Source organism: Halioxenophilus sp. WMMB6 (assembly GCF_033283405.1).
Lineage (GTDB): Bacteria > Pseudomonadota > Gammaproteobacteria > Pseudomonadales > Cellvibrionaceae > Halioxenophilus.
The window spans coordinates 1-57,671 of record NZ_JAWMQR010000013.1 but is presented as its reverse complement, the minus strand read 5'-3'; the positions used below and the strand labels follow the sequence as shown (position 1 = coordinate 57,671).

The 57,671-nt window shown below is 57.5% G+C and carries 48 protein-coding genes and 1 tRNA gene (1 of these 49 running past the window's edge); 26 read left to right on the top strand and 23 right to left on the bottom strand.

Annotated elements, in window-relative coordinates; all coding sequences use genetic code 11:
- The 3 genes from SBL51_RS21965 to SBL51_RS21955 form a co-directional block, all read left to right on the top strand.
- A protein-coding gene (locus SBL51_RS21965; RefSeq protein WP_317933332.1) for a TolC family outer membrane protein crosses the window boundary here: on the top strand, positions 1-1,322 show its 3' portion. The gene continues 19 nt to the left of window position 1, outside the view; 1,322 of the gene's 1,341 nt are visible here — the last part of the coding sequence; the start codon falls outside the window, past its left edge; it ends in the stop codon at positions 1,320-1,322.
- A gap of 367 nt (positions 1,323-1,689) precedes the next feature.
- On the top strand, positions 1,690-3,153 hold the full coding sequence (locus SBL51_RS21960; protein ID WP_317933331.1) for a rhomboid family intramembrane serine protease: 1,464 nt from the start codon (positions 1,690-1,692) through the stop codon (positions 3,151-3,153).
- A gap of 4 nt (positions 3,154-3,157) precedes the next feature.
- On the top strand, positions 3,158-4,576 hold the full coding sequence (locus tag SBL51_RS21955) for a B-box zinc finger protein (protein ID WP_317933330.1): 1,419 nt from the start codon (positions 3,158-3,160) through the stop codon (positions 4,574-4,576).
- 25 nt (positions 4,577-4,601) lie between these two features.
- On the opposite strand, the gene SBL51_RS21950 is transcribed toward SBL51_RS21955, so the two are convergent.
- Positions 4,602-5,207: a LysE/ArgO family amino acid transporter gene (locus SBL51_RS21950; protein WP_317933329.1), complete on the bottom strand. Its 606-nt coding sequence runs from the start codon at positions 5,205-5,207 to the stop codon at positions 4,602-4,604.
- 115 nt (positions 5,208-5,322) lie between these two features.
- Between SBL51_RS21950 and SBL51_RS21945 the strand changes: the two genes are divergently transcribed.
- Genes SBL51_RS21945 through SBL51_RS21935 form a run of 3 tightly spaced genes read left to right on the top strand, consistent with a single transcriptional unit; the run spans position 5,323 to position 7,378 of the window.
- Positions 5,323-6,201: a LysR family transcriptional regulator ArgP gene (locus SBL51_RS21945; protein ID WP_317933328.1), complete on the top strand. Its 879-nt coding sequence runs from the start codon at positions 5,323-5,325 to the stop codon at positions 6,199-6,201.
- A complete protein-coding gene (locus SBL51_RS21940) occupies positions 6,198-6,650 on the top strand; it encodes a GNAT family N-acetyltransferase (RefSeq protein ID WP_317933327.1) in 453 nt (150 codons plus the stop codon). The genes SBL51_RS21945 and SBL51_RS21940 overlap by 4 nt, the downstream gene beginning before the upstream one ends.
- Positions 6,647-7,378, top strand: coding sequence for a sulfotransferase (locus tag SBL51_RS21935; protein ID WP_317933326.1), 732 nt, complete (start codon positions 6,647-6,649; stop codon positions 7,376-7,378). The genes SBL51_RS21940 and SBL51_RS21935 overlap by 4 nt, the downstream gene beginning before the upstream one ends.
- On the opposite strand, the gene waaA is transcribed toward SBL51_RS21935, so the two are convergent.
- Genes waaA through SBL51_RS21920 form a run of 3 tightly spaced genes read right to left on the bottom strand, consistent with a single transcriptional unit; the run spans position 7,297 to position 11,470 of the window.
- A complete protein-coding gene (waaA, locus tag SBL51_RS21930) occupies positions 7,297-8,568 on the bottom strand; it encodes a lipid IV(A) 3-deoxy-D-manno-octulosonic acid transferase (protein ID WP_317933325.1) in 1,272 nt (423 codons plus the stop codon). The two genes, SBL51_RS21935 and waaA, sit on opposite strands and share 82 nt — an antisense overlap.
- Positions 8,568-10,418, bottom strand: coding sequence for a lipid A export permease/ATP-binding protein MsbA (gene msbA / locus SBL51_RS21925; RefSeq protein WP_317933324.1), 1,851 nt, complete (start codon positions 10,416-10,418; stop codon positions 8,568-8,570). The genes waaA and msbA overlap by 1 nt, the downstream gene beginning before the upstream one ends.
- A gap of 35 nt (positions 10,419-10,453) precedes the next feature.
- Positions 10,454-11,470 carry a glycosyltransferase family 9 protein gene (locus tag SBL51_RS21920; protein WP_317933323.1) on the bottom strand — a complete coding sequence of 339 codons (1,017 nt, stop codon included), beginning with the start codon at positions 11,468-11,470 and terminating at the stop codon, positions 10,454-10,456.
- Positions 11,471-11,834: 364 nt separating this feature from the next.
- On the opposite strand from SBL51_RS21920, the gene SBL51_RS21915 reads away from it, so the two are divergent.
- Positions 11,835-12,839 carry a branched-chain amino acid aminotransferase gene (locus SBL51_RS21915; protein ID WP_317933322.1) on the top strand — a complete coding sequence of 335 codons (1,005 nt, stop codon included), beginning with the start codon at positions 11,835-11,837 and terminating at the stop codon, positions 12,837-12,839.
- A gap of 33 nt (positions 12,840-12,872) precedes the next feature.
- Here SBL51_RS21915 and glnE read toward each other — a convergent pair whose 3' ends face one another.
- Positions 12,873-15,869: a bifunctional [glutamate--ammonia ligase]-adenylyl-L-tyrosine phosphorylase/[glutamate--ammonia-ligase] adenylyltransferase gene (glnE, locus tag SBL51_RS21910; protein ID WP_317933321.1), complete on the bottom strand. Its 2,997-nt coding sequence runs from the start codon at positions 15,867-15,869 to the stop codon at positions 12,873-12,875.
- A gap of 38 nt (positions 15,870-15,907) precedes the next feature.
- The gene (locus SBL51_RS21905; RefSeq protein ID WP_317933320.1) at positions 15,908-17,662 is read right to left on the bottom strand and encodes a GspE/PulE family protein; all 1,755 of its coding nucleotides are present in this window, start codon (positions 17,660-17,662) and stop codon (positions 15,908-15,910) included.
- 541 nt (positions 17,663-18,203) lie between these two features.
- Here SBL51_RS21905 and SBL51_RS21900 point away from each other — a divergent pair.
- Positions 18,204-18,563 carry a response regulator gene (locus tag SBL51_RS21900; protein WP_317933319.1) on the top strand — a complete coding sequence of 120 codons (360 nt, stop codon included), beginning with the start codon at positions 18,204-18,206 and terminating at the stop codon, positions 18,561-18,563.
- Between the two features lie 60 nt (positions 18,564-18,623).
- The gene (locus SBL51_RS21895) at positions 18,624-21,203 is read left to right on the top strand and encodes an EAL domain-containing protein (RefSeq protein ID WP_317933318.1); all 2,580 of its coding nucleotides are present in this window, start codon (positions 18,624-18,626) and stop codon (positions 21,201-21,203) included.
- On the opposite strand, the gene SBL51_RS21890 is transcribed toward SBL51_RS21895, so the two are convergent.
- The gene (locus SBL51_RS21890; protein ID WP_317933317.1) at positions 21,195-21,827 is read right to left on the bottom strand and encodes a hypothetical protein; all 633 of its coding nucleotides are present in this window, start codon (positions 21,825-21,827) and stop codon (positions 21,195-21,197) included. The genes SBL51_RS21895 and SBL51_RS21890 overlap by 9 nt on opposite strands.
- 329 nt (positions 21,828-22,156) lie before the next feature.
- Between SBL51_RS21890 and argE the strand changes: the two genes are divergently transcribed.
- From argE to ilvD, 3 genes are all read left to right on the top strand, one after another.
- On the top strand, positions 22,157-23,314 hold the full coding sequence (gene argE, locus SBL51_RS21885) for an acetylornithine deacetylase (RefSeq protein ID WP_317933316.1): 1,158 nt from the start codon (positions 22,157-22,159) through the stop codon (positions 23,312-23,314).
- A 219-nt stretch (positions 23,315-23,533) separates the two neighbouring features.
- Positions 23,534-24,853 (top strand): amino-acid N-acetyltransferase, encoded by a 1,320-nt coding sequence (gene argA / locus SBL51_RS21880; RefSeq protein WP_317933314.1) that lies wholly within the window; start codon positions 23,534-23,536, stop codon positions 24,851-24,853.
- A 140-nt stretch (positions 24,854-24,993) separates the two neighbouring features.
- Complete coding sequence (gene ilvD, locus SBL51_RS21875; protein WP_317933313.1) at positions 24,994-26,829, top strand: dihydroxy-acid dehydratase; 1,836 nt, start codon at positions 24,994-24,996, stop codon at positions 26,827-26,829.
- A gap of 73 nt (positions 26,830-26,902) precedes the next feature.
- On the opposite strand, the gene SBL51_RS21870 is transcribed toward ilvD, so the two are convergent.
- The 8 genes from SBL51_RS21870 to lgt form a co-directional block, all read right to left on the bottom strand.
- Positions 26,903-28,249, bottom strand: a complete 1,347-nt coding sequence (locus SBL51_RS21870; protein WP_317933312.1) for a hypothetical protein — start codon at positions 28,247-28,249, stop codon at positions 26,903-26,905.
- A gap of 17 nt (positions 28,250-28,266) precedes the next feature.
- Positions 28,267-28,872: an energy transducer TonB gene (locus SBL51_RS21865; RefSeq protein ID WP_411860510.1), complete on the bottom strand. Its 606-nt coding sequence runs from the start codon at positions 28,870-28,872 to the stop codon at positions 28,267-28,269.
- A gap of 4 nt (positions 28,873-28,876) precedes the next feature.
- Positions 28,877-29,284: a biopolymer transporter ExbD gene (locus tag SBL51_RS21860; protein WP_317933311.1), complete on the bottom strand. Its 408-nt coding sequence runs from the start codon at positions 29,282-29,284 to the stop codon at positions 28,877-28,879.
- A 40-nt stretch (positions 29,285-29,324) separates the two neighbouring features.
- Positions 29,325-29,852 carry a MotA/TolQ/ExbB proton channel family protein gene (locus SBL51_RS21855; RefSeq protein WP_317933310.1) on the bottom strand — a complete coding sequence of 176 codons (528 nt, stop codon included), beginning with the start codon at positions 29,850-29,852 and terminating at the stop codon, positions 29,325-29,327.
- Positions 29,853-29,863: 11 nt separating this feature from the next.
- The gene (locus tag SBL51_RS21850; RefSeq protein ID WP_317933309.1) at positions 29,864-31,231 is read right to left on the bottom strand and encodes a MotA/TolQ/ExbB proton channel family protein; all 1,368 of its coding nucleotides are present in this window, start codon (positions 31,229-31,231) and stop codon (positions 29,864-29,866) included.
- Positions 31,228-32,013, bottom strand: coding sequence for a DUF3450 domain-containing protein (locus SBL51_RS21845; protein WP_317933308.1), 786 nt, complete (start codon positions 32,011-32,013; stop codon positions 31,228-31,230). Before SBL51_RS21845 ends, SBL51_RS21850 begins: the two co-directional genes overlap by 4 nt.
- Before the next feature lie 554 nt (positions 32,014-32,567).
- Positions 32,568-33,401 (bottom strand): thymidylate synthase, encoded by an 834-nt coding sequence (locus tag SBL51_RS21840; RefSeq protein WP_317933307.1) that lies wholly within the window; start codon positions 33,399-33,401, stop codon positions 32,568-32,570.
- A gap of 46 nt (positions 33,402-33,447) precedes the next feature.
- On the bottom strand, positions 33,448-34,314 hold the full coding sequence (lgt, locus tag SBL51_RS21835) for a prolipoprotein diacylglyceryl transferase (protein WP_317933306.1): 867 nt from the start codon (positions 34,312-34,314) through the stop codon (positions 33,448-33,450).
- Positions 34,315-34,438: 124 nt separating this feature from the next.
- Here lgt and SBL51_RS21830 point away from each other — a divergent pair, with 124 nt between their 5' ends.
- A complete protein-coding gene (locus tag SBL51_RS21830; RefSeq protein WP_317933305.1) occupies positions 34,439-35,212 on the top strand; it encodes an NRDE family protein in 774 nt (257 codons plus the stop codon).
- On the opposite strand, the gene SBL51_RS21825 is transcribed toward SBL51_RS21830, so the two are convergent.
- The 3 genes from SBL51_RS21825 to SBL51_RS21815 form a co-directional block, all read right to left on the bottom strand.
- Positions 35,195-35,728 carry a shikimate kinase gene (locus tag SBL51_RS21825; protein ID WP_317933304.1) on the bottom strand — a complete coding sequence of 178 codons (534 nt, stop codon included), beginning with the start codon at positions 35,726-35,728 and terminating at the stop codon, positions 35,195-35,197. The genes SBL51_RS21830 and SBL51_RS21825 overlap by 18 nt on opposite strands.
- An 84-nt stretch (positions 35,729-35,812) precedes the next feature.
- Positions 35,813-38,086, bottom strand: coding sequence for a phosphoenolpyruvate--protein phosphotransferase (gene ptsP, locus SBL51_RS21820; protein ID WP_317933302.1), 2,274 nt, complete (start codon positions 38,084-38,086; stop codon positions 35,813-35,815).
- A 9-nt stretch (positions 38,087-38,095) separates the two neighbouring features.
- Positions 38,096-38,593, bottom strand: coding sequence for an RNA pyrophosphohydrolase (locus tag SBL51_RS21815; protein ID WP_317933301.1), 498 nt, complete (start codon positions 38,591-38,593; stop codon positions 38,096-38,098).
- A gap of 150 nt (positions 38,594-38,743) precedes the next feature.
- Between SBL51_RS21815 and SBL51_RS21810 the strand changes: the two genes are divergently transcribed.
- Positions 38,744-39,397 (top strand): HAD family hydrolase, encoded by a 654-nt coding sequence (locus SBL51_RS21810; protein ID WP_317933300.1) that lies wholly within the window; start codon positions 38,744-38,746, stop codon positions 39,395-39,397.
- A 6-nt stretch (positions 39,398-39,403) separates the two neighbouring features.
- Here SBL51_RS21810 and SBL51_RS21805 read toward each other — a convergent pair whose 3' ends face one another.
- From SBL51_RS21805 to SBL51_RS21790, 4 genes are all read right to left on the bottom strand, one after another.
- On the bottom strand, positions 39,404-40,588 hold the full coding sequence (locus SBL51_RS21805) for a class I SAM-dependent rRNA methyltransferase (RefSeq protein WP_317933299.1): 1,185 nt from the start codon (positions 40,586-40,588) through the stop codon (positions 39,404-39,406).
- A gap of 194 nt (positions 40,589-40,782) precedes the next feature.
- Entirely contained in the window at positions 40,783-41,175 is a 393-nt protein-coding gene (gcvH, locus tag SBL51_RS21800) for a glycine cleavage system protein GcvH (protein ID WP_317933298.1), read from the bottom strand.
- A gap of 279 nt (positions 41,176-41,454) precedes the next feature.
- The gene (locus SBL51_RS21795; protein ID WP_317933297.1) at positions 41,455-43,101 is read right to left on the bottom strand and encodes an iron ABC transporter permease; all 1,647 of its coding nucleotides are present in this window, start codon (positions 43,099-43,101) and stop codon (positions 41,455-41,457) included.
- Positions 43,102-44,136 (bottom strand): extracellular solute-binding protein, encoded by a 1,035-nt coding sequence (locus SBL51_RS21790; protein ID WP_317933295.1) that lies wholly within the window; start codon positions 44,134-44,136, stop codon positions 43,102-43,104.
- A gap of 319 nt (positions 44,137-44,455) precedes the next feature.
- Between SBL51_RS21790 and SBL51_RS21785 the strand changes: the two genes are divergently transcribed.
- Positions 44,456-47,077, top strand: coding sequence for an AsmA family protein (locus SBL51_RS21785; protein ID WP_317933294.1), 2,622 nt, complete (start codon positions 44,456-44,458; stop codon positions 47,075-47,077).
- Positions 47,078-47,080: 3 nt separating this feature from the next.
- Positions 47,081-48,154, top strand: a complete 1,074-nt coding sequence (gene mutY, locus SBL51_RS21780) for an A/G-specific adenine glycosylase (RefSeq protein WP_317933293.1) — start codon at positions 47,081-47,083, stop codon at positions 48,152-48,154.
- A 3-nt stretch (positions 48,155-48,157) separates the two neighbouring features.
- On the opposite strand, the gene SBL51_RS21775 is transcribed toward mutY, so the two are convergent.
- Positions 48,158-48,598, bottom strand: coding sequence for a hypothetical protein (locus tag SBL51_RS21775; protein WP_317933292.1), 441 nt, complete (start codon positions 48,596-48,598; stop codon positions 48,158-48,160).
- A 129-nt stretch (positions 48,599-48,727) separates the two neighbouring features.
- Here SBL51_RS21775 and SBL51_RS21770 point away from each other — a divergent pair, with 129 nt between their 5' ends.
- From SBL51_RS21770 to SBL51_RS21725, 10 genes are all read left to right on the top strand, one after another.
- Positions 48,728-49,009 (top strand): oxidative damage protection protein, encoded by a 282-nt coding sequence (locus SBL51_RS21770; RefSeq protein ID WP_317933291.1) that lies wholly within the window; start codon positions 48,728-48,730, stop codon positions 49,007-49,009.
- 111 nt (positions 49,010-49,120) lie between these two features.
- Positions 49,121-49,196: transfer RNA gene (locus tag SBL51_RS21765), tRNA-Phe, on the top strand.
- Positions 49,197-49,879: 683 nt separating this feature from the next.
- Entirely contained in the window at positions 49,880-50,458 is a 579-nt protein-coding gene (locus SBL51_RS21760) for a hypothetical protein (protein WP_317933290.1), read from the top strand.
- Between the two features lie 2 nt (positions 50,459-50,460).
- Positions 50,461-50,916, top strand: a complete 456-nt coding sequence (locus tag SBL51_RS21755; protein WP_317933287.1) for a (2Fe-2S)-binding protein — start codon at positions 50,461-50,463, stop codon at positions 50,914-50,916.
- Positions 50,913-53,144, top strand: a complete 2,232-nt coding sequence (locus tag SBL51_RS21750; RefSeq protein ID WP_317933286.1) for a xanthine dehydrogenase family protein molybdopterin-binding subunit — start codon at positions 50,913-50,915, stop codon at positions 53,142-53,144. The genes SBL51_RS21755 and SBL51_RS21750 overlap by 4 nt, the downstream gene beginning before the upstream one ends.
- Before the next feature lie 1,925 nt (positions 53,145-55,069).
- A complete protein-coding gene (locus SBL51_RS21745; protein WP_317933285.1) occupies positions 55,070-55,465 on the top strand; it encodes a hypothetical protein in 396 nt (131 codons plus the stop codon).
- Between the two features lie 91 nt (positions 55,466-55,556).
- Positions 55,557-55,829: a hypothetical protein gene (locus SBL51_RS21740; RefSeq protein WP_317933284.1), complete on the top strand. Its 273-nt coding sequence runs from the start codon at positions 55,557-55,559 to the stop codon at positions 55,827-55,829.
- Positions 55,830-55,931: 102 nt separating this feature from the next.
- Positions 55,932-56,279: an acetyl-CoA carboxylase biotin carboxyl carrier protein subunit gene (locus tag SBL51_RS21735; RefSeq protein ID WP_317933283.1), complete on the top strand. Its 348-nt coding sequence runs from the start codon at positions 55,932-55,934 to the stop codon at positions 56,277-56,279.
- A gap of 102 nt (positions 56,280-56,381) precedes the next feature.
- On the top strand, positions 56,382-56,756 hold the full coding sequence (locus SBL51_RS21730; protein ID WP_317933281.1) for an FKBP-type peptidyl-prolyl cis-trans isomerase: 375 nt from the start codon (positions 56,382-56,384) through the stop codon (positions 56,754-56,756).
- Between the two features lie 157 nt (positions 56,757-56,913).
- Positions 56,914-57,549, top strand: a complete 636-nt coding sequence (locus tag SBL51_RS21725; RefSeq protein ID WP_317933280.1) for a hypothetical protein — start codon at positions 56,914-56,916, stop codon at positions 57,547-57,549.
- The last annotated feature ends 122 nt before the right edge of the window (positions 57,550-57,671 follow it).

Here is a 57,671-nt window from a genome sequence, read left to right as displayed (position 1 = left end):
AATACCTCTTTGGCCTTGCACTGCTGGCTGCGCCCTGGTTGGCACAGGCGGTCGACCTGCAAGAGGTTTACCAACAGGCTCTGGAAAATGAACACCGCTTAAAGGCCGATACCGCCGCCTATGAAGCTGGATTGCAAGCCAAGCCCCTGGCCCGCTCCGGCCTGTTACCGCAGATCTCGGCCAAAGCGACCTACTCCGATTTCGACTACGACACCGTAGTCAGCGGCCAGGATGTCACCATCCCTATCCGCGACATGGAGTACACCGTCTCGCTGGCGCAACCGCTGTTTGATCTGAACGCCTGGTTTACCTACCGCCGGGGGATACAGCTGAGCCAACAGGCCACCGCCCAGTTCGCCGCCGATCAGCAGTCTTTTATTCTGCGCGTGGCCAACGCCTACTTTAATGTGCTGCGTGCCGCCGATGTGCTCGACAACTCCATCGCCCGCGAGAAGGCGTTGAAACATCAGTTGGAACAAACCCAACAACGCTTTGAGGTGGGTCTTACCGCTATCACCGACGTCCACAATGCCCAGGCCAGTTACGACAGTGCCCGCGCCGACACTCTGGCCGACCGCAACCGCCTAGGGGTGGCCTACGATGCCCTGGAAGTGATTACCGGCAGCACCCACGACCAGGTCTCCTCGCTGGCCGACGACTTCCCGGTCACTGAGCCGGTACCCACTGATCGCAATCAATGGGTCGATTTCGCCCTGACCAACAACAACCAGCTGAAAGCGACCGAGCTGGCCGCCGAAGCGGCCCGCCAAAACGCCCGTGCTGCCCGCGCCAACCACGCGCCCACCGTCAGCGCCGCTCTGCAAAGCTCTACCACCGATGATCTGGAGGGCGATGTCGACGAGGAGCGCTCCGGCTTTGCGATCACGCTGAGCGTGCCGCTCTACAGCGGCGGTGGCATCAGCGCCCAGCGCCGGCAGGCGGCCTCGCAGTACCAGCTGGCCCAGGAGTCCTATCTGCAGACCAAGCGTGAGATTGTGCAGTCGGCCCGCTCCCAGCATCTGAGTGTGATCACCGACGTCGCCACGGTGGCTGCCCGGCAACAGGCGATTATCTCCAGCGAGAGCTCCCTGGAGGCAACCCAGGCCGGTTATGAAGTGGGCACCCGCGACTTCGTCGATGTCTTAAACGCGCAACAGGGTGTGTTCCAGGCGCGCAGTGACTACTACAACGCGCTCTACAACTACATCATCGATACTCTGGTGTTGAAGCAGACCGCAGGCACCCTCGCGCCGCTGGATATCCAAGACCTCAACCAGTGGCTCGACGCCGGCAAACCCAAGGCCCGCTCCAGCTACGAGTAACCCCTGTACCACGCCCGGACACCGCCCGGGCGTGACTCCCTGCTAAATCATCTCCCCTCTATATTGCCCCCGCCCCTAGAAAGCACTTGCCAAGCCCATTGGAACCACTAAGCTAATAACTCGCCGGCGGAATTAGACCCTGCCTATAGCACCAGAAATTCTAGGGCCTGTTAACACTAATTTAGCACCACTGCTGGAGGTCAGTTTTTTGTCCAGCTAGGCGCCAGCCGCTGATTTGGGCCCACCAAACTACGCGGCTCGCGCCTAGTTCGAGCTCATTTCAAGCTCAACAGAGGTGCTAAATTAGTGTTAACAGGCCCTAGCCACCCATTCAGACGCGACCAGAAAACCACTATAAAGAGCGCCAATGGTCATACTACCCACCGAAAAAAAGATCGATTGGCACCGCCCACCGCTGGTTGTTCTGGCGCTGTTGGTAATCAACCTGGTCGTATTTCTCTTTAGCCACAGCCACGACCAGCGCGCCTTCAAAGCCGCCCTCGACTACTACCAAGCCAGCGAGCTGCCCGATTGGGAGTGGCCCGCCTTTCAGAACTTCGCCATGAAAGCGGGCGACACCACTGAAGCCGAGCTGCAGGAACGGTGGCAGAACTGGCCGGACGAAGTTCTGGCCGAGATGGCGTTCGACCCGGAGTTCGACCGCTACATCGACTCCACCATCCAGTTTTACGCCACCAACAACCGCCAGGAACTGACCTGGAGCGAGCAGCGCAGCGCCCTGCGCAAACAGGTCAACAGCCTCAGCTACCGGGCGTTTGGCCTCGATACCAGCCACCTGAGTCTGGTCGACCTGATCAGCCATCAGTTTCTGCACGGCGGCTGGATGCATCTGATCGGCAACATGGTGTTTCTGTTTATCTGCGGCTTTGCCGTGGAGGCGAGCCTGGGCTCCCGCCGCTTCCTGCTCTTTTACCTGCTCGGCGGTATCGGTGGCGGCCTCTTTTTCTACCTCACCAATCTCTTCTCGGATGAGACCAGTTACCTGGTGGGTGCCAGCGGTGCTATCTCGGCGGTGATGGCGATGTACGTCACCCTCTTCCGTCTGAAAAAAATTGAGTTCTTCTATTGGGCGTTTGTGGTGGTGGGCTACTTCCGTGCCCCCGCCCTCTGGCTGCTGCCACTTTACATCGTCATCGAACTGATCCAGTGGCTGGCCAACGACGGCGCCAATATCGCCTACACGGCCCATGTGGGGGGCTTTAGCACCGGTTTTCTGCTGGTCTGGTATCTCATGCGCTGGCAGCAGGAGAGCATCAATACCGACTACTTGGAAGAGGACCAGTCGGTCGACCAGGAGGCCCAGGCCTTGGATAAGGTCTACCGCGCCATTGCCGACTACCAGTTTGAGCGGGCACTGGCTCTGCTCGACGCTATGCTGGCACAGTCGAGCCACGACGCCACCCGCCTATGGAAGATCAAATTGAATCTGGTCAACGCCCTCGGTGGCGAGTCAAAAGCGGAATTTCTAGAGGAGTGCATTCGCCAGAACCGGAAATTCGAACGTTTGGATGAGAGCATCGAACAGTGGTGGCGAACACTCACCGAAGCCCAGCGAATGCAAATCGAAAAGCCAATCCTCGCCCAGATTGGTATGCGCTTTCTCGATATCGACCACTACAAGCAGAGCGAGGCGATTCTCAATTACCTGTTCGACCAGGGATTTCGTGAGGCCATTATCGCCAAACTGGCCCGACGTCTGGCGCACTATTACGAACGCCAGGGGGTGATCAACAAAAAGGCCGAGTATACTCAGCTGGCCGATTCGCTGATTCAGGCCTCAATGGATTCTGGCATAAAGTATCAGGGATGAAACCATGAGCCACTGCAAATATCACCCGCTGGTGCCAGCGCTCTTCTATTGCAAGCACTGCCAAACGCACACCTGTGATAAATGCTGTGATGAGAAGCCAGCCACCAACGACGATGATGGCCGCCGCTGCTTTATCTGCAACAAATCGATGACTTTTCTGGGCGCCGCCCACACCGTCGAACCCTTCTGGCGGCGGCTCGATAAGATCTACCGCTACCCGCTCTCGACGCAGTCACTGCTGGTGATTGCCGGGGCCTCGCTGCTGGCGGTGTTTGGCACCTACAACCTCTGGTTTGTTCTGCTCCCCATCCTGTTGATGACCAGCTACAGCTTCCACTGCCTGGAGCAGACCGCCAACGGCCATCTGCAGGCGCCCAACTTTCAGGAGAGCTTTCATGGCGGCTTCAAACTGCTGCTGCAGCTGTTTGTCATTCTCTTTTTAGCGGGCGGTGCCATCAGTGCCGCCGGCCGCCTGCTGGGCGCGGAAATGGCCTTTTTGCTGGGCCTGGTGATGTTGTTCGTGGTGCCCGCCATCATTATTCTGCTGGCCATCAATGGCAACCTGGCCGAGGCGGTCAGTCCCACCAATGTACTGCGGCTTATCTCCTCCAGCGGTGCCGCCTACATCATCATGCTGCTCTTTATTTTCATCATGATGGCCTCGGTGGAGGTGCTCAGCGCCCTGATTGGCGAAGGCCACCGCCACATCCAGTTCTTTGCCCAGAACCTGATCTCCAACTACTACACCGTGGTGGTATTTCACCTGATGGGCTACCTGGTCTTCCAAAAGCAGGATGCCTTGGGCTTCTACACCGCCGACAGCGACTACACCCGCGAGCCCCGCTCCGATACCGAAATCGACCTGGCCCGGATTGAGGTACTGGTCAAGGAGGGCTACTACCAGCACGCCCTCGACCTCTACCGCGAGCTCCTGCCCAAACACGCCGCCAACCTGGCTATGTGGGAGAAGTGTCTGCGCCTGATGTGCCGGGTGGGCGAAGCCAAGCAGTTGGCCCGCTACGCCGATCAGTTCCTGCCGCGGCTGATGGCCCGGGATGACGAATTTGCGGTGGCCAACATCTACCGGGAGATCATTAAAAGCTGCCCCAACTACCAGCCAGAGACACCGGAGCTGGCCATCCGCTTAGGCCAGATCATGATGAACCTGGGCGACTACCGCGCAGTGGTGGCGGTGTTGAACAATTTTCACAAGCAGCACACCGACAAACAGCTGATCCGCGACGCCTATATGCTGTTGGCCAACGCTCTCGACCGCATCCCCTCCCTGGAACACAAGGCCGCCAGCTACCGCACCTTCCTGACCAAGCTAGACGCCAAACTCAAAGAGGAGCAGCTGCGCGAGGCCGAGCACAACCCGCTGGCCCGCTTCAACCGCCGCCCGAGCCTGGGCGACGACCTCTAGGCCAAACCATCTGACCAAACCGCACTCACAACACCAGCGACAACGCAATCGCCCACATGGTGCTGCCCACCAAGCCATGCAACACCTGCCAGGCACGGGGCTTTTGAAAGACCGGCTGCAGCAGCCGGCCGGCGACGCAGAGCGACACAAACCAAGTGGCCGAGGCGGCCGAGGCACCGAGTACAAACCAGAAGCGCTCGACAGCGGGCAGCTGCGCCCCCACCGAGCCCACCAAAATCACGGTATCGAGATAGACGTGGGGGTTGAGCAGCGATACCGCCAGCGTAGCCAGAATAATCGCCCGCCGGGCGCTGGCCACGGCGTCACCCGTCTGCAGGTGGTGGTTCTTGCGTATCTGGCGAAAGGCGGTAAAGCCATACCAGGCCAGGAAAAGCGCGCCGCCCCATTTAAACCACAACAACAGCTGCGGCGCCTGCTGCAACAGCAGACTCAAACCAAACACCCCGGCCACAATCAGCGCCACGTCAATCACAATGCAGATGGCCGCCATCAACCATTGATGCTGATTCTTCAGGCTCTGCGCCAACAACATGGCATTCTGGGCGCCAATCGCCATGATGAGCCCCAGGGTCAACGAATAGCCCTGGAACACCGGTAACAAACTACTCACAACTGCTCCTCAAAATCCTCTGCCAACCACCAGCGGGCTGGACAAGCGGGCGCCAGTTTAGGAGACTGCCGGATTCAATCAATCTAATTATTTTTAGCAGTCATTAATTTTTCTTATGAAGCTGGTTAATCGTCATTTGCAGGCCCTGGCCAAGGTGTTGGAGACCGCCAGCTTCGAGCAGGCGGCCAGCCAGCTGCATATCTCCCAGTCCGCGGTGAGCCAGCGCATCAAACAGCTGGAGCAGCAGTTGGGGCAGACCCTGCTGGTGCGCTCCACGCCACCCCAGCCCACCGCCATGGGCCAGCGGCTGATGCACTTCTACCGCCAGGCGCAGCTGCTGGAGGCAGAGGTGTTCCAGAGCGAAGCCGAGCCCTGGCAGACGCTTACCATCGGCATTAACGCCGACAGCCTGGCCACCTGGTTTTTTGGTGCCGTGGAGGCATTTGTCAAACGCGAAGGGCTGCTGCTCGATCTGCGCGTCGACGACCAGGACGAGACCCTGCGCTTTTTGCGCGCCGGCGAGGTCTCCGGCGCGGTCAGTGCCGAGGCCAAAACCATCGCCGGTTGCGACGCCTTTGCCCTGGGTACCATGACCTACCACTGCGTTGGCACTCCCGGCTTCGCTCAGCACTACTTTGCCGAGGGTGCCAACAAAGCGGGCTTCCTGGCGGCACCGGCGTTGCACTACAGCCCCAAAGACCAGTTGCAGGCCAACTTTCTGGCACGCAACTGGCAGATACGCACCAGCGACTACGCCTACCACCAGATCCCCTCCACGCAGAGTTACCTCGACTTCATTCTGCGCGGGCTGGCCTGGGGGCTGGTGCCCGAGCTGCAGTGCCAGGCACACTTGGCCAGCGGCCGATTGGTTAAACTCACCCCGGACACGCCCGTGCAGGTGCCCCTCTACTGGCACACCTGGACGGTAAAATCTGAACTCCTGCGCCGCCTCACCCGGCAGTTGCAGGCCTATTGCAGTAAGGAATTACGATGATCGACCCCCTAATCCGCTCCGCCAATGAGGGCGACCTCTCGACCCTGGTCGCCTTTAATCAGGCCATGGCTCTGGAGACCGAAAACAAAACGCTCGACCCAACGACACTGCGCCAAGGTGTGGCGGCGGTGCTCGCCGACCCGCACCTGGCCGGTTATCTGTTAGCCGAGGTCGATGGCCAGGTGGCGGGCAGCCTGATGATTACCGAGGAGTGGAGCGACTGGCGGGCCAAGCGCTTCTGGTGGATTCAAAGTGTCTACGTGGCACCGGCCTTTCGCCGGCAGGGGATCTACAGCCGCCTCTACCAGGCGGTGCTGGCCCGCGCCGGCGAGCGCGGCGATATCTGCGGTATTCGGCTCTATGTGGAGCAGGAGAACAGTCGCGCCCAGGCCACCTACCACAAGCTGGGGATGAAACAGAGCCACTACTACATGTTTGAGAGCGAGTGAGCCCCCCGCCGCCAGGCAAAATTCTGGTGTTGGGCCTGCCCCGCACCGGCACCACCAGCCTCTGCTGGCAGTTTCTGCAGCTGGGTTACCGCGTCGCCCACACCGCCTTTACCCGGGATGCCTGCAGCCGCGCTCAGGTGCTGGCCGACAGCCCGGTGTTTGCCGACTACGCCGAGTTGACCCCGCTTTTGCAACCCAGCCACTGGCTCTACCTGGAGCGGCCACTGGCCGAGTGGCTCCCCTCCATGCAGACGCTGCTCGACAAGATGCGTCGGGTACCCGCCGGGCGCCTGCAACCACTCACAGAGCGGAGTTTTACCCGGGTGTTTGGCAATTGGCGGCAGGGGTTAACAGAGGTCGAGCTGGCGGAGAGCTACCGGCAACACCGACAGCGGGTGACGCGGTTGGCCGAGCAGTGGTCACTGCCCCTGGTGAAATTGACGCTGGTGACCGCTACCGAGGCGCCCAGCAGCCAGCCGGCTGACCTCGATTTGGCCACTGCGCTCTCACAAGTGAACGCTGAACTGCGACCCTTGCGGCTGGATTGCCAGCTCAACAGCGGCCGGGTTAATGCCTGGGCGGAGTTGCACCACCGCAATAAGGTTGCTCCCCACTTTGCCGGCGCCCACGGCCGGCGTTACTTCGACTATCGCGTCGAGGCAGGCAGCATAGGCGCCACTGCCGCCAATATGCGCGCCAGTGCACCGCGGTTGGATTGTGCAAACTGACGCGCCTGCTCACCCAGCATCTGCGCCCGGGCGCTGTCACTCATCAGCTCGGTCAGAGTGGCGGCCAGCTCGGCGGCATTGGTTACCGTCAGCAGGCCGCCCGCTTCGGCCATGGCCTCAGCCAGGCTGGCAAAGTTGAAGCGATGGGGGCCGGAGAGCACCGGCTTACCCCAGGCGGCCGGCTCCACCAGATTGTGGCCGCCGTGCTCCACCAGGCTGCCACCCACCAGGGCGATATCGGCGGCACCGTAGAAGAGCATCAGCTCACCCAGGGTATCGAGCAGCAGAATATCGGTAGCGGCCGTCACCGCATCACCCTCGCTTCTCACCGCCACCTGCCAGTCGGCACAAAGACTTTCAATCTCCACCCGCCGCTCCGGGTGGCGCGGAGCCAGAATCAACAGGGTGTCGGGCTGCTGCGCTTTCAACAGCGCCAAAGCGGCCAGCACCATCACCTCCTCACCGGGGTGGGTGGAGGCGGCAATCCAAACCTGCGCCTGCGGCCAGCTTTGGCGCAGAGCCTGGGCCTGCTGCTTGAGCGCTGCCGGCACCGGCAGATCAAACTTAATGCTGCCACATACCGCCACCCGCTCGGGCGCCATGCCCAGGCCACGCAGACGCTCGGCATCAGCGGGGTACTGCATCAACGCCAGGGTGAGATTACTGAGCATAGTGCGGGTGAGGCCCGCCACCCGGCGATAGCCCCGGGCAGAGCGCGCCGACAGGCGGCCATTAACCAATACTGAATCGATCCCGCGCTTGCGGCACAGGCGCAGCAGGTTGGGCCAGAGTTCGGTCTCCATCACCAGCAACAGGCGCGGCTTAAAGTGGTCGAGAAAGCGGTGGATGGCTGGCGGCAGATCGTAGGGCAAGTAGACGTGTTGCACCCGCTCACCCAGGCGCTCGCGCACCTGGGCGGAGCCGGTAGGCGTGGTGGTGGTGATCAATAGTTGCAGGTCGCCACGCGCCAGCAGCGCTTCAATCAACGGCTGCGCCGCCAGAAACTCCCCCACCGAGACCGTGTGCAGCCAGACGAGATTGGCCGCCTCCGCTGCCGGGCCTGGGTAGTAGCCCAGGCGTTCGGCCAGCCGCTGGCCATACTCCGGCTGCAGGCGGGCACGCCGTTTTAACCGCAACCAAACCCACGGCAGGGCCAGGTAGCAGGCGCCGGTGTAGAGTTTCTCCAGCATTACTCCGCTTCTGGCCCAGCCGCCGGCTCGCTCTCGGCGAGCAGCTCCTGGCTGGAGTGCAGCCGGGCGTAGGCGCCGCCGCGCTCGAGCAGCTCGGCGTGGGTGCCGGATTCAACCACCTCGCCAGCCTCCATCACGACAATGGTATCGGCATTTTCGATAGTGGAGAGGCGATGGGCGATAACGATGGTGGTGCGGTTTTTCATCAGCTCGTTGAGGGCCGCCTGAATCTGCCGCTCCGATTCGGTATCCAGCGCTGAGGTGGCCTCGTCCAGAATCAGCACCGGCGCGTTTTTCAGCAGCGCCCGGGCGATAGAAATGCGCTGGCGCTGACCACCCGAGAGGCGCAGACCATCCTCGCCAATCAGGGTATCGAAGCCCTCTGGCAGCTGCTCGATAAAGTCCAGGGCGTGGGCGGCCACCGCCGCCGCGCGAATCTGCTCGCGGCTGCTGCCAGAGAGGTGGCCGTAGGCGATATTCTCGGCCACGGTGCAGTTAAACAGCGTCACATGCTGGCTGACCAGGGCAATCTGGCGGCGCAGGTTACCCAACCTGTAGTCCGACAGGGGCACGCCGTCGAGAGTGATGCGGCCAAATTCAGGCTCATAAAAACGGCTGATCAGGGCCGAGAGGGTCGACTTACCACTGCCGGAACGACCCACCAGCGCCACGGTTTTGCCGGCCGCAATAGTGAGGTTGATATCGCGCAGCACCGGCGCTTCGGCCGGGTTGTAGCGGAACCACAAGCCTTCGATAGCCAAGTCGCCGCGGGCGCGTTCAATCTGGAACTGGCCGTCATCCACCTCCGACGGGCTGTCGATCACATCGAAAATACTCTGTGCAGCGGTCAGGCCGCGTTGAATCTGCCCGTTCACCTGGGTCAGGGCACGGATGGGCCGGGCCAACAGGCCGGCCATGACGATGTAGGCCACATGCTCCTCGGGCGAGCCCTCGATCATCAGCACCAGCAGCATCACCAGGGCAATGGCCAGCGACAGAATAAATTGCAGTACCGGCGTCTGCAGGGAGTGGATCAGGTTGAAACGCACCCCCTGGTTGGTATTGCGCTCGCTGGCGCGGTCGAAGCGTTCCTGCTCGTACGGCTCACCGCCGTAGCCGCGCACCAGGCGGTAGCCACCCACGGATTCACTGGTGATATGGGCCAGGTCGCCCATGCTCGACTGGATGCGCTTGCTGTGCTTGCGAAACTGGTGGCTGGCGGCGGCAACTATCCCGGCCATAAAGGGCGCCACCAACAGGAAGATCGCCGTCAGTTTCCAGTTCTGATAGAAGAGGTAAACCAGTAGCGCAATAACGGTAAAGCCTTCGCGAAAGACAATTTTAACCGCCGTCGAGGTGGAGTTGCTCACCTGGTTGATATTAAAGGTGATCAGTGACACCAGTTCGGCGGAGTTGCGCGCGTCGTAGTAACGGCTGGGCAGAAAGAGCATCTTCTCAAAGACCTCTTTGCGCAGATCGTTGATAACACCGAGGGTCACCCTGGACATGGAGTAGTTGGCCATAAAGAAGCTGGCCCCCCGGGCGGCGGCCAGCACCACCACCAGCACCGGCACAAAATAGAGGCTGCTCGCCTCCGGCAGGCGCAGGGCTTTTATGAATTGCTCAATGACATAACCAAACGAAGCCTGGGTAAGGCTGTAGATCAGAAAGCCCAGAATCGATATGGCAAACAGGGTGCGGTAGGGTTTGACATAACCGAGCAGGCGCTTGTAGATCTGCAGGCCAGAATCACTGTAATCGCCCGTGTTCTCGTCCTGCGCTTGCTCAACTTGGGTCTGTTCGGCCGTCATTGGCTCGTTGGTTGTTTTCTCGATCTTCTCTTTTTCCATAACTTTTTAATGGCCCAGGGAGAGCCCAGACTCTTTTAGATGGGGCTTGCGGCAAACCGGTCACCCGGTTCAGAACGGTGGTTGGGAGTGTTGGGTAGGCCGGTAGGTGATAGCAGCTGTTGCAGGGCCACCAGCCAGTCACTGACATCCTCGGGCTCAGTGGCAAAGGGCACCACCCGCTGACAACCGCCAAAGGCAGTGCGATTATTATCGGCGTCTGTGTGTGCCAACCGCAATAGCGGCACACCAAAGGCGGCCGCCAGGTTGGACAAGCCATTATCCACCGCGATCACCGCCATCGAGTCGGCCATCACGGAAGCGATACCCGACAACTTCAGGTTGGGCAGCAGCACGGCGCCGGTGGCGGCGGCAATCGCCTTGAGGTAGTCGCCCGAGTTGCGATCCCGCCAGGCCAGGCGCACCTCGTAGCCCTGCGCCTGCAACTGCTGAATAAGCGCCGTGGCTTGTGCCCCCGGCATACGAATTTGCGGTTGCTTGGCGCCCAGCAGCAGGCATACGCGTTGGCGCTCACTGGCGATGGCAACAAAGCGGCGAATATCCAGGCCGTAGTCGGGTGGGGTGCGCCGTACAGCGTAACCGAGGCTGTGGCTGAACAGATTGCGAATCCGGTTCACCCGATGCAGGTCGGACTCTTCCGGGTGCCGGTAATGGTAGAGGTAGGAGCAGGTGCGTTTTTTGCGGTCGACCCGACTGAAACCGGCCGAGGCGCTGTTGAAGCTGCGCGCATAACCGGCGGAAATCCAGCTGCCGTGCAGGTCGATTACCCAGTCGTAATTGAACTTGCGCAGCTGTCGGCGCAGTTTTTTGGCATCGTCCGAAGCGAGCATCGACAACAGACCGTGCCGCCAACGGTGCATGGGAATGGTGAACACCCGGCCGACCGCCTTGTGCCAGTGGGGAACCTCTTCCCAGCGCTCGTCCACCACCACATCAATCACCAAATGCGGCAGCGCCTCCACCGCATCGGAGAAGGCGGGCAGACTCTGCACCACATCGGCCAAGTTACCTGCGTTAAGAACCAGTATTCTCACGCGTTTCCTCATGCACAGTATTGGTGACCCAAGCCACTAAGACAGGCCACCGAATCTGAATCGTTGCGCTAATGATCAATTAAATTACCGCCCGGGACGTTACCACAGTCACCATACGCCTTAACCCTGGCAATGCAGTGGTTACTGAGCCGTGTTGCAAAAGCAGAAGGTTAAAATGGGTAATAGGTCAAAACAGGCTAAAAATTAGGCCGGCAATCATACCGAAGTCTCTGCCAAACAACAGCTATAATTTTCTCTCTAAGCCCAGACCATGCCGTACCCCTGGGCTGCTATTCCAATTTGGTGACGGGCTAATTACAATTCGCGCTCGCATTTATTTACCCTTTTTTTGAGGTCTCGCCCTATGACTGCCTTTGGTAGCGTTTTCATGCCGGAAATGGCTCTATCCGAATTTAATGGAGAGCAATGGAGCGAACCAAAGATGGTCGCCAGCGACTGCATCAGCCTGCACCCAGGCGCCCACGTTCTGCACTACGCCAGCACCTGTTTTGAAGGTTTAAAGGCCTTCCGTCATGCCGACGGCAGCGTCAAAATTTTTCGTATGGACGCCAACATCGCCCGCTTTGCGCAGAGCAGCCGCCTGCTGGCACTACCAGCCATTGATCCCGAGCAGACCCGGCAGATGATCACCATGGCGGTCAGCCGCTTTGCCGACCAGGCACCCGAGGTACCCGGCTCACTCTACATTCGGCCCACCCACATCGGCACCGAGCCCGCCATCGGCAAGGCTGCGGGCCCATCCACCACCTCAATGCAGTATGTACTGATCTCCCCCGTGGGCGACTACTTTGCCGGCGGTGCCGATGTCGCTTTGCGGTTGCTGCTGGAAGAGGACGGCATGCGCTGTGCGCCGCACATGGGCCGCATCAAAAGCGGCGGCAATTACGCCAGCGCCCTGCTGCCAACACTCAATGCCAAGCGCGACTTCAAAGCCGACCAGATCCTCTTCTGCCCGGACGGCGATGTGCAGGAGACCGGTGCTGCCAACTTCCTGCTGATTGATGGCGACACCATTATCACCAAGGCTCTCGATACCAGCTTCCTGCACGGCATTACCCGCGACTCCCTGCTCACCCTCGCCCGCGACCTGGGCATGACCGTGGAAGAGCGCAGCCTGAGCGTGGCCGAGCTGCTCGAGCGCAGCCAGAAGCCCGGCTGTGAAGCGGCACTGTCGGGCACCGCTGCGGTAATGACCTCGGTTGGCACCTTGCTGCACAAGGGTAAGGAGTATCAGGTGGGCAATGGTAAAGCGGGCCCCACCACCAATCGCCTGCGCAAAGCATTGAACGATATTCAGTGGGGTCGCGCCGCAGACACGCACGGCTGGCTGGTCAGCGTCGACGCCTGAGCCTTTAACACCCAGGCTATTAAATAAAGAGGCCTAAACGTCCATCGCCAGGTAACGCGCCCAGATGCGTTGCACCTGCTCGCGGGCGGCCAGGAACTGATCCCCACCGACCACACCCGGCTGGTTCTGCAGCGCCAGCCGGTGGCCAGCCGAACGGTAGTTGATGTAGGCCTCCATCAACAACTGCACCTCATCCGTCGCCAACAGCCCCTCGCTGCCCATACTCTCCAGAATGCGCATGTTATCGGTGTAGTGCACCAGCTGCGGATAGTCGGCGGCCCACGCCAGCACGGTGTACTGCACTAAAAATTCGATATCGACCATTCCCCCGGCATCCTGCTTGATGTGGAAGTTGTCCTCTTTTGGCTTGGAGCCCAACTGAGCCCGCATCTTGGCCCGCATCTCGACCACCTGCTGACACAACGCCTTGGGGTCCCGGCGCTGGCAGAGAATCGCCGTTCGCAACGCCTGAAACTGCTCGGCCAGCCCGTCACTGCCAGCCACCGGCCGCGCACGCAACAGCGCCTGATGCTCCCAGGTCCAGGCCTGTTCGCGCTGGTAGCGCTCAAACGCCGCCAGGCTGGTGACCAGCAGGCCGGAGTTGCCCGACGGGCGCAGGCGCATATCCACCTCGTACAAACGGCCGGAAGGGGTGCGGGTATTGAGAATATGGATAATCTTCTGCCCCAGACGGGTATAGAAGGTTTGTGTATCGATGGATTTGGCACCATCGGTACAACCGTTTTGGTCACAGTCGTGGATGAACACCAAATCGAGGTCGGAGCCATGGGCCATCTCGATGCCACCCATCTTCCCGTAGGCGACCACCACAAAGCCCTTATCGAGCCGGGTGCCGCGCTCATCCCCCGGCCAGCCATATTTACCAATCATGTCGGCCCAGGCGATCTCGAGCACCTGCTTAAGCAGCTGCTCCGCCACCCAGGTGAGGTAGTCGCTGACCTTCATCAGAGTTAATGAGCCACTCACCTCACAGGCGGCCACCCGCAGCGCGTGGGCGCGACGAAAATAGCGCAACGCCTCCATCTGCTGTTCAAGGTCATCGGCGGGGATTGCCAGCAACTCCTGCTCCAGCTCACTGCGCAGCACCGAAGGTTCGGGCACACTGTGCAGGCTGGCGGCATCCAGCAGCTCCTCGAGCAATGCCGGGTGGCTGGTGATCTCCTGGGCGATCCAGGAGCTGGCAGCAAATAGCCGCAACAGGTGCGGCAGGACACCGGGGTTCTCCAACAACAGCACCAGGTAGGCGCTGCGTCGGGCGATGGTCTCCATCAGGGGCAGAGTGCGCGCCAGCAGCTCGGCGTCATCCAACTCTGAGGGCAGGTCCGGCCAGGAGAGCGCCCGCCAGTCCAATTCGACGATGGCCTGCAACAGCTGTGCGATCAGTCGATCGAGGCGGTCGCAGCTTTGCGGCGGCAACCCCGTCAGCACCCGGGCAGCGGCCAGCCGCTGCAGTTTTTCGATGGCGGCCGAGGCCGGATTGAGGCCGACTGCCTCGGCGATCTCGAGCAGCTCTTCGTCCGGCTGTCCCTGGCAGACCGCCTGCCACAGGCTTAACGGCAGTGCCGGCGCCGGCACTTCGGCATGGGCGCTCTCGCCCACCACCGACTGGAACTCGCGGTTAACCGTGCTGCGCACCCGCTCCAGCTCCGTGTGGAAATCGGGCCAGGAGGCAAAGCCCAAGACATAGGCCATGCGCGCCTGCTGTTCGCGGTCGTTAGGCAGCGCCTGGGTCTGGCGATCGTCCCAGGCCTGAATGGCGTGCTCCACCCGGCGCAGGAACAGATAGGCCGAGTCGAGCTCGGCCACTACCGCGGCCGGCAGGTGACCGAGCTCCTGCAACCGGGGCAACACCTTCAGCAGGCGCCGCTCCTGCAGTTGCTGCTCGCGGCCACCGCGCACCAGTTGGAACACCTGGGCGATGAACTCCACCTCCCGAATGCCGCCATAGCCGAGCTTCACATCCTCGGTTTTACGGCGCAGCTTCACCTCGCGGTTGATCAGCGCTTTCATTTCGCGCAGGGCATTGATCACCGAAAAATCGACGTAGCGGCGGTAACTGAACGGCCGCAACACCGCCATCAGCTGCTTCTGGCAACTTTTGCGGTAGGCCTGATCGATCCCGGGCAGTGCGGAGGCGGCCACCACCCGCGCCTTGATCATGGCGTAGCGCTCCCACTCCCGGCCCTGATTCTGGTAGTAATCTTCAAGGAAACTAAAGGTGGTCGCCAACGGCCCGCTCTGGCCCCAGGGGCGCAGGCGCATATCCACCCGGAAGACAAAGCCGTCGGCGGTTTGCGCATCCAGCGATTTAATCAAGCGCTGGCCCAAACGGGTAAAAAACTCTTGATTGGAGAGGGTTTTGCGCAGGGTCTGCCCCGCTTGCGCCCGAGTCTCGCCACTTTCAGGGAAAACAAAGATGAGGTCGATATCGGAGGAGAGATTGAGCTCCCAGGCACCCAACTTGCCCATGCCCAGCACCAGTAAAGGCTGTAACTGACCACTGTTGGCACCGATCGGAGAGCCCACTTCGTCAGCCAGCAGCTGGTAGTGGCAGTCGAGCGCAGTCTGCAGGCAGGCGGCGGCCAGGGCGGAGAGGTGTTCGGTGATATCGGTAACCGAGGTGAGCTGATTTAGCTCGGCCCAGATGATCGCCACCATGGCCCGGGCCCGCTCCCGGCGCAGCAAAGCATCAAGGGCGGTGACCAACGCTTTGGTCGGCAGGTCGGCGACCAGCGTAGCAAGGCCCGCCTGCAGCCGCTCGTAGTAGTCATCGGTGGCCGGCAGTGGCCCACCTGGGGCGGCAAGCTCCAGCAACCACTCGGGCCGAGCCAATAGCTGTTCACGGGCATAGAGGCTGCCCGCCAGGCAGCGGCCCAACTGTTCGCGGCTGCTGGCGGAGAGGGCCTCGTCGGTGATGGGCAGGGGATCGCCGTGACGCTCGGCCAGTGCCTGCCAGAAGGTAACCACCAACTCGGCGGCGTCACTGTCGGTAAACTCTATTTGGCTCATAGTGTATTGGTCATCAACACAGAACTCACGGCAGCCCCTTAATGCTCCAGCGGTGGCGCCACGCGCAGTACCTCTTCCAGAGTAGTCAGCCCGGCGGCAATTTTTTGGGCTCCCGACAGGCGCAGGGTGCGCATACCGTCGCGCATGGCCGCGTTGCGCAGCTGGCTGATATCGGTTTCGGGCTTGATCATGGTCGCGGCGGCACTGGTCATCGGTAGAATCTCATAGAGCCCCTGGCGACCCAGGTAGCCGGTATTGCGGCACTCCAGGCACCCCTCCGCCTGATAAACCACCTTCGGCATGGGCGCCTTCCAAGGTCGCACCAGCGCATCCCAGTCGACCTGGCTAATGGTGCCCGGCACCTTGCAGTGCGGGCAGAGGGTGCGCACCAGGCGCTGAGCCATTACCCCAAGCACAGTATTTTTAATCAAAAAGCTGGGCACGCCCAGATCCAGCAGCCGGCTGATGGCCGAGGGCGCATCGTTGGTGTGCAGGGTGGAGAGCACCAGGTGGCCGGTGAGCGCCGCCTGCACCGCCATTTGCGCGGTCTCCAGGTCGCGAATCTCGCCCACCATAATGATGTCCGGATCCTGCCGCATGAGGGTGCGGATACCGGCGGCAAAGTCGAACTCAATCTGTGGGTTGACTTGAGTCTGATTGAAGCTGTCTTCGACCATCTCGATCGGGTCCTCCACTGTACTGACATTTACCTCGGAGGTGGCCAATTGTTTGAGGGTGGAGTAGAGGGTGGTGGTTTTACCGGAGCCGGTGGGGCCGGTTACCAAGATGATACCGTGTGGGTTGTGCATCATCTTTTGCCACAGCGCCAGGTCGTCGCCCACCAGCCCCAGGTCGTTAAAGCTGCGCAGTAGCACTTCTGGATCGAAGATCCGCATCACCAGCTTTTCACCAAAGGCGGTGGGCAGGGTCGACAGACGCAGCTCCACCTCACTGCCATCGCCACGCTTGGTTTTAATGCGGCCATCCTGGGGTTTGCGCTTCTCCGCCACGTTCATGCGCGACAGCACTTTCAAACGGCTGACCACGGCGGTGTTGATGGCGCCGGGCAGCTCATACACCTGGTGCAAAATGCCGTCGATACGGAAGCGGATCTTGCCGATCTCCCGGCGCGGCTCGATATGGATATCACTGGCGCGCTGGTCGAAGGCGTACTGCAACAACCAGTCGACAATATTGACGATATGCTGATCGTTGGCCTCGGGATCCTTCATGCTGCCCAGTTCGAGCAGCTGTTCAAAATTGGTGACGGTGGAGTTTCCGCCCAGACCGCGCGCCCCGGAGATGGAGTTACTCAGGCTGTAGAACTCCACCATGTAGCGTGCGATATCGGCCGGGCTGGCCACTACCTTGCGCACCTGTTTGCGGCTGACATGCTCCAGCTGGGGAATCCATTCACTGGTGAAGGGCTGGCCGGTGGCCACCACCACTTCGTCCTGGCGCACCTCGACACAGAGGATGCCGTGCCGCTTGGCAAAGGCGTAGGACATCACCGAGGTGGCCTTGGCGACATCGATTTTGAGTGGGTCTATATGATAGAGGGGCAGCTTGGCCTTTTCGGCCAGCCACTCGCTGAGCTGTTCATCGCTCAGCTTTTTACCCGGATGAGCGAGGTCCTCCAACTCCTGGCTGGCAATAAACGCCAGCGGATGCATCAGCGCCTGCTCGCGGGAGCGCGGCGTGCCGGCCAGCACATTGGCATCCCCCTGATCCAGGCGGCCATCGGCCACCAGATCATCCAAACATGTGCGCAACTCTATGCGTCGATCTGCCAAATGAGTCTCCTACGGCCTACATCCTGCGGCCACTGAACTAGCAATGAAATGTATGAATTGTAATGCTGGTGACGCTTTAAGCAAATTGCCGCCCCCGTGAACAGCAGTCACCCACAGTTTTCTGGGGTAAGGATGTGGATAACTCCCGCAAAGGTGGAGCCATCAACCCCTGCACCAAGTGATCATTTTTTAACCAACAGCAAGAGAGACCCCTACCAGGGAAATAACGAATCAGACGACATACGGCCGCCCGGCCCTACAACAACCTGTCAAATTTTCTCTCGCCGGCGACAAAATTTATCAAATACTCAATTAGCGCCTACGTGTGAATTTAGGCGCTAACATTGAGAATTAATTTTTGCTTTTATTTCTGAAATATAGCGTTAATTTAAATTTTTAGTTGCATTAATAATTAACGCTATTTGCTAGACAAAATTTAACGCCAGCGGCGCAAAAAGCCCTTTGGCGAGCACCACAAACCTGTCTATGCTTAACAGGCAATCACAAAAAAATTATCAACTGGGTCTTAGCGGAAAGGCATATGAAAAGATGTCTGCTCGTCGACGACAGCATGGTCAGCCGACTCATGCTGGCCGAAATTGTCCAATCCCTGGAGCCGGGCGCTGAGATTATTCAAGCCACCAATGGCGCCGATGCTCTGCAACGCACGAATCAGTGTGATCATATTGATGTCGCAATTATCGACTATAACATGCCCGGTATGGATGGCCTTGAACTGGCCGAGCAGCTGGCAAGCCTGGGCAAGATCGGCAAAATGGCGCTGCTTACGGCCAACATTCAAAACACGCTGAAAAGCCGGGCTACCGATCAGGGATTAGTCTTTCTTAATAAGCCCATTAATCAAGAGGCCATCTCGCAATTTTGCAAAGATAGCCTCTGATGGCCGAGCCTGCTGCAAATCACATCCACAGCCTGATTAATCAGCGAAGTTTTTAGCACTATGCCTAGCTTACCGACATATAAACAGGTGGTGGATTCGCTAGAGCTTGGCGTGATGCTGCTCGACAAATCGCTGTGCGTAAAATATTTAAACGATTGGCTTTATCTGCGCTCGGGCAAACAACCCGAGCAGGCACTGAACCAACCCTTGGCCGAACTCTTTGGCGAATTGCAAAATTCGCGTCTGTTGGAGTGCTGCCACGATGCCGTGCACGCCAACCTGCCAGCGCGGCTCTCCAACTCCTTCAACCCCAGCCCACTGCCGCTCTACGACCCTAAATATTTAGGCAACGATCTCTATCGCCTGCAGCAGGTGATTACCATTCGACCGCTGGAACTCGACCAGGATATTTTTTGTGAACTGGTGGTGTACGACATTACAACCGCCGTCATTAAAGAGAACTGGCTAAAACGGGTTGCGGCTAATTTCCGGCGCCAAAGCCAACAAAAAGAGGTCGCCCTCGAGCAGCTCACCCGCATCATTGAAAATACCGGCGATGCCATTTTGGTATTTGCCAAAAATGAGCATATCGAACTGGCCAACGCCTCGGCCACCACGCTGCTTGGTCACAGCCACGAACAACTGGAGCGGCTCACCCTCAGAGAGTTGTTACCCAAAGAGCGCGATGAGCACAGCTCCACCCTCTACGACCGGCTGATGCTGGCTTTGGATTCCGCCAGCGAACGGCAGGCCAACCTGCACGTACCCTCGGTCAATACCCGGCTAATGAACGCCGAGGGCCGCTCCATTCCGGTCGATATTAAATTTTCCATCAGCCACGCCGACGATGACATCAAAATAATTCTGGTCATTCGCGACTGCAGCCACTTAGTCGAAACCGAACGCAATTTTCTGGAGAGTGAAAACCGCTTCCAGACACTGGCCAAAATTGCCCCGGTGGGCATTTTTCGCACCAGCGACAAAGGCGTTGTGTTGTACGCCAATGAGACCTGGATGCGTATGACCGGCTGCCATGTTAGCGAACTGCACCATTTATCCTGGCTCGATTTTCTAGACAAGAACGACAAAGACAAAATAACCACCGGCTGGCATAACGTCCGCTCGCGCAAAGGTGGTTTTAAGGAGGAGTTTAAATTGCGGCGGGCATTGCCCAGTGGCCAGAGTATTTGGGTGCTGGGCCATCTGATGGCCGAACACGACAGCAACGACAACATCAGCGGCTTCGTTGGCACCTTTACCGACATTACCCAACAGCGCACCAACCAGGAAGAGATAGAGCGGCTGGCCTATCACGATGTGTTGACCGGGCTCTCCAACCGCCGCCACTTCCACGACAACTTAACCCGGCAAATTAAAGCCAATAGCCGCAGCCAGGAGCCCTTTGCCCTGCTGGCGCTCGATTTAAACGGCTTTAAAGCGGTCAATGACACCTACGGCCACGATGCCGGCGACCGCGTGTTGATCGCGGTTGCCAACCGTTTGCAGCACTGTTTACGGGAATCCAACTTAATTGCCCGCATTGGTGGCGATGAGTTTTTTGTGCTGATTCCCAAATTCGACCAACTGAAAGATCTGATGGTGGTCTCACGCCGTATTGTCGAAGCGATGGGCGCGCCCATTGATCTGGATGGCGGCCAGGTGACCGTCACCACCAGTATTGGTATTGCCCTCTACCCCAGTGATGCCGATTCCGCCGAAGAGCTTATCAAATGCGCCGACATGGCGCTCTACTCTGCCAAATCCAACCACCGCGATGCGTCGGTATTTTTTAATCAGCAGATGAACCGCACCGCTGAGGCGAGCCGGGCACTGGAGCTCGATCTGCAGGAGGCGATCAGCAATGATCAGTTCCACCTCTATTTTCAGCCGTTAACGCTGCAGGAGGGCCAGTCACAGCTCTACGCCGAGTCTCTGGTGCGCTGGCAACACCCGCAACAGGGGCTGCTCTACCCCAACCACTTCATCAGCATACTCGACAAGAGCCGCTTCGCCGGTCAGTTCACACAACTGGTATTCACCAAAATCTGTCAATTTATTCGCGGCTGTATTAGCACCAGCGCACACACCGGCAGTGCCAAAATTTCGGTGAATTTATCGGCCAACCAGCTGCTGGCCAACAATTTTGAAGTCGATATCACCCGCCTCCTGCACAAGCACGGGATCGAGTGCGAACAGTTGCAACTGGAGGTTTCGGAAAAAACACTGAACGGCTGCTTTGTGTCGATTCTACCGGTGCTTATTCGTCTGCAACGCAAAGGCTTTGCCATTATTTTGGATGACTTCAGCAGCGCTTATTTGCCACTGCAAAGGCTGACGCAGCTGCCGTTGGCGGCGATCAAGCTGGACCGCTCAGTGGTGCTGGATATCGATAAAAACCGGCAGAATCAGATACTGGTGGCCACCATAGCCGAAGTGTGTAAAAGCATGGATTGGCAATTTATTGGCAAGGGTGTCGAAACACCGCAACAGAAACTGGCATTGACCAACCTCGGTTGCTATCGACACCAGGGCTTCCTCTACTCCAAACCCCTCACCATGACGGAATTCGCGCGTTTTGTCAGCAGTGGCAGCAGCGTTGATATCAACGCATCGAAAAGTAACAGCAGCCGTTTAATTTAAATTCTTGGCCTTCAGATAAACCTGCAAATACGCAGCAATCAACGCCTGGAATTTTTCACAGGAATCGGAATCGAGCACCATAGTCAAGTGACCATTAATATCCAGGTCTGAAATTTCGATATGGGTCTTCAGCATCATGGTGTATTTGCCACGGATACCGGCGTTGCGCACTATCTGCTGAATATCGCCTTTATGATAACTGGGCAGCTCCGCATTTAATTTGCAATCCAACAGATTGACCATGCTACCAATACAGGCGTTCAGAATGATGTTGCCAATCTCCAGCAGCGCATCCCGCTCCAACACCTCCAGATCTATGCCTTCGGTATTGTGGCTGCCAATAAACGCCACCATTAATTTCTGAGCCATATCGATGGGAAAAAAGATCATGGTCACGCCATTCATGTCGCCACGAAAACGTTGGCTAACCGCGCTGCAGATATCCATATCACCGAGATAGTCGCTATCGAAATAGTTAAAGGCGATCTCCGGTATTGAGAGATAGACTTCACTGCCGGTCATTAAGGCCAAACTATTACAGGCACGGCCAACACTGATATTCATAATTTCCAGTGCGGCGTCGGTTTCCAATTCGTTAAAATGCGCGGGATTGGTGTCGGTCATTTAAAGATCCTCTGATCTGATCAGAATACAACACAGAAGAGCGTTGATTAGGCAGAGAGAATTCGTACCGTTTTTTATTTAATGCTTTTATTTAACGGGCGTGCGTCAAAATCGCCTGTGGCAGAAGCTTAACACCGCAACCTCCCGCTTCACAGCCCAACCTCTTCCGGGATTGGCAGAATCGAGACTGCTCGACATCAATTGCGTCCCAGGACAACTCACTTTTAATTTTTTATATCACTTTACGGATTTATAGGTTTAATAAAGTGGTTTTCCAACACTGTTGCGTTAGGATTGCATTATGATTTTGATGCCAATGGGCGGCCTTTATGAGTAAACACGATTTAACCGCACAATTAAAAGGCCAATTATCCAGCCTGGTTGCCATACCCTCAATCTCCAGTGCACTGCCCCATCTGGATTGCAGCAACCGGGCCGTGGTCGAGCAGTTGGCCGAATGGCTCACGCAGTTAGGTTTCACCTGTGAACTGCTACCGGTAGCCGAGCAGCCCGGCAAGGTCAATCTGTTGGCCACCCTCGGCCGGGGCCCCGGCGGCCTGGTGCTAGCCGGCCATACTGATACCGTCCCCTACGATGATAGCTTGTGGCAACAGGATCCCTTCCGACTGCAGGAGAGCGAGGATCGCTGGTACGGTCTGGGAGCAACCGACATGAAGGGATTTTTCCCGGTTGCCATTGCCGCCGCCAGCGCCTTCACCAACCAGCCGTTGCGGGCGCCGCTTATGTTGCTGGCTACCGCCGATGAAGAGTCATCGATGTGCGGCGCCCGCGAGTTGGTAAAACTGGGGCGACCTACCGGCCGCTATGCCGTTATTGGCGAACCTACCGGGCTAAAGCCGATTCGCGCTCATAAGGGCATTATGATGGAGGCGATCCGGGTTACCGGCCACAGCGGTCACTCCTCCAATCCAGCTCTTGGTCGCAATGCCATGGAAGATATGCACCTGGTTTTCAATGAGCTACTGGCATTTCGCAGTGAACTGCAGAAAAACCATCGCAACCCTATGTTCGCTGTGGCAACCCCAACACTCAACCCCGGTTACATCCACGGTGGTGACAACCCCAACCGCATTTGTGGCCATTGCGAGCTCCATTTCGATATTCGCCCCCTGCCGGGTATGAATCTCGACGAGTTGCGCCACACGCTGGAACATCGCCTGCTGCGCTTAAAAGAGGAGACCGGCATGCAGGTGGTGCTCGAGAGCCTCTTCCCGGGGGTACCCGCCTACGAAGAGTCTCTGCAATCAAGCTTGGTACAAAAGGCCGAACAACTCACCGGCTATGCTTCAGAAGCGGTTGCCTTTGCCACCGAAGCCCCCTATCTACAGAGCCTTGGCCACGAAACCATAGTGCTGGGCCCGGGCAATATCGACCAGGCCCACCAACCCAACGAATTTATCGAGATAGGGCAGGCGCTCACCGCGGTGGAAACGCTTAAATCCGTTATTGCCCACTACTGTCTGTAAGGGTGTTGGTGCGGGCAGACAAGCAATCAAGCTCGCGCCCGGTCAGTGACAATTGCCGCCGTGGTTACTCATCAGTGCGCACCGGGTAGTAACCATCCCCCACTGAGCCAACCCCAGCACAGCAAAACGCGATTACTTTTGTGGTTTTCCGCCGGCGCGGTAGAATTCCTAACTTTGCAATAACCCTCAATTTGCCCAGACACTGTATAAGAGAAGACCTTGAGCCAATTTGATCACATCACCTGGTTTCGCGCCTCATCGCCCTATATCAACTCTTACCGGGGCAAAACCTTTGTTATCTACCTGCCAGGTGAGGCGGTACTGCACCCCAATTTTTACACCATCATTCAGGATCTCACCCTGCTGCACAGCCTGGGTATTCGGCTGGTCATCGTGCACGGCGCCAGGCCGCAAATTAATGAACGGCTGCAGCGCGAAGGCATCGAGAGCCCGTTTGTGAACGAGCAGCGCATCACCGATGAGGCGGCCCTGCCCCTGGTATTGCAGGCAGTGGGCGAAACCCGCTTCTATGTTGAAGCCGCGCTCTCTACCGGTATGCCCAATTCACCCATGTACAATGCCGAAATCCGGGTGGCCAGCGGTAACTATGTGGTCGGCATGCCCAAGGGGGTGATCGATGGCGTCGATTTTCATTTCACCGGTAAGGTGCGCAAGATCGAAGCCGAGAGCATAGAGGCCGCCCTCAACGCCCGCGCAGTAGTGATCACCTCGCCCATTGGTTTTTCCGCCACCGGTGAGTTGTTCAACGTCAGCTCTCTGGATGTCGCCACCCGCGTCGCCACCGCGCTTAACGCCGACAAATTGATCGTTTTCGTGGAGCCCGACGGCCTCTATATGGAAGATGGCGAGCTGTTACGCCAGGTCAGCGTCTCCGAATGCCGCTACTACTTGAACGACGCCAGTATTGCCGCCTCCGACGCCAGCTCCGCCTTAAAAGCCTGCTACCAGGCCTGCAACCAGGGTGTACCCCGGGCTCAAATCGTCAGTTACATCGAAGACGGCGCTCTAATCGAGGAGCTCTTTACCCGCGACGGCAGCGGCACCCTGGTGCATAGCGACAGTTATGAGGTGGTAAGGCGGGCGACCATCGACGACGTCGGCGGCATTCTGGCCCTGATCGCGCCACTGGAGGAGCAAGGTATTCTGGTGCGCCGCTCCCGGGAGCTGCTCGAGGCGGAGATCAATCGCTTCTATGTGCTTGAGATCGACGGCATGATCATCGGCTGTTGCGGCCTCTACGGTTATGGCGAGAGCGACATGGCCGAAGTTGCAGCCGTGGCCACCCATCCCGGCTTCCAGGGTAAGGGGCTGGGCGCCAAACTGATGGGCTACGTCGAGCAACAGGCGCGCAGCCAGGGTTACACCTCACTGTTTGTGCTTACCACACAAACCGCCCACTGGTTTATCGAGCACGGCTTCAGGGCCGCTGAACTCACTCAGCTGCCAGCGCAGAAGCAGTCGCTCTATAACCTGCAGCGCCGTTCCAAAGTATTCATCAAGCCGCTCACCAACGGCTGAGCAACAATCCGCCGTTGGGGTTAGTGGCCCGGCGGCCATTCTGCTATGCTTAGCGCCCTTTTCAGCCGGGTGCAGTCGCGTTACACCCGGCCCGACTACCGACTTCAGACAGATTCAACATCGACACGCCGGGAGCTCCTATGCCTGCTTATCGTTCCAAAACCTCCACCGCCGGCCGCAACATGGCGGGTGCTCGCGCCCTATGGCGTGCCACCGGTATGAAAGATGACGATTTTCAGAAACCGATCATCGCCGTCGCCAACTCCTTTACCCAGTTTGTACCTGGCCATGTGCATCTGAAAGATCTTGGCCAGCTGGTCGCCGAAGAGATCGAGAAGGCGGGTGGTGTTGCCAAAGAGTTCAACACCATCGCCGTTGATGACGGCATCGCCATGGGTCACGACGGCATGCTCTACAGCCTGCCCAGCCGCGACATCATTGCCGACTCCGTGGAGTATATGGTCAACGCCCACTGCGCCGATGCGCTGGTCTGTATCTCCAACTGCGACAAGATCACCCCAGGAATGCTGATGGCGGCGATGCGTTTGAACATCCCCGTTATTTTTGTCTCCGGCGGCCCCATGGAGGCCGGTAAAACCCGCCTGGCCGAGCGCAAGCTTGATCTGATCGACGCCATGATTCTTGCCGCCGACCCGAAGGTTTCCGATGACGAAGTGGCTGAGGTTGAGCGCAGCGCCTGCCCTACCTGTGGCTCCTGCTCCGGTATGTTTACCGCCAACTCCATGAACTGCTTGACCGAGGCCCTAGGCTTAAGCCTGCCTGGTAATGGTACCGTGCTCGCCACCCACGCCGACCGCGAAAAGCTCTTCCGCCAGGCCGGGCAGATGATTGTTACTCTCGCCAAGCGCTATTATGAGCAGGACGATACCCGGGTATTGCCGCGCGATATCTGCACCAAGGCTGCGTTTACCAATGCCATGTCGCTCGATATCGCCATGGGCGGCTCCACCAACACCATCCTGCACCTGCTGGCAGCAGCCCAGGAGGCCAATGTCGATTTCAGCATGACCGATATCGATGCGCTTTCGCGCCGAGTACCGCAACTCTGTAAAGTCGCTCCCAACTCGCAGCAGTACCATATCGAAGATGTGCATCGTGCCGGCGGCATTATCTCCATATTAGGCGAGCTGGCCCGTGGCGGAATCATCGACAGCTCCGTACCCACCGTGCACAGCGCCTCACTGGCCGAGGCTATCGACCATTGGGACATCACCCAAACCCGCGACAGCGCCGTACTGGAATTCTTCCGCGCCGGCCCCGCCGGTATTCCCAGCCAGGTCGCCTTCAGCCAGGCCACCCGCTGGCCCAGCCTCGACGACGATCGCGCCCAGGGATGTATCCGCTCGGTCGATAATGCCTTCTCCGCCGAGGGCGGGCTTGCGGTGCTGTTTGGCAATATCGCCGAAGATGGCTGTGTTGTGAAAACCGCCGGAGTCGACGAGTCTATTCTGGTGTTTGAAGGGCGCGCTCACGTCACCGAGTCACAAGAGGCGGCTGTGGAAAATATCCTCGGCGGCAAGGTTCAACCGGGCGACGTGGTGATTGTCCGCTACGAAGGGCCCAAGGGTGGGCCGGGTATGCAGGAGATGCTCTACCCAACCAGTTACCTCAAATCCATGGGGCTTGGTAAGGCCTGTGCGTTGATTACCGATGGCCGTTTTTCCGGTGGCTCCTCCGGCCTTTGTATTGGCCATGTCTCGCCAGAGGCCGCCGCCGGCGGCGCTATTGGCCTGGTGGCGGACGGCGACACCATTCAGATCGATATCCCCAACCGTTCCATCAATCTCGCCATCAGCCCAGAGGAGCTGGCCAGTCGCCGAGAGCAACAGGCGCAAGCCGGCTGGCAACCGGCCCAACCCCGGCCGCGCAAGGTGAGTGCTGCGCTTAAAGCCTACGCCTACTTTGCTACCAGTGCCGACAAGGGTGCGGTACGCGATCTGAGCAAACTCGATTAAATCAAACAGATTTCAATAGCCATAAAAAAACGAGCCATAAGGCTCGTTTTTTTATGCTTGGTGAAGGGTGGGTTCACTTAGTGGTTGCCAGTGATTTTTCCCGCTCATCCTCGCCTTTACAGTAGGCCAGCCAGTTATCGGCAAATGCCTTACTGCGGTTATCCTTACGTGCCTGCGTGAAGTACTTGTTGCACTCATCCCAGTTACCCAGGTTGGCGTTAGCCATACCCATAACAATCTGTAACTGATCCATGCGCTTCACACCGCCGCGGGCGATCGCCTTTTTACCGGCACTGATGGCATTGTCGTTTTGATCGCTATCGACGTAGTTACCAGCTAAAAGAGCGTAGAGATTACCATTATCGGATTTCTCAGCAGCCTCTTTCATAACGGCAATCGACTTGTCGATCTCCTGTGACAAACGCCAGGCAGTCGCCAAGGTTTCCAGGTTTTTGGAGGTAGGCTCAATCAGCTTACTACTGATACCCTTCTCCAAAATTTTCGCGGCACGGAATGCGTAACCTTCACCCAGGAACATGTACGCCAGGTTCAACACTTCGGTTTCTCTATCCAGAGCTTTGGCCACATAGGCGGCATCACTCAGGTACAAAGAGTCTTTTTCGCGTTTAACCAGGTTGTACATACCCGCCAGCTGTTTCCAGTAGGCGGCTTTCGGGTACTCACGCACCAGCACTTCCAGGATATCAACCACCTCTTTGTTTTTACCGCGGTCGTACTGAATTGCCATCTCAATGGAGTACCAGTTCTCTTTCGGGACCTGGCCTTTATCTTTGTACATTTTGATGGCTTTTTGGATATTCAGTAACGATTTGTCGTACTGTTTATCCTGGTAGTACGCCTGGCTCAACAAGGCATAGTTGTCGGCATTGATAAACTGTGGATCCTGTTGCTTGAACCACTGCTCCAGGGTTTTGATAGCACCTTTGTAGTCCTCTTGCACAAATTGCAACTGGGCAATGGTGTAGAGGGTGGCGGTTTCCAAACCCAGTGGAATACTCGGCGATTGAGCCACTACCAGGCGATAGTATTTAATCGCTTGGGCGTAGTTCTCAAGGCTGTAGTACACAAAGCCAAAGTTGTTGTAAAGGTTTGCCAATTCGTAGGCGTTCCACTTGGGAGCATCCTTGGCTTCCAGCTCTTTAAGAACCTTCAATGCCGCTGCGAAGTTGGGCTCGCCCTCTTCCGGGTTAACCAGTTCGGTCACTTCCGTTAACTTTTTGTAGACTGGCTGGCTCAGCGCTGGTGTTTTACGGGTTTTACGCTCTTCCTGCGCAACAGCGCTGGCAAAATGAGTGGTATAACCCAGGGCATCAAACACCACCACGGAAGCCGTCGGCGCAACCGCCAAAGGCCCTGCTATTACCAGACTACGGATCAGTTTAGAGGCAATTTTTTTCATAGATCATTCCTCCTCACCTAATCAGCAATCGCAAAGGTGATTTTGTTTTGTACACCAGGTACTTCAATCGGCTCACCATCGACCACACGCGGTTTGTATTTAAACTTCAAGGCCGCGCTAATCGCTGCGCTATCAAAGATATTGGGTGGGTCGGCCTCAACCACAACCGGATCGCGCACGGAACCGCTTTTGGTCACCGTAAACTCCACAATCACATAACCTTCAATACCACGCTGTAGCGCGCGGCGCGGATAGACTGGCTGAACCTTTACGATAGGCAGGTATTCACCGTCGCCACTAAAACCACCCAAGCCTTTAATGGAGAGGTCGGTTTTGGTTGATGGAGCACTGATGTTCAGCGCCATATCAACATCCGGAGTATCCACTTCCATTTCCGGAGTTTCCGGGGGCGGGGTATCCGGCTCTTCCGGTTTGTCGGGTTTGGCGGCCTCATAGCGGGTTTCAATCTCCGCCTGAGGCATGGTGATATCGGCAATCTTGATGGTGTCCTCTTCCTTAGGAGCTGTCTCATTCATTTGAATGAGATAAGCCATCAAGGCAAACAGTGCGATTGTTGTTCCTACAGCAAAGCCAGCCGCTATTAAAACTCTAAAAATGTTCATCGACTTACTTTGCCTCCGTAGACACTGCTACCCTGTCATCCAGACCAAGCTCCCGAGCCGCAACCATAATTTTGGCTACTGTCTCAACATTACCTTTGGAGTCCGCTTGGATAACGATGGTGCCTTTGGGGTTTTCCGCATAGAGACGCTCAATAACTTGGCGAACATTACGCGGGTCTACCTTTTTCTTGTCTATCCAGATTTCATTGTTGTCATTGACAGCAATCAGAATGGCGGCGTTCTTTCTAGCCTCCGCCATAGTAGCCTCGGGACGATTAATTTCGATCCCCGGCTCTTTAATGAACGAAGCGGTCACAATGAAGAAGATGAGCATGATAAACACCACATCGAGCATGGGTGTTAAGTCAATTGCCCCGGCTTCTTCGTCTTGACCCTGATTTCGCTTACTCATGGACAATTCCTACAACCGTTAGGTGCTTAGCAGATGGACCTTAGTGGTCCATCGTTAAATGGTCAGCAAACAGCTGATTTTCTCGCTCCGCGATACGGGTAACGTAGGTATTGCCAAATACACCGGACAGTGCCGCAACCATGCCCGCCATTGTCGGAATGGTTGCTTTGGATACACCACTGGCCATTGATTTGGCATCACCGCCACCGGTTACCGCTAGCACATTAAACACCTCGATCATCCCCCACACAGTACCCAGCAGCCCGAAAAGGGGTGCTAAAGCAACGAAGGTTCCGATCATGTCCAGGTTGGTGTTGATTTTCTCTTCCACCCTGGAAATTAATGCATAACGCACCTGATGGGCATTCCAAGACTGGCGCTCTGAACGGCCCTCCCAAGCATTGAGAGCAGCTCGCACATCGCGACTCAGCATAAATTTGAAATACCAAACACGCTCAAAAATCAGTGTCCACATCAGGAGAGTCAGAATAGCAATCGCTATAAGGACCTCACCACCCGACGCTACGAAAGCACGGATCGCCTCTAATGCATCAGTTAATCCTGACATGGAACCTCTCCTTACTTACGCTCGGCGTTTTCTGCGATGATACCGGCGGTCTGTTCTTCAAGAACATGGAGAATGCGCTTAGCGCGACCATTTACTACGGTGTGCATCAGTACGGTAGGAATTGCAACGACCAGACCGAGTACGGTAGTTACCAGAGCACCGGAAATACCGCCAGCCATTGCTTTCGGATCGCCCGCACCAAAGATGGTGATTGCCTGGAAGGTAACGATCATACCGGTTACCGTACCCAACAGACCCAGCAGCGGGGCAACGGCGGAGATGATCTTCAACAGGTTCAGACCCGATTCGATCGCTGGTTTCTCTTTCAGCACCGCCTCTTCGAGTTTCAGCTCCAGAGATTCGGTATCCAGTGACGGATTGCCCTCGGCTACTTTCAACACACGACCCAGCGGGTTGTTGGTGTTGGCAGTCTGGGATTTCAGCTGAGAGGTTACTTTAGAGCTAACCGCAGACAGTACGATCAGACGGTAGATACCCAGCAGCATAGCGAACACACCAACAGCAGAGATGATGTAACCCACTACGCCACCTTGGTGCCAGCGCTCAACCAGGTTGGGGCTGCCAATCAGTGCGGCCAGGTAAGAACCACCGCTTGGGCCAGTTGGGTCGATACCCACTTTGGTGAAGCCGGAAGTGGCAGTTGCCAAATCAGCGGCGCCAGAGAGGTAACGGCCGGCTGGCTGACGAGGTAATTCGGAGATGCGACCACCTTTGAATTCCAGGTAGCGACCATCGGCCAGCAGGTTGAAGGTACCGATACGGACAACTTCAGTAGCTTGCGCTTCACCTTCCGGAGAAATAACGGTGGCGGGGAATTTAACAACCTTACCGCCTTCGATAGTTTCACGCTGCAGTTCGTACCACAGGCGCTCGATCTCTTCGATTTTTGGCAGTTTGGTGTTGCTGTTCATCTTGTCGATCAGCTCTTCCAGGAAGTCGGTACGACCTGGGTATTGAGCAGAAACGATCGAGGTTTCGATGTTGGTGCGCAGGTCACCGGCGGTTGAGGTCAGGTGACCAAACAGCTCTTTCAGTGAACCCAAGCGATCTTGCAGTTGCTTGCGCTTATCCTGCACAGCCAGGTCCTGTTCGTCGTATTTGTTTTCCAAACGCTCAGAACGGGCCTCTTCTTCGGCTTTGGTGTTCTGGGCACGACGCAGTTCATCAGCTTGCTTGTTTTTGTCGCGGCGGAATTCGGCTTCGCGGGCCTGGTGCTCTTTCGACTCAACCAGTTTGTCCTGCTTAACCATGTTCAACAGCTCGTCGAGCGTAGCGGCTTTTTCTTGCGCGATTGCGCCGGTGGTGAAAACACTCGCAACGACAGCGGCAGCTAAATGTTTAGCGAAGGTCAATTTCATTGTGCTGCCTCCGGAGCCAAAATGGGTAATTCAAGTATATCGACAGATGCCTGTTTCTTAGCGATACGAATGCCTTTCAGGATGGCACTGCGGTAATCACCAGAGTCCAATGGTGTCCAGGCACCTTGGCTGGCATCCCAAGCACCGGAGAGCTTGGTGTCTTTTGTTTGATACAGCAGAGCAATACGGCCCACCTGCAGAACGTTTACTTCACGCTCTACGCCATCCAGGGTGAGGGCTGTTTCGTAGGTGGAGATTTTACGACCGTACTCGGCTTCGATTTTGTAGAGCTCCAACACCTGACGGAATTTCTCAGCGACAGAGATGTCGGCGCGATCCATGTTGGCGGTGACCTTTTCCAGCTCTTCAGTACGCTGTTCGATATGGAAAGGAACATCCAGGGAGATAAATTGGGTCAGACCTTCAAGCATACGCAGAACCAGAGGCTGGATCTGACGCTCGATGATGGTGACGTTATCGATGGACTCTTCAAGATCCTTGATAACTTCCAATTGCTTGGCGATCTGCTTCTCGAGCTGAGCGTTATAAACTCTCAAACCTTCGATCTGCTTGTTTACAGTTTTAAACTCCTGCAACAGGGCATTTGTCTGTTCCTGTAAACGGTCGATGCGTTGCTGGGATTGCAGCCCGGCATTAACTTTCGACTCTCCAACCTCGAAAATTTGATTCAAGGTTTGATCCGCAAACACTTCTCCGCCAAAGAGAGTGGTCGCGGTGACCATCGTGGCGACTGCCACAGCTTTCACTCGCTGCTTCTTCATAAATCCCCCAATTCGGGTGCTAGCAATAAAAAACACAAAAAAAATCTATCCACTGAAACGCGTCAGAGCTTAAAAATAACAAAAATTATTTATAAACATTTGGTCGCAGCAGCCAACGGGCGCACATTGTAATAACAGGCCGTGGATACATTCAACGTCTCGCACTGGTGCCACAACATTTGTGTAGACCGGTAACAAAACGTGCCCTATGGGCGGCAGCCATATGCAACTTAGATGCCGAAACAACCTATTTTAATTTTTGCAGCCTTCAAAAGACGTTTTGTGCGGGTAAGCCCTGTAAAGCACTCCACTCACGACATCTCATCAAAGGTTTCTCTGCTAACGCTCCGACTCCCTGTTGGCACAGGCGCTGGGCGCCCATACTAACCCATACCCAACCCAAAGACGCGAGAAGATCTTCTCATTCACAGGCATGGGAATGCGAAAATACTCGCATTTCGGGGCCTATTTCAACCCCCAAATACGATCTCGTAACTCTTCGGGCCATTCTAACTGGCTCCGCCTTACAAATTGACGACAATATCAGCCTTGACTTATATAGCTATAGGCGCCGATATGTGCGGGTGCGGATCATAACCAGTTAATTCGAAGTCTTCGTAACTGAACGCAAAAATATCCTGCACTTCTTTATTTATGTGCATGACTGGTAACGCTCTTGGCTCTCTTGCCAGTTGTTTCTCCACCTGCTCCAAGTGATTCAGATAGAGATGGGCATCGCCCAGGGTGTGCACAAAATCGCCCGGCTGCAGACCAGCCACCTGTGCCACCATCATGGTCAGCAGGGCGTAGGAGGCGATATTAAAGGGCACACCCAGAAAGATATCGGCACTGCGCTGATAGAGCTGGCAGGAGAGGCGCCCCTCAGCCACATAGAACTGAAACAGTGCATGGCAGGGAGCCAATGCCATACGCCCCTCCCCCACATTGGCCTGGGGCGACTGACTCTCGTCGGGCAGCTCGGCCGGATTCCAGGCCGAGACAATCAGACGCCGGGAGTCCGGCTTGGCCTTTATCTGCCGCATAAGCTCACTGATCTGATCGATATGGCCACCCGCGGGTGTCGGCCAACTGCGCCACTGGACGCCGTAGATGGGGCCGAGATCGCCCGCGTCGGTGGCCCACTCATCCCAAATGGAGACACCGTTGTCACGCAGGTATTGAATCGAACTGTCGCCCCGCAAAAACCAGAGTAACTCATGGATAATCGAGCGCAGATGGCACTTCTTGGTGGTTACCAGGGGAAACCCCTGCTGCAGATCAAAGCGCATTTGATGACCAAATACACTTAAGGTTCCGGTACCGGTGCGGTCTGCTTTTTTGACGCCCTGGTCGCGGACCAGGCGCATAAGATCGAGATACTGCTTCATGAAAATTCTTAGGTTCTTATTCTGGTTCCAGCCGGGCGCCAGCGCGCTAGGCTTTGGTCGCAACGGACGAGTCGGCTTTGGTCTCCTGGCCTGACGCGGCGTCCTGTTCGGCCCGGCGCAATCTGGCGGCACGCCAGACGAAGAGCACAAACAGCACCAGGCCGGAGGCCACCATAATCGAGCTGAGCCACTGACCGCGGGTAACCCAGCCCATAAAATCGAACATAATGTGCTGATCCGGCTCGCGATAAAACTCGACGAAAAACCGGAAACAGCCATAGCAAATCAAAAACAGGGCACCAACGGTGCCACGCGCGCGCGGCTTGGCAGAATAGACGAACAGAATGATAAATAACAGCACTCCTTCGAGTCCGGCTTCATAAAGCTGTGAGGGGTGCCTGGCCAGCTGCTCAGGGTCATTGGGAAAGACCATGGCCCAGGGCACATCGCCGCTCACCGGCCGCCCCCACAACTCCTGCCCGATGAAGTTGCCGAGCCGGCCAAAACCAAGCCCAAGCGGCACCAGTGGCGCGCCAAAATCCATCAGCGACAGGAAGTTCACCCGAATTCGCCAGGCGTAGAGAGACATAGCCAGAATCACGCCAATCAGCCCGCCATGGAAGGACATGCCACCGGTCCAGACCTTAAACAGCCAGACCGGATCTTCGAGAAACTGCTCCATTCCATATATAAAGACATAGCCACAACGGCCACCGACAATGACCCCCACCGCCGCCCAGACGATCATATCCTCCACCTGGTTGCGCTTTACCGGCGCCCAGGGTTTGCCGGCGCGGTACATCGCCAAGGCCCAGGCACAGGCAAAACCCGCCAGGTACATCAGGCCATACCAGTGCACCTGGAGCTTGCCAATACCAAAGGCGACGGGGTCCATCTCGGGATAGGGGATCATAAACTGCTCCGCATGACGCCAACGGCGGGTGGCCGAAGGCGAGTGATTCAACGTTTTGGCGGCACCACCTCCGGGCCGCAATTGCGGTAGACTAGACCGCCTTTATGACGGTTTTATCTATTCTATGTGCCTGATATTCATCGCCTACCAGCAACACCCCGAGTGGCCGCTTATTATCGCCAGCAATCGCGACGAGTTTTTTCAGCGGGCGAGCCTGCCTGGGCACTTTTGGGCTCCGCAATTTAACCTGCTCGGAGGGCGTGATCAAGAACAAGGTGGCACCTGGCTGGCGGTCAACCGCAACGGCCGCTTCGCCGCCGTCACCAACTTTCGTGATCCAAAACAGGGAACTGGCACCCGCAGCCGGGGCTTTTTGGTGCACGATTTTGTTGCTGGTGAGCAATCGCCGGCCGATTACCTTCAGGGTCTGACAGGTACTGACTACACCGGTTTCAATCTGTTGTTGGGAAGTGTCAAAGAGCTCTATTACGGCAGCAACCGCGGGCGCCCCGTCGAACAATTGAGCGGCGGCATTTATGGCCTCTCCAACCACCTGCTGGACACACCATGGCCCAAAGTGGTGAATGGCAAGTTGGAATTCACCAAACTAGTGCAAGAAAACACCGTCGACATAGAGGGGTTATTTAATCTCATGGGGGATACCGAGGAGGCCGCCAGCGGCCTGCCGGAAACCGGCATCGGCGAGGACCAGGAGCGCTATTTGTCGTCGCGTTTTATACCGGCACGGCGGCGGGATGAGGTGAATGGTTTCGATGGCTATGGCACCCGCACCACCACCATCGTCTTGATGAACCGGCATGGCGGCGGTCACTGGCTGGAGCGCAACCACAACCCAGAAGCCCCCAACCGCACGGAAACCCTAGCCTTTCAGTGGTAATCCGAGTTTGGCCAGAGCGGTAAGAATGGCCTGCAAACACTGCTGTGGGGTTTTTTGCTCGCAGTCGATTTCGGTATCGGCATAGCGACGGTAGAGCTGCACCCGCTCCTCCATCAGCGATTCAAACGACTGCCCCGGCGCCCGGGCAATGCCGCGCTGTTCATAGTTATGAATACGTTCGCGCAGGGCTGAAAGCGACAGCGACAGGTACACCACATGGCTGCTTGCCTGCAGGTGTTCCATCCCCTGGGGGCTATAGACGGCACTGCCGCCGGTGGCCACCACTTTGGCGGAGTCGAAGTTGAGCTCTAACAGCACCTGCGCTTCCACCGCCCGCAACTCCAGGTAGCCCCGCTCGTCCATAATCTCCTGCAGAGTTTTGCCTTCACGGGTCTGAATGGAGAGATCGGTATCGACAAACTCCAAGCCCAACTCCTTGGCCAAAAGCACCCCCAGGGTACTCTTGCCCACACCGGGCATACCAATCAAAACCACGCTCTGCTTTTCGCTGTGCACTCACGCCTCCTGCACTCGACCAACTTGAGGCTGACAACTACACCAGCCGGTTCGAGCCTCTGCGAACCGGCCAATTACACCTATTCAGAGGGAAACGGTTTCACCCATCGAGGAGCGCAATAACTTGTAGGCACCGCTGCTTTTCAACGCCTCTTGCACGCAGTGGTTAATACTGGCGGCATCGGGCAGATCGCGCACCTGGCTGAGCAGCCCTTCGGCATCCTCCAGTGAGATGGAGCGCAACACCGCCTTCACCTTGGGCAGGTTGGCGGCGTTCATCGATAACACATCAAAGCCCATGGCCACCAACAGCATGGCGGCACCGGGGTCACCGGCCAGCTCGCCGCAGATACCCACCGGTGTGCCCTGGCTGTGGGCCTGTTGGACTATCTCGATCAGGGCGCGCAACACCGCCGGATGCAACGACTCGTAAAGCCCCGCCACGCGGGCATTGTTGCGATCCACGGCGAGCAGATATTGGGTAAGGTCGTTACTGCCCACCGATAAAAAGTCAACCCGGGCCGCCAGTTCGCGCGCCTGATAAACCGTCGCCGGCACCTCGATCATGACCCCAATAGGCGGCAGGGTGATGGCATAATTTTCGTCCAGCAGTTCGTGGAAGGCGCGGTAGATCAGCACCTGGGCCGACTCCAACTCCGCCACACTGGAGACCATGGGCAGCATAATGCGCAGGTTATCCAAGCCTTCGCTGGCTTTCAGCATGGCCCGGATCTGCACCAGGAAGATCTCCGGGTGATCCAGGGTTACCCGAATACCACGCCAGCCCAAAAACGGGTTGGCCTCTTCAATGGGGAAATAGGGTAGGGATTTGTCGCCGCCCACATCCAGCGTACGCATGGTAACCGGGTGCGGGTGAAACGCCTGCAGCTGCTCGCGGTAGATCTTGCGCTGCTCCTCCTCGGAGGGGAAGCGGTCGCGCAGCAGGAAGGGAACCTCGGTGCGGTAGAGCCCTACCCCTTCGGCGCCCCGCTCCAACGAGCGCATCACATCCACCATCAAACCGGTGTTCACCCACAGGGCAACCCGGTGGTGGTCGAGCGTTTCACAGGGGAGATCCGTGTAAGAGGCGAGGTCTTCGACCAGCTCTTTCTCTTCCCGAACAATCGCCTCGTAGTGGCGGCGCAGTTCATCACTCGGATCGCTGGTAACGCTGCCACGGTAGCCGTCGACAATCAACGGCCGCTGGTCGAGACGCAGGAAGGGCAGATCAACCGCCCCCATCACCGTGGGAATATTCATCGCCCGCGCCAAAATGGCAACATGGGAGTTGCCGGAACCCTGGGCGGAAACCACACCCACCAGCTTACCCTCCGGCACCTCGCCAAGCATGGTGGCGGTGAGCTCATCACCCACCAGAATGGTGTTATCCGGGTAGATCCGCTCCCGGGCGGCGGACTTCTGCAGATGGCCAAGCACTCGCCGGCCAAGATCGCGCAGGTCGGCGGCACGCTCACTCAGGTAGGCGTCATTCATACTGGCGAAGGTGGAGACGTGGTGCAAAATCACCTGGCTCCAGGCGTAGGCGGCAGTGTCGCCCTGGTGAATGCGGGCATCCACCTCTTTTATAAGAGAGGCATCACCCAAAATGGCCAGATAGGCATCAAACAGCGCCAACTCTTCCGGTGTTAACCGGCTCTTCAGCTGCCCGGCCAGATGTTCAATATCCTCCCGCGCCAGCTGCAGGGAACGCTGCAACAGGGCAACTTCGGCCTCGGGGTCGTCACTGGTGGCGGCAATAACGCTGCTCAACTCCGCCGGCGGCGTGACCAACACGCCGGTACCAATGGCCACACCGGAGGCACTGGCAACCCCATGAAAGCGGGCAGACTTGCGATTTGTATCGATGGCTTCGAGGGTACCGGTGGCCTCAGCGTGGGCGATTACCCCGGCCAACTGAGCGGAGACGGTTACCAGAAACGCCTCTTCGCTCTCGTCAAAGCGGCGGTTCTCTACCTGCTGCACCACCAGCACCCCCATCACCTGGCGGTGATGGATAATCGGCGCCCCCAGGAAGGCTTGATAGCGCTCTTCGCCGGTCTCCGGGAAATAGCGATAGCGGGGATGCTGGGCGGCGTTCTCCAGGTTGATGGGCTCGGCCCGGGCGACCACCCAACCGACCAGCCCCTCTTCCGCCGACAGGCTGACCTTACCCACCGCCTCTTTCTTCAAGCCTTCGGTGGCCATCAACAGATACTCACCACTGGCGGTGCGCAGATAGATGGAACAGACCTGAGTTTTCATGATTTCACGCACACGCGTGACAATAACATCCAGCGCCACCTGCAGATCGCGGGCACTGTTAACTTCCTGAACGAGGTTTCTCAGATCATTGAGCATGGAGTGTCGCTAGCGCCCGCAGGCCTCTTCCAACTGGGCGTGGTGGCTGGAGAGTTCCTTCAACGCCCGCCGATACACATCCCGTTTAAAGGAAACCACTTTTCCCAGTGGATACCAGTAACTGACCCAACGCCAACGATCAAACTCGGCATGACCGAAGCGATTGAGGTCGATGGCGGACTCCTCCGCTTTTAAGCGCAGCAAAAACCACTTCTGCTTTTGGCCGACACAAACCGGCACATTGCCCTGGCGAATCAACCGCTTCGGCAGACGGTAGCGCAGCCAGCCACGGGTACAAGCCAGCAGCTCGACATGCTCCTCGGTCAGCCCCACCTCCTCGTAGAGCTCACGGAAGAGCGCATCGCGGGGACTCTCGTCGGTTTTAATACCGCCCTGAGGAAATTGCCAGGCGTCATGACCATTCACTCGACGCGCCCAAAGCAGTTGGCCGACATCATTACAGAGAATGATTCCCACATTGGGACGAAATCCGTCGGCGTCTATCAAAATCTCTCTCCGGGCAAGGCAAAGGGAGAATATAAACGATTATTTCAAAACTTTCATAGCCCCCAAACTAACAGAGCGCTTGAGCAGCACCAATCCGGTGAGTATGCTCAGCGCCTTCTTATTAATACCCAGCAGCAGTGAGGCCGCCGTTTGACGCTCGCAATTTTCGACCTGGACAACACCCTGATCGCCGGAGACAGTGACCACAGTTTTGGTGAATACCTGGCCGAACGCGGCCTGGTAAATTGGCAGCAACACTGCGCCACCAACGACCGTTTCTACCAGGACTACCTGGCCGGCCAACTCGATATTATCGCCTACTCCGCCTTTGCCCTGGGCCCCATCGTCGGCCGCCCACCACACGAGCTGCGCCAGCTGCAACAGGATTTCCTGGCCGATAAGATCGCCAAAATGGAGCTGCCCAAAGCCCGGGCACTGATTGAAAAACACCGCAGCCAGGGTGACGACCTGCTGATCATCACCGCCACCAATCGCTTTGTCACCGCCCCCATCGCCGAGTGGCTGGGCATCAATGAGCTGCTCGCCACCGAACCGGAAGTGATCGATGGTTACTACACAGGCAAGGTGGTGGGCACCCCCTGTTACCAGGGCGGCAAGGTGATACGGCTACAGGAGTGGTTGGCGGGTTACGCCGGCGACCTCAACAACAGCTATTTCTACAGCGACTCATTTAACGATCTGCCCCTGCTGGGCCAGGTCGACAATCCGGTGGCGGTCGATCCAGACGACCGGCTGCGCGCCCACGCCGAGGCGAACAACTGGCCGATCATCAGCCTGCGCTGAATCGCCCTAGCGAAAAACGCGGGCAAACTGCGCCTTGAGGTAGTCGGTTTCGGGAATGGCCGGGTGCACCGGGTGGTCCGGCCCCTGGCCGCCCTGGTGGAAGATCTGTAACTGGCGATCGATATGGCGGCTGCCCGAGCGCAGCAGTTCGGTAAGCGTCTCGCGCGGCAGGTGCATGGAGCAGGAGGCCGACACCAGCAGGCCATCGCGATTGAGCAGACGCATGGCCAACTCATTCAAATGGTAGTAGGCCGCCTCCCCCGCTTTCTGGTCTTTCTTGCGTTTAATAAAAGCAGGAGGATCCATCACCACCACGTCAAAGCGTTCACCGTCCTCCAGCAGCGCCTTCAAGGCCGGTTGCGCCTTGCCCTCCAGCGCCGCCACCCGTTCGCTCAGGCCGTTGCGTTCGGCGTTGGCCGCTACCGCATCCAGGGCATCGCTGGAGGCATCCACACAGAGCACCTCGCTGGCGCCGGCCACCGCCGCCTGAATACCCCAGCCGCCAATATAAGAGAAGACATCCAACACCCGCTTGCCGGCCACCAGCGGCTGCAGGTAGCGGCGGTTTTCGCGGTGATCGTAAAACCAGCCGGTCTTTTGGCCGCTAAAGACCGGCGCCTCAAAGTCAACGCCATTCTCGCGCACCAGCACCCGCTCGGGCACCTCGCCCACCGTCTCAACCCGCTCGGGCAGCTCCTCCAGGGCGCGGGCGCCGTGGTCGTTTTTAAAGAGGATCCCTGCAGGCTTCAGCACCTGCTGCAGGGCGGCGGCGATATCGGCCTGCAGAGCATCCATACCGGCGGTGGCCATCTGCACCACCAGCACGTCGCCAAAGCGGTCCACCACCAACCCCGGCAACCAGTCGGAGTCACCGTAAATAAGGCGGTAGTAAGGTTCGGCAAAGAGACGTTCACGCAGGGCCAGGGCCTGTTCAATGCGCTGCACCAGCAGGGCACGCCCGAGAGGCTTCTCGTCGCGGCTCACCAGGCGGGCACAGATCAGGCCATTGGGGTTGACCATCGCCACCCCCAAACACTTGCCGCGTTCACCAAGAATCGCCACCTGCTCACCGGCAGCCAGCCCTTTCAGTGGCGTTTTCTGGGTGTCGATCTCGTTGGAGTAGATCCAGAGATGACCCTTTTTCAGGCGACGATCCGCCTTATCTTTCAGTTGCAGCGATGACAGAGACATAGAGTTGCTTTAGCGGGTAGATGGATGGGGAGGCAGAAGCCTGGGTGTATCCGATTGCGTAGCGCCGGGTAGCGGTTTCCACTACCCGGGCCGGCACCGCCGGTTACTGGAGTAGCACCGGCAGTGATCATTGTGTGGGGCGGCAAGCGCAGGTGCTTTTGGCGGCCGGCCCGGCGGCCGGCCAGCGGCAGGCGTTACTCTTCGTCTTCCAGCAGCGCCTGGTAGCCGTCAACGTCGAGGGCGTCGTCCAGCTCGGAGAGATCCGTGGGGCGCACCTTGAAGAACCAGCCGTCGTCGTAGGGCGACTCATTGACGGTCTCCGGGGCATCTTCCAGCTGTTCGTTAACGGCAATCACTTCACCGCTGACCGGTGAAAAGATATCGGAGGCGGCCTTCACCGACTCCACCACACCGGCCTCTTCGCCGACATTCACAGCGCTGCCCACTTCCGGGGTCTCCACGTAGACCACATCACCCAGCGCCTCCTGGGCGTGGTCGGTAATCCCGATGGTGACAGTGCCATCTTCTTCCACTCGGGCCCACTCGTGAGAGGGCAGGTATTTCAGCTCTTTGCGTAGTTCGCTCATGGTCTATTCCTCAAATTCCCTGCAACCGGGTATGACAGTCTCACTCAGTGGCCTCTACCAAAGCCCTGGGAAGGTGCCAGGCCAACCCTTACAACGGCTTAGTAACTTGGTCGCACACTTTTTCCAGCCGGAAGCTGGTGAAAGGGTTCAGCCGCCTGTGCGCAGCGCCCCTTGGGGCACGGCGGCGATGATTGGCGACGGCGCCTAAAGCGCGTATTAGAAAGGAAAAGGGCGGTAGCAGTAAAGCGCAAATGTGCGCTGGCACAAGCGGACGGGCAATCAGTGCGGTTCGCTGCTGCGTCGGATCATCATGATCACCGGCACCAGGCTCACCGCCACCAGGGTTACCGCCGGCAGCGCCGCCTGCTGCCACTGGCCCTCGGCGGTGCGCTCAAAAATACGTACCGCCAGTGTGTCCCAGCCAAAGGGGCGCAAAATCAGCGTGGCCGGCATCTCTTTCAGAGTATCAACCAACACCAGCAGAGCCGCGGTTAACAGTCCCGGGCGCAACAGCGGCAGGTAGACCTGGCGCAAAATCCGCCAGCGGCCGGCGCCCAGGGTTTGCGCCACCTCCTGGTAACTGGGGCGAATGGCATCCAGGCTCGACTGCACCGGGCCAAAGGCCACCGAGTAGAAGCGGATCAGATAGGCCAGCACCAGGGCCAGCAGGCTGCCCACCAACAGCTGGCCAATGCCCAACGCCTCGTACAGTGGCGCCAGCAGGTGGTTATCGATTAGGGCCAACACCAGCAGCACCCCCACCGCCAACACCGAGCCCGGCAGTGCGTAGCCGAGGCTGGCGATACGCACCCAGATACCCGCGGTTTGTGACTGCCGCTGGCCAAAGCCGGCCAACAGCGCCACGGTCAGGGCTACCAGCGAGGTGGTGCCGGCCAGCACCAGGGAGTTCTTCACAAACAGCCAGTAGCGGCTGTCGAATTCCTGCAGGTGGGCCAAAGTCCACACCAACAGCTGCGCCACCGGCACGGCAAAGGCGAGCGCAAAAATCAGCAGGCAGTAGCCGCTGGCCAGCCAGGCGCGGCCACCGGCCAGCCGATAGCGCTGCTGTTTTTGCAGGCGCTGATTCTGGCTCATGCGGCCACGCCGGGCGGCGCGCTCCAGCCACAGCGCCAACAGCACCACCAGCAACAGCAGCGACGCCAGCTGCGCCGCCGCCGAGAGGCTGTAAAAGCCGAACCAGGCTTTATAAATAGCGGTGGTAAAGGTATCGAAGTTAAACACGGAGACGGCGCCGAAGTCGGCCAGGGTCTCCATCAGCGCCAGCGCCATACCGGCGGCAATGGCCGGCCGCGCCATGGGCAGCGCCACCCGCCAGAAGGCGCGCCAGGGGTTCACGCCAAGGCTGCGGGCGGCGTCCATCAGCTCCCGCCCCTGGCCAAGAAAGGCGCTGCGGGCGAGCATGTAAACATAGGGGTAGAGCACCAGGGCCATGACCACAATCACCCCCGGTGCCGAGCGCACATCGCCCAGGCCGTTGCGCCAGCCAAAGGTGTTGCGCAGAAAGGTGTTCACCGGCCCGGAGTAGTCGAGCAGCCCCAGAAAGACAAACGCCAGCACATAGGGCGGAATCGCCAGCGGCAGCATCAGCCCCCAGTCGAGCCAGCGCCGGCCGGGAAATTCACAGGTGGCCACCAGCCAGGCCAGGCTCACCCCAACCAGCGCCACCAATACGCCAACACCGAGCAGCAACACCAGAGTGTTCTTGAGCAGGCGCGCCAGTTGGGTTTCCAGAAGATGAGCCCAGATATCGGGCTGAGGATCGAGCCAGGAGAGGACAATCACCGATAGCGGCAACAACACCAGCGCCGCCACCAGATAGGTGGGCAGGCGCCAGTAGAACTGCGCAGAGCGCTGCCGCGCCTGCCGGTTGCCAAGCCCGGCGATGGAGCCCTCGAATACCGCCAACTACTGGTACCCGACCCGGTCCATCAATTTGATGGCTTCGGCCTGCAGACGGCCGGCCGCCTCGACGTTGATATTATCGGCTTTGAAATCGCCCCAGGCCTTCACCTCGGCCGATGGCTCGACCGCAGGGTTGACCGGGTACTCCTCGTTGGCCTCGGCAAACAGATATTGCGCCTCCGGCTCGCTCAACCACTCCAGCAGCTGGCGGGCGGCGGCGGGGTTCTTGGCGTATTTGGTGAGTCCGGCACCGGAGACATTGATATGCACACCGCGGTCACTCTGGTTGGGCCAGAAGACCGCCAGGTTGATATCGGGGTTATCCTTCTGCAGGCGGCCGAAGTAGTAAGTATTCACGATGGTGACATCGCACTGGCCGGCGGCCACCGCCTCCATCGATTGGATGTCATTGGAGTAAGGCGGGGTAGCCAGGTTTTTCACCCAGCCGCCGACAATACGCTCGGTCTCCGGTTCGCCCAGGGATTTGATCATGGTCGCCACCAGGGATTGGTTGTAGACCTTCTTCGCCGTGCGCAGGCAGATGCGCCCGTTCCACTCGGGCTCGGCCAGCGCCTCGTAGGTGCTCAGCTCACCGGGTTGCACCCGGTCGGTGGCGTAGATAATGGTGCGTGCCCGCAGGCTCAAACCAAACCAGTCATCCTTGCTGGAGCGCAGCGAGGCGGGAATATTGGCCTTCAGAATGGGCGAGTCGAGCGGCGCCAGCACCCCCTCCTCCGAAGCCTGCCAGAGAAAGCCGGCATCCACCGTCAGAAAGAGGTCGGCGGGGGTATTCTTGCCCTCGGCCTTGAGTCGCGCCAGCAGTGGCCCGGCGTTGTCGGTGATATAGCGGATCTCAATACCGGTTTCGGCCTGAAAGCGGTCGAACAGAGGCTTGATGAGCTGCTCGTTGCGGGCGGTGTAAACCGTAATAACCTCGGCATCACTCTCTGGCTGGCTGCAACCGGTGAACAACAGCGCGCTTGCGCATACAATCAGCGGCCAACCGATAACCGCTCTCCAGGATTTCTTAACACTCATAGGAACTCAACTTCAATGGCGGTGACTGAGTGGCGAGATTTAAGATGGGAAAACTCGACAAACCTTAGACGCAAATAATAAGCACTATTATTTAGCGACACAACAGACCGGCACCGCTGGAGTCGATTCAATTTGATTTAGATCTTTTTCTGCGCCACCGCCGCCGGCCGTTTTGCCCGGGCCAACGCGGCGTTGATTGCAAAAAAGTGGGCAACGGCGCTACGGGCCGCCAATTGTCCCTCTAAACTAGATAACCAACAGCAAGCTAACGCAGGGGCGGTTCGCCGCCGGCCAGCACCTTGGCAAAGGAGCCAATTTCATGAAGAGAATCATCAAGTGGGTGATCGCGATTGCGCTCGCCGCCGTCGTTGTCTTGATCGCCGCTGTGGTGGTTATCACCCTGGTAATCGACCCCAACGATTACAAAGGGGAGATCGAAAAGCTCGCCACAGAGCAGGGCTACCCCATCAAACTCGAGGGTGATCTGAGCTGGCGCCTCTACCCCAACCTGGGCCTCAACATCGGCCCAAGCCAACTGCTCAATGCCGACGGCAGCGGCCAGTTCGCCTCGGTGGAGAATGTCACCGTCTCGGTCGCCCTGCTGCCGCTGCTCGCCAAGCAGGTGATGATCGATGAGATCGCCCTGGACGGCGTCACCGCCAACCTGCTGGTCGATGCCGAGGGCAACCGCAACTGGCAATACCTGATTAAAGCAGAGAGCGGCGGTGATACGCCCGACACCGCCCCGGCCGAAGCCTCGAGCTCGCCCATCAGCCTGGCCGCCGACAGCATCCGCCTGAGCAACGCCGAGATTCACTACGTCGATCAACAACAGAAGCAGGAGCTGCACCTGGCGCCGCTCAACCTGGAGGTTAGTAACCTCTCACTTACCGGAAAGCCCTTTGCCGTTAAGCTGGCCTGGACCCTAAGCGCCAGCGATGCCAGCCTGGCCTACCCCATAGAGAGCAGCGGTGAACTGCAACTGGATGTCGCCTTAAGCGAGGATTTTGACTCGGTTTCCGCCCACGCTGGCAAGCTGCAAGCCACGCTCGGGATCGGCCGCCAGGTCACTCCCATTGAGCTCGACTTTGATGTCGACGCCAGCCATCTTAATAGCGAGCCAAACCTGGCCGGGCGCATTGAACTGGCCCCCACCCATGTCAAAAATCTGCTCAACGCCCTCTCCAGCAGCGGCCTGCGCACCCAGGCTGAGGATGCACTGAGCCAGGTTGGGTTGAAGGCGGAGTTCAGTGGCAACCAGAACGACTTCAACCTGGCCAGCTTCAACCTGGCCCTGGATGGCAGCCAGTTCAGCGGCAGCGCCCGCGCGCAAAACCTCAATCAGTTCCACCTCACCCTCAAAGGTGGCAGCCTGAACATCGACCACTACCTGCCCGAGGCGGCGCCCTTTGAGAGCACACCGCCGGCACCAACCAGCGCCGCCGACCTGGAGGTCGAGAGCGAGAGCGACCTGCTGGCCCTGCTCAACGACTACCAGGCCGAGGTTAACATCAGCCTGGCCGAGCTCACCGCCAGCGGCGTGACCCTGGTTAGACCAACCCTGGTGGCCCACCTCAAAGATGGCCAACTGCAGCTACAGCCGCTCAGCGCCGAGCTCAACGGCAAAACCCTGTCCGTCACAGGCAGCGTCAACGCCGAGGGCAACATCGACGCCAACGTCAATGTGCCGGCCCTCAACCTGCGCAAGCTGTTGGCCGACCTAAAGGTGGAGCTGCCGGAGATGGCCGACCCAACCACCCTCAGCCAGGTAGGCCTGTCGCTGGCGGCCAAGGGCAACCAGGATGATCTCCGCATCAGCAACCTGGCGCTGCAGCTCGACCAGACCAAAATCACCGGCACCGCCCGGGTAACCGGGCTCAACTACGCCAGCCTGGCCCTGCAGGGCGACCAGCTCGATCTCGACCGCTACCTGCCGCCACCGGCGCCGGAGGCCGCCGCCAGCAGCAGCCCCGAAGCCAGCAGTGGCGAACTCTCCAGCGAACCGATCGACTTTTCCGCCTTAAACGACTACGGCGGCGACCTCACCGTGGAGTTTGGCCAGCTCAAGGCCAACAACCTGGAACTGGCCAACGTGGTGTTAAAAGCCAACAGCAAGTCCGGCCTGGCCACCCTGCAGCAGCTGCAGGCCGACTTCTACCAGGGCAAGATCAGCGCCCAGGGGCAGCTCGATACCACCGGCAAGGAGCCCAAGGCCCACCTCACCGGCCAGGGCCAAGGGCTGGCCATCAAGCCGCTGCTGGCCGCATTAAGCGCGCCCGATAGCAGCCAGGGCTTTGTGCTTTCGGGGCTGGCCAACGGCAAGCTCAGCTTCGACAGCCACGGCGCCAGCGCCGCCAGCCTCTACCACAACGCCGCTGCCAACATCAGCGCCGACACCAGCGCTCTGCAGCTGGCACCCATCAATATTGAGAAGTATGTCTGCCAGGCGGTGGGCCTGATTCAGGGGCAGGTTCCGAGCGCCATCGACTGGCCGGCCGCCACCGAAATGCACAACCTGCAGGCGCAGATCAACTACGCCAACCAGGTCGCCACCATCAAAACCCTCACCGCCGGCGTCGAGCAGTTCAAGCTGCTGGCCAACGGCAAGATCGACCTGGGCGCAGAGACTTTGGATGTGCGCCTGCCGTTTACCATCACCCAGCCCCTCACCCAGCAACCCGGCTGCCCCGCCACCAGCGACTGGATAGTGGGCAAGGCGCTGTCGTTGATCCGCTGCAAAGGCAACCTGCTGGAGCCGCAAAAGGCCTGCGGCCTGGATGATCGCGCCGTACGCGAAGCGGTGAAGGACTATGCGGAAGCCAAGCTCAAGGCCGAACACCAGGAAGAGCTCGACCGCCTGGATCAGAAGAAAGAGGAGCTGAAAGATAAAGCCGACGACCTGCTGCGCGACCTGCTCGGCCCCAAGAAGGGTAAAGATTAACCCGTGACTAAGCGCAACAGCCCCCAGGCCTTTCAAAAAAAGGTACTCGACTGGTATCACCAGCACGGCCGCAAAGACCTGCCCTGGCAGCAGCAGATCACCCCCTACCGGGTGTGGGTGTCGGAGATCATGCTGCAACAGACCCAGGTGAGCACGGTTATCCCCTACTTCGAACGCTTTATGGCGCGCCTGCCAAGCCTCGCCGCACTGGCCAGCGCCAACACCGACGAGGTGCTCGCCCTCTGGACCGGCCTCGGCTACTACGCCCGCGCCCGCAACCTGCACAAGTGCGCGCAGACGGTGGTGGCGGAGCACGGCGGTGAATTCCCCAAGAGCGTGGAGCTATTGGCGGCCCTGCCCGGCATTGGCCGCTCCACCGCCGGCGCCATCGCCAGCCTGAGCATGGGGCTGGCGGCGCCGATTCTCGACGGCAACGTCAAACGGGTACTCGCCCGCCACTACGCCATCGCCGGCTGGCCCGGGCAGACCAGCGTGGCGGCAGAGCTCTGGCAGCAGGCCGAAGCCCTCACGCCGGGTAAGAACTGCAACCACTACACCCAGGCGATGATGGACCTGGGCGCCACCCTCTGTACCCGCAGCAAACCCGCCTGCGAGCGCTGCCCGCTGCAGCGAAGCTGCCTGGCCTACGCCCAGGGCAACCCCCTCGACTACCCCGGCAAAAAGCCCAAAGCCGAGAAGCCGGTCAAGGCCACCACCCTGCTGATGCTGCAAAACCCCAAGGGCCAGGTGCTGCTCTGCCAGCGGCCGGCCACAGGCATTTGGGGTGGACTCTGGTGCTTCCCGGAGATCGCGGCCGGCGACAGTGGTGAGCTGAGCCACTGGCTGCAACAGCTGGGCATCAACAGCCAGGCCAAAGGCGAAGCCTGGCCCAGCTTTCGGCACACCTTCAGCCACTACCACCTGGATATCACCCCCCTGCTGCTGCCACTGCCCAAAGCCCCCAGCGCGGTTATGGAGGGCCAACGCCAGTGGGTAAGCCCGGGCCAGGTCGACCACCTGGGGCTGGCAGCGCCGGTGGTGGAACTGCTGCGCCGGCTGCCGGCCAAGCGCGCCTAAGGCCTACGGCTCCGCCTTCAGCCCGGCCAATAACGCGTCCAGCGACTGCACCAGCTGAGGTAACGCCTGCTCCGGCCCATAGATGTGCAGATCCTCCACGGTGAAGTAGTCGATCTGCTCGGCCAGCTCGGGAAACCAGCGCACCATCATCGGGTAGTGCTCATCGCGGCTGGCGGCAATCACCCGCTCGAACTGGGTAAAGTGCTCCCGCTCCACCCGCACCGGAAAGCGGCCGGCATCCGCCGGCAACCCCAGCTGCCCCAAGTAGGCCAGCGAGTGAGAGGAGATGGGCCCGAGATTGCCCTCCCCCGCCACATCCCGCGACAGCGCCTTGGAATCCGCCTGCCACAACAACCCCTGCTGCCGGGCATAGTGGTTAAAATACTGCTCAGCAAAGCGGCTGCGGTAGTAGTTGGCCGTACACAAAAACAACACCCGTCTCATCACTCCACCTCCCCGGTAACGCACCACCTGTGGCCACCGCCGGCCAATCATCAGTAAGCGCTTTTGGTTAACAGACCAATCACCGATAATAGCGCCCCAGCGTGACAAACCAAGCAACAGGGGAACCCAATGAGCCGTACCGTATTCTGCCGCCGCTACCAGAAAGAGCTGGAAGGGCTGGAGCGCCCACCCTACCCCGGCGCCAAAGGTGAAGACCTCTACAACAACATCTCCAAACAGGCCTGGAACGACTGGATGAAGTACCAAACCATGCTCATCAACGAGCGTCAGCTCAACATGATGGACCTGACCGCGCGCACCTACCTGAGCGAGCAGATGGAGAAATTCTTCGCCGGCGCCGAGACCGACAAGGTGGAAGGCTACGTGCCACCCGAGGCCGGCGGCCAGTAGCCAAGTCAAGCAACTGATTCTGCAACCTATTTGTCGCCGAGGGCCTTGACTACCAACCCAGCACCGGGTTTAATACGCGCCTCTCTGGGGACAGACCCCAGTACCGAATTTGCCCAGATAGCTCAGTCGGTAGAGCAGGGGATTGAAAATCCCCGTGTCGGTGGTTCGATTCCGCCTCTGGGCACCAAACAAACAAGCCTCGCATTCGCGGGGCTTTTTTGTTTGGTGCCCAGAGGCTTCAGGAGCACAAATCTGTCCGGAACAGATTTGCACAGCTTTAGCTGGCCGCAGGCCAAGTCATAGGGATGTGACTTGTTAATTTTGGACAGCCGAAGGCTGGGCCCCAGGGAAGGGAGCCACATTCCGCTGATCTCCCAGATAGCACTAACGTTTACTACAGCGCACCACTGTGCCAATCCGCTCAAGCCACATGGATGCGGGGAATGCGGGGATAGCAGGAGAACTTACCCGCCCGGCAGATTAGTCCGCCTCCCACCTCACTGCCACGCCCTACTATCCCCCGCAATACCCTCCACCAGCTATTTGTACGATGCCCAGAGGCGTCATCGATCACAAAACGTCAGGAAGATTTTGTACTGCCAAAGGCACCCGGAGTGTCAGGTACATGAACGTACCTGAGTATGAACCACCGCCTAGTTCGACCAGCAGCATGCAGTGAGCATACTGCGACACTTTTGGCTGGTGCGCATGACAGGCTCCACGGATGCAGCCTGCAAATCGCCGTCGCAATTTGCCACAAGCAACAAAGCTGAAGCCCACTAGAGACAAGAGTTTCTTTCAATAACCCTGTAGAATGACCGGCTGTTGCAAAAAAGTATTACCAACCCCGTTGTTGATCGATGCCTTCTTATGTTCAGAAGTAAAATAAAAATCGCTCTTGTCAGCGTCGGCGCGCTGCTCGCCATCGCAGCCACACTGGCCTACATTTTCATGCCTCGCGTCGAACCCACTGTGACCCTGGGAGGAAAATCCTACTCGGTCTCGAAGTCCGATTTTGGCTCGCTGCTGGACTACGACGAAGCGCGTGAAGTCCTGGAGCGCCATATGCCAGGCATTACCGATATCCGCCAGCAGTCCGTCGCACGCCCCCTCACTCTGGTTGATATGCAGCCTTTCTATGCCGCCATCATTACCGAGCAGACGCTGTTAGCAGTCGACGCTGAGTTGCGCCAACTGAAAGGCTCGAGTGTGGTGATGTACACCACCGGCTCTACCCAGGTCGGTATCATTCTCGATGACCCAGAGGCCCGCGCCATCGTCGACAAATACCTGCCGGGCTTTTCAACCAACCCCGATATCGACCAGGGGCGCGGCTTTACCCTCAACTTTATGCAGAAATTTAATCGTGAAGTGATTAACGATCAGGTGCTCGCCAATATTAATGCTGACTTCGAAGCGCTGGCCAAATCGAGGGCTGGAATCCAATGACCATGATAAATTTCAAAGTGAATGGGCAGCCTCACTCCCTGGAGATCGACCCTGAAACCCCTCTGTTATGGGCCCTGCGCGATCATCTCAGTATGACCGGCACCAAATTTGGTTGCGGAGTCGGCCAGTGTGGTGCCTGTACGGTACTGTTTAATGGCAGCGCACTGCGCTCATGCTCCCTGCCGGTCGCGGCGGTGGAGGGCGCCGACATTATCACAATCGAGGGCTTATCCGATGCCGGCGATCATATTCTGCAAAAGCTTTGGGTGGAGATGAATGTACCCCAGTGCGGCTATTGCCAGGCCGGGGTGTTGATGGCCGCAGCGGATCTGCTCAAGCGTATTCCCAATCCGACTGACGACGAGATCGATGCGTATATTTCCAATATCTGCCGCTGTGGTACCTACCCACGCATTCGCGCAGCGATTCGCCGGGCAGCCCAGGAGATTAACGCATGAAGCATTCAACCCGCCCGTCACTCAAGATGAGTCGGCGCCAATTCCTGGTCTCCTCCGCGGCGGTGGCCGGCGCCCTGTCGCTGCGAATCAGTTCAACCAACGCTGCAGAAGCCAGCGCCAGCGGCGATCTATCACCCTGGCTGATGATTAAACCCGACGACACGGTGATTGTAACCGTCCCCTCCCCCGAGATCGGCAATGGCGTATCCACGCAACACGCCATGAACATCGCCGAAGAGCTGGAGTGTGCCTGGGAGTTTATCCAGGTGGAGTTTGCTGATTTCACCCGCGAATACCAACAGCCCGGCAGCTACGCCGTGGGTAACCAGCCCTTTTTCGGTGGCCACAGCACCGACCACGAGCGCATGCCGTTTGCCATGCAGCTTGGCGCCAGTGCCCGGGAACGACTCAAACTGGCGGCGGCGCAACACTGGGGGGTAGACGTCGCTGAGGTCTCCGCCCGTAACAGCGTGCTAAGCCACAAACCGAGTGGCCGCAGCCTGCGCTTTGGTGAAGTGGCCGCGGCCGCCGCCAGCGTCGAGCTGGCCGCCGAGCCAGCCCTGAAACCGCGCAGCGAATGGCGGCTGCTGGGCAAAGCCCAGCCCCACAAACTCTATTTGCCCAAGGTGGTCAACGGCACTGCCGAGTACGGTATTGATATCCAGCTACCCGGCATGGTCTACGCCGCACTGCTGCAATCACCGGTGCACGGCGGCCAGCTGAAAAGTCATCAACCGGAAGCCGTGCTGGGCATGCCCGGCGTTCGGGCGGTAGTAGTGCTTGATCCCTCAGCTACGCCAGGCTCCCCCGTTACAGCACAGCCAACCTTCGGCTTTGACGGCTCGGAAATACGCAGTGGCGTGGCGGTGATTGCCGACCACTACTGGCAGGCCAGAAAAGCCTTGGCCGCCCTGCCGGTGGAGTGGGACAACGGCCTGGGCGCGTTCTGGTCCTCCTACGAAAAACTTCAGCAACGCCAGCAGCAGTTGCTCGAACGTGGGCAGGGTGCTCGGCTTACCAACCGGGGTAATGTCGATGGCGTAACGGGCACGGCCACGGTCGCGGCAACCTATCACACCCCGTTCTGCGAACACGCCGCCATGGAACCGCTCAACGGCACCGCCCTCTATACCGACCAAGGTTTGGAGCTGTGGCACCCCGCCCAGGATATCCAGCAGGCCTTCTGGGTAGCGGTAGACGAAAGCGGCCTGCAACCGGAACAGGTCAAATACAATCAGACCCTGGTTGGCGGTGGCTTCGGACGCCGCACCACCAGCGACGATGCCCGCGCCGTGGTGGCCATTGCCAGACAATACCCCGGCGTACCGGTTAAAGTGATCTGGTCGCGGGAGGAGACTTCGCGGCAAGGCGCTTACCGCACCGCCATCGCCACAGGCTATAGCGCCCAGCTGGGTGAAGATGGTATGCCGCTCGCCCTGCAGGGCGAAGCCTGTTACAGCGGCATGCAGGTCAACATCGGTTATACCGACATGGTCTACGCTGCAACCGATACCATCCCCAATGTGCAACTGGCGGTCAGCTCACTACCCACGCACATTGTTACCGGCGCCTATCGCGCCCCCTGTTACAACAGCCATGCCTTTACCATCGAAAGCTTTATCGACGAGTGTGCCGCAGCCGGCAATATCGACCCGCTAGAGTACCGGCTCAAACTGCTGGCGAATTGGGATCCCGCCTGGTCTGACTGCCTGCGTGTGGCCGCCGAAAAAGCCAACTGGGGCCAACCGCTACCCAGAGGCCAAGGACGAGGCATCGCCATCAGCAACTGGCCTCACCCCGGCACCCAGCAGGCGGGCTCCACCGTCTGCGCAGTCGCCCACGTAGAGGTGAGCCAGGCCGGGGCGCTCAAGGTTCACCGGCTGGATTTCACCTTCGACTGCGGTCGCATCGCCAATAAAGATGCCGTCCTCGCGCAGCTGCAGGGCGGCATTCTGTTCGGCTTAAATATGGCGTTAAATGATGGCCTCAGCCTGGTTGACGGTGCGATTGCCGAGAGCAACTTTGACCGCCTACCCATGCTTAAAATGGCCGACATCCCAGAGATCAATATCTATTTTGAAGCCCTCTCCGACCACGACCGCTTCGCCATTATTGGTGAAGCGCCGGTTGGTCCCATCGGCCCGGCGATTGCCAATGCTATCTACCAGGCCACCGGCAAGCGTATTCGCAGCACCCCCTTCCGCAAGGCCGACCTGAGCTGGTCCTAATAGGTTATTTTTTAATAGCCGAGCCCCATGGATGGGGCGAGCATTCAAAGAGACCGGGATCAACTGTAAGCTCCGACCCATAAATTCCCGCGCTTCGCAACCGGCGCCCGAGCCGATCGCGATAATAAAATCAACATGGCAGAACCGGCGTTACCGGAAGTGCTGTAACTGTGACGATTTTGCCGTTCTAAGGATCGCCATTGAACGCTATTAATTGCCATTGATAACTACTGAGAGCTACTAACGAATAGCCACTGAAGGTGAGCCGGCAAATAGCTGCTGGCTCAACACCACCCAATTTAATTCCATTCGCCTCCAACTCGGCAAACAGCCAACCCCTCAAGCAACCGGGCCCGGCTTAGCTACCATCTAGCCTATTACCTATATCCCCCCAGCCTATTCCCGGCACCCCCCTAACCTATTCACCGTATCCCCCAGCCTATCCACCAGTGAGCCTAGCCCATCCGCCGGCGAGCTCGGCCCATAACGCAACAAGCGCGGGCTCGCAATTGCAGCCATGCATGCCCCAAAAAGTAAGCTCAGGCTCAATCGCGAATAGGTGCAGGGGTCTGATTTGCAGGCTGGGCCCACTTTTTTCGAGGCTGGGCTCCGTTTTCAATGGGCGGTGCTCACTTATAAATAGGCTGGGCTCGCGCTGGAATAGACCGGGCTCCGGCTGGGATGGGCTAAGCTCTGCAAGCGAGGCAATAAGCTCACTTTGAAATGGGCCGAGCTCTCATTGAAATAGCCTGAGCTCCCTTTGAGAAGAGCCGAGCTCAGTGGGCGAAGGGAGAGGCCTACTTACCGATAGGTTAAGCTCGCCGCGCACTGCTCACCGGACGCAGCCAGAAGCCATCAAGGCGAATCGCTGGGCTACGCGCGCAGCACCACCTTTAACTGTTACAGCAGCGAAGCAAAAGTGAAAGTTGCTTCGGAAATTATTCTCTGCGAGTAACCCGGCGATAAATATAACGGCTGAATTACAGCAAGTTTGGAACATTAAAATTTTTAAAACCCTCCACTGCTAACAAGCGCAATGGCAGTAAACGACCTTTTTAGATGAATCTTTAAGTCATTAATTTACAACCACCCTGTTGAATTTAATCTGGCAAAAAACGAAGGGATTAGGCTAGTATCTGGCGATTCACTGTTTGTGAGGTGGGTCACATCTTCTGGGTTGGCTAAACAAAGCCGTGTTGGTTGTTTCTTCTAGTTGTTTTTCCAGATAGGAAGCCGTGTGGCAAACAAATCCAGGCTCAAAAAACTGTTAAGGAAGGTTAAGAAGGCTCTGCTGCATCGGTGAATTCTGAGTCAGCGAAATTCAGCTGGCCTATGAAACAACCTGCTCGGCTAATAACACCGTGGTGGTCAAGCCCGCAAAATTCTTGGCATAGAAGAGCTCACATCATTGCGGGCGCATCTTGTCTCGCAAATATCACGTGCGGTTTCAAATGCCTAACAAGGTGTTGGTATCGCAGAAAAAATTATCGGGGTAAGGCATGCCCCTCAAATTTAGTGCGGTTCGATTAACGGCTAAGTGAGTTGGAAAAGGTTGAACATCTGTTCCTCCTAACTCGGATGGGTGTGCCTTATTACAGAAAAGGTTATAGCGTTTGATCCAATGCAGGTTAAGAGTCAACGGTTCTACGGCTGTAACGCTCAACCAGCAAATGCTCTCGGATGCTTTGTAGGAAGGGGGATCCGCTCATTGTTACCATTACTGTATGTATGAACAGTATTTTGCCCAGCTTATTATCTTAACCGGGGATTTGCCCCTGTTATTAATTGCAGGCAAACGCAATGACATATTTTGTTCTGTTATTTCAATGGGTTAGACTTGGCGCATTAATCCTCCAGTCAATAAGCTGGGGACCCGATATTATAGTAAAGAGGGCGAAGCCCTCGTTTACGGACTGTTAAATGAAATGATTATTCTAAATTGGGCAGTATATTTTGGCTGGCTAGTAGTAGTTGTTTATGCTGGCTTTCAATTCATTATAAATGCCGGTGAAGTACGTTATAGAGCCTTGCTGCTATTGGTGCCAGTCACATCTATCATAGTATTTTCGATTGTCTTTGTGGTGAACCGAGGTTCAAGTGTTGCGCAGTTATCAGAATCAACGGATCTTTGGTCATTTTGGTTCCACTGGTATTTTCCATTGTCCATTGGAAGCATAGTTAATTTAGTTGCTTCGAGTGTTCTCGGAGCTACTGCGCTGGTGAAGAAACAACATAGAAAAATACTTATATTTAATGTAGCTGTATTCACAGCTACGGTTTTGGGTATTTACCATGTTTTACCAAATATGCCTGATGCATAAATCATTTAACAAGGCGGGGTTTTCGCCGCTAAAAACGCGGCTGGGACGCGCAAAAAGCGCGCGCCCCAACCCTTTGCGTTATGTTTAAAACATGAAAAAAGTACTCCCAACAATTTACAATCTAGTCATGCTGTTCGGCGTCCTTTTAATGGCTGTAATGGCTGGCCTATGGTGGTCATTCGACGATGGCAACCTATCTGAAGGGGCAGTTTTTCTTGTGTGTACCTGGGTATTGGCTTTTAACTTTCTCCCGGTACAGGGGTTAAATTGCTTAAAAGAACCTGTGGTAAAGTTCTACTACTTACCGCTAGCAATACTTGGCTTAATTGGTTTTGTTTATGGCGTGGTGCTACATCAAACATAACAAGTTTATTAAACACCGTTACGGCCAAAAAACGGGCTCCACTGGACGCGCAAAAAGCGCGCGCCGTTTATAAAGGCGTTATGGCTCACAGGAATTCAGAGCATGATGAATAAAATTCTAGGCTGGCTAAATGGTGCGTTAGGCGTGAAGGAATTTCAGCCGATGGCAACAGAAGAAGAGATTTTCCCCGAAGACGGAATTGTTTCAGCCCCAGAGTTCTTTGAAATGCCAGCAAATCCACACGGTGGCCTATATCTTGGGCCGGAATGCACACTGTTAGTATCTGTAGGCGCTCAAGTAGTTGGTGGTCAGCCTGTCGCAGAGATCGAGACCCCGAGCCATATATTTGAGGTGGTGTCACCTTGTAGCGGCACAGTGGCGGAGCAATTAATTCAAAACGGTCAGGTCGTAGAAGCTGGCCAGCCGCTAATTAAATTACAAAGGCCATAACAAAGTGGTCAAGTACACTCCGGCCGCAAAAAGCGCGGCCTGCGCGGGACAACCTACACTGCGTTTCGGTTGCCCCTTACCACGGCGTTAGAAGTCAGAAAGATGCGTACCGGAATTGAAATTATTGAGGACTTGCCAGGAAGCGGAGAGCCAGTTACTCGGCACAATTGGTATCAGATCCGTTTGAAACTCTGGCTTCATAGGGGCGAACCTGTGCGCTGGGAGAAAGTTTGGGGTACGTCACCAGCATTGCTAAGTAATAATGGGGAAACGCTTGTTACACATGTGCGGATAGATAGAGAGCAGCTTTTTGCCGGTTTGTTCTATGGATGTGAGGGTATGCATGTTGGCGGTAAGCGATTACTGCGCATAGCTCCCCATCTTGCATACGGCGAGCATGGGGTTCCCGGTGTCATTCCAGCAAATGCATTACTCAAAGCACAGCTCGAATTCATAAGTGAGGGTTTGCCAGCGTGACTTCTAACAAATTGCAGCACTCGGACCAAACTACGTCGCACCAAAATGTGGTCGCTGCGCTTTTACCACATTTTCGCACGCCGCAGCTTGGCCGGTGTGCAAAGCGTTATGTGTATAAAGGAGCAGAGAGTTGGTATCACTGAAAAGATTCATGAATATGGATATTAACTATCCAGGAATCAACATAAAGGTTGAGCTTTCAGTGATCGGAGAATACCTAAATGAGATGGAAAGCGGAATAAATGCAGTTTGTAATTCATATCTAGAAAGAGAAGAAAAAGAAAATGAAGGTGTTCCTCATTATGAATACCAGCATATTTATTCGATCGCTGAGCAAGAGATTCCACGAATTATAAAGATGCCATTTGTTGTAACACTCTACACTCTCTTTGAGAATTCGGTCTTTGAGCTTCTAAGATATGGCCAAAATAAAGAACACAAAAAGATTGGTGTCAAAGACATCCGAGGAAAGAGCCTTATCTCATCTTATAATAAATATATTCAACATATACTGGAGTACAAATTTTGTTTTGACCAGGGAGTTATGTCAGAATTTAGTCAAGTAACCAAGGTCAGAAATTGTATTGCTCATTCTAATGGAAATATTGAGTCAATGAATGACAGTTTGAAAAATGATTTGGTGAAACTTATAGAAATGGATATAGGTTTAAGCCAAATAAATAGCCAGCTTGATGTATCCTACGATTACTTGGTAAAAACATATAATTTTGTTTCTTCATCTATAAGGGAACTAATGGAATATATGGAAGAGCGGTACTTTGAAAACACATAACAAGCGACTGTGGTGTCAACCCAGTTAAATTTACCTTTAGTAAGCCCAAGCAACATCGTCGCGAACCATAGCATTAAGCATAGTGATTAACTTGCGCATGCAGGCAACGATAGCGACCTTTT

Excerpts from the sequence above, each read along its gene's own strand:
- SBL51_RS21735 (WP_317933283.1), top strand. The coding sequence starts at position 55,932 with ATGATGAATAAAATTCTAGGCTGGCTAAATGGTGCGTTAGGCGTGAAG.
- argE (WP_317933316.1), top strand. The coding sequence starts at position 22,157 with ATGAGTAAACACGATTTAACCGCACAATTAAAAGGCCAATTATCCAGC.
- SBL51_RS21855 (WP_317933310.1), bottom strand. The coding sequence starts at position 29,852 with ATGTCAGGATTAACTGATGCATTAGAGGCGATCCGTGCTTTCGTAGCG.
- SBL51_RS21840 (WP_317933307.1), bottom strand. The coding sequence starts at position 33,401 with ATGAAGCAGTATCTCGATCTTATGCGCCTGGTCCGCGACCAGGGCGTC.
- SBL51_RS21865 (WP_411860510.1), bottom strand. The coding sequence starts at position 28,872 with ATGAACATTTTTAGAGTTTTAATAGCGGCTGGCTTTGCTGTAGGAACA.
- SBL51_RS21745 (WP_317933285.1), top strand. The coding sequence starts at position 55,070 with ATGATTATTCTAAATTGGGCAGTATATTTTGGCTGGCTAGTAGTAGTT.
- SBL51_RS21945 (WP_317933328.1), top strand. The coding sequence starts at position 5,323 with ATGAAGCTGGTTAATCGTCATTTGCAGGCCCTGGCCAAGGTGTTGGAG.
- ilvD (WP_317933313.1), top strand. The coding sequence starts at position 24,994 with ATGCCTGCTTATCGTTCCAAAACCTCCACCGCCGGCCGCAACATGGCG.
- SBL51_RS21755 (WP_317933287.1), top strand. The coding sequence starts at position 50,461 with ATGATAAATTTCAAAGTGAATGGGCAGCCTCACTCCCTGGAGATCGAC.
- SBL51_RS21860 (WP_317933311.1), bottom strand. The coding sequence starts at position 29,284 with ATGAGTAAGCGAAATCAGGGTCAAGACGAAGAAGCCGGGGCAATTGAC.
- msbA (WP_317933324.1), bottom strand. The coding sequence starts at position 10,418 with ATGGAAAAAGAGAAGATCGAGAAAACAACCAACGAGCCAATGACGGCC.
- SBL51_RS21770 (WP_317933291.1), top strand. The coding sequence starts at position 48,728 with ATGAGCCGTACCGTATTCTGCCGCCGCTACCAGAAAGAGCTGGAAGGG.
- SBL51_RS21915 (WP_317933322.1), top strand. The coding sequence starts at position 11,835 with ATGACTGCCTTTGGTAGCGTTTTCATGCCGGAAATGGCTCTATCCGAA.
- gcvH (WP_317933298.1), bottom strand. The coding sequence starts at position 41,175 with ATGAGCGAACTACGCAAAGAGCTGAAATACCTGCCCTCTCACGAGTGG.
- SBL51_RS21805 (WP_317933299.1), bottom strand. The coding sequence starts at position 40,588 with ATGTCTCTGTCATCGCTGCAACTGAAAGATAAGGCGGATCGTCGCCTG.
- SBL51_RS21870 (WP_317933312.1), bottom strand. The coding sequence starts at position 28,249 with ATGAAAAAAATTGCCTCTAAACTGATCCGTAGTCTGGTAATAGCAGGG.
- SBL51_RS21940 (WP_317933327.1), top strand. The coding sequence starts at position 6,198 with ATGATCGACCCCCTAATCCGCTCCGCCAATGAGGGCGACCTCTCGACC.
- SBL51_RS21890 (WP_317933317.1), bottom strand. The coding sequence starts at position 21,827 with ATGACCGACACCAATCCCGCGCATTTTAACGAATTGGAAACCGACGCC.
- SBL51_RS21750 (WP_317933286.1), top strand. The coding sequence starts at position 50,913 with ATGAAGCATTCAACCCGCCCGTCACTCAAGATGAGTCGGCGCCAATTC.
- SBL51_RS21830 (WP_317933305.1), top strand. The coding sequence starts at position 34,439 with ATGTGCCTGATATTCATCGCCTACCAGCAACACCCCGAGTGGCCGCTT.
- lgt (WP_317933306.1), bottom strand. The coding sequence starts at position 34,314 with ATGATCCCCTATCCCGAGATGGACCCCGTCGCCTTTGGTATTGGCAAG.
- SBL51_RS21740 (WP_317933284.1), top strand. The coding sequence starts at position 55,557 with ATGAAAAAAGTACTCCCAACAATTTACAATCTAGTCATGCTGTTCGGC.
- SBL51_RS21850 (WP_317933309.1), bottom strand. The coding sequence starts at position 31,231 with ATGAAATTGACCTTCGCTAAACATTTAGCTGCCGCTGTCGTTGCGAGT.
- SBL51_RS21730 (WP_317933281.1), top strand. The coding sequence starts at position 56,382 with ATGCGTACCGGAATTGAAATTATTGAGGACTTGCCAGGAAGCGGAGAG.
- SBL51_RS21845 (WP_317933308.1), bottom strand. The coding sequence starts at position 32,013 with ATGAAGAAGCAGCGAGTGAAAGCTGTGGCAGTCGCCACGATGGTCACC.
- SBL51_RS21785 (WP_317933294.1), top strand. The coding sequence starts at position 44,456 with ATGAAGAGAATCATCAAGTGGGTGATCGCGATTGCGCTCGCCGCCGTC.
- waaA (WP_317933325.1), bottom strand. The coding sequence starts at position 8,568 with ATGCTGGAGAAACTCTACACCGGCGCCTGCTACCTGGCCCTGCCGTGG.
- ptsP (WP_317933302.1), bottom strand. The coding sequence starts at position 38,086 with ATGCTCAATGATCTGAGAAACCTCGTTCAGGAAGTTAACAGTGCCCGC.
- SBL51_RS21775 (WP_317933292.1), bottom strand. The coding sequence starts at position 48,598 with ATGAGACGGGTGTTGTTTTTGTGTACGGCCAACTACTACCGCAGCCGC.
- SBL51_RS21960 (WP_317933331.1), top strand. The coding sequence starts at position 1,690 with ATGGTCATACTACCCACCGAAAAAAAGATCGATTGGCACCGCCCACCG.
- SBL51_RS21900 (WP_317933319.1), top strand. The coding sequence starts at position 18,204 with ATGAAAAGATGTCTGCTCGTCGACGACAGCATGGTCAGCCGACTCATG.
- SBL51_RS21895 (WP_317933318.1), top strand. The coding sequence starts at position 18,624 with ATGCCTAGCTTACCGACATATAAACAGGTGGTGGATTCGCTAGAGCTT.
- SBL51_RS21955 (WP_317933330.1), top strand. The coding sequence starts at position 3,158 with ATGAGCCACTGCAAATATCACCCGCTGGTGCCAGCGCTCTTCTATTGC.
- glnE (WP_317933321.1), bottom strand. The coding sequence starts at position 15,869 with ATGAGCCAAATAGAGTTTACCGACAGTGACGCCGCCGAGTTGGTGGTT.
- SBL51_RS21725 (WP_317933280.1), top strand. The coding sequence starts at position 56,914 with ATGGATATTAACTATCCAGGAATCAACATAAAGGTTGAGCTTTCAGTG.
- SBL51_RS21790 (WP_317933295.1), bottom strand. The coding sequence starts at position 44,136 with ATGAGTGTTAAGAAATCCTGGAGAGCGGTTATCGGTTGGCCGCTGATT.
- SBL51_RS21760 (WP_317933290.1), top strand. The coding sequence starts at position 49,880 with ATGTTCAGAAGTAAAATAAAAATCGCTCTTGTCAGCGTCGGCGCGCTG.